The organism is Corynebacterium sp. MSK006 (assembly GCF_030232385.1).
Classification (GTDB): Bacteria; Actinomycetota; Actinomycetes; order Mycobacteriales; family Mycobacteriaceae; genus Corynebacterium; species Corynebacterium frankenforstense_A.
This window is the reverse complement of sequence record NZ_JASPJZ010000018.1, coordinates 1-57,671: the sequence shown is the minus strand read 5'-3', so window position 1 is coordinate 57,671 and position 57,671 is coordinate 1. Positions and strand designations below refer to the sequence as shown.

Below are 57,671 nucleotides of genomic sequence, written 5' to 3'. Positions count from 1 at the left end.
GGTCATCACGTGGTCGGGGCCGACGACGAAGCCGGAGCCGAGCAGGCGGCGCCGGCAGCTGTCCGCGTCGCCGAGGACGTGGATGACGCTCGGGCGCAGCTTCTCCACCAGCTCGGTGTTCTCCACCTCGATGCGCGGGGCCTCGACCTCGGGCGAGTCGACGGGCTCGAAGGGCGAGAGCGGCGGCAGGCCCGAGTCGTTGAGCATCGCCGCGATCTTGTTGGGCAGCTGGTTCCAGGACTGCGGCGTCGCGCGGTCCACCCCGGAGAGCACCTTCGAGTTGTGAACGCCGGTGGCCACCTTTCCGCCGAGGCCCGCGGCCAGCGGCAGGGAGACCAGCCAGGCGACGATGAGCAGGGTCACCGCCTGGAAGAACGCGCCGATGCAGGAGTCGATGCGCAGCGAGGAGCGCATCTTGAACGAGCGGCGCAGCTGGCCGCCGACCACGGCGCCGGCGACGTTGCCGACGGCCACGAGCAGGATGAGGATCGCCGCGGCCAGCAGCAGGCGCAGGCCGACCGAGTCGGTCAGGCGCAGTGCGACGGGGATCAGCCCGGCGCTGACCACGAGCCCGGAGACGACACCGAGGGTGGACAGGACCGAGGTGGTCGCGCCCTGGCGCCAGCCGGTGATGAACGCGGCGAGCGCGGCGATGACGACGACACCGTCGACGATGAGTCCGGCTGTCACGTGGTTGTACTTCCTCGTCCGTGCGTCGGGTGCGGATTAACTGCCGTCACCTTACTCTTAACGCCCCCGCGGGGGCGCCCTCCCCTTTTGCGCCCCTCCCCCGCGCGGCGCGCTGCGGCGCGTGCCCGGGCGCGGACCGGACGGCGCGCCCCGGTGCGGACGGGACGGCGCGCCGGTCAGCGCAGCACCTCGCCGTTGCGCGACTCGGCCAGCGCCTCGCGCAGGGGGCGGGCCGGGCGCTGCGACCACGGGCGCTCCCAGCCGGCGGTGCGCAGCATGCCGTCGAGCACCGCGGCGGTGAAGCCCCAGACCACGTAGCCCTCAACGGCGAAGGCCGGGCCCCGCCACGGCCCCCAGGCCACGGTGAAGCGGCGCTCGGGATCGACGAGCTCGGCGACCGGGGCGTTGAAGACGTGGTCGGTCTCGTCCGAGCTGGCCACCCCGACCTCGGCCGGGGTGTGCCACCAGGCCAGCACGGGGTGGACGGGCCGGCCGGTGCGCCGCACGGGCACCGCGCCGAGCTCGGCGAGGGGGCTGACGGCCGTGCGGTCCAGGCCGGTCTCCTCCCACGCCTCGCGCAGTGCGGCGTCGACGGGGCTGATGTCGCCCGGGTCGATGCGCCCGCCGGGGAAGGCGATCTGCCCGGCGTGCGAGCGCATGTGCGGCGAGCGATGTGTCAGCAGCACCGACGCGTCGGCGGCCGTCTCTCCGGAGACGGCCACGAGCACCGCCGCCCCGCGGGTGTCGCGTGCGGCCTCCGCTTGATGACGTCCCGCGCGCCCCGCCGGGCGCGCCGGGTCACCGTCGTTGGTGCGGCCGGTGCGCCCAGTGAGGCGCTCGCGCAGGCGGCGCACCTCGCGGCTGCCGCCCTCGCCGTCGAGGCCGGCCACCAGGCGGTGCATCCAGTCCGGGGCGGTCTCCGGGCGCAGGGTGACGTTGTGGCCCGGCCGGTCGGCGGCGGGGCCGGGGCGGTGCGTGGCACCGACGGGGTCGGTCGCGGGGTCGCGGTAATCCATCAGCCCTCCAGGTCGGCCTCGAGTTCGGCCAGCGAGGTGTACGGCTTGGTCAGGGCCTTTGTCACCTGTCCGTCCTGGACAAGCAGGGTCACGGGCACCACGGCCGGCAGCGAGAGGCCGCCCTGGAAGGCGCCCGAGTCGTCCTGGAAGCTGGGCAGGTCCACACCGAGCTCCTCGAGCAGGGCCGCCCCGCGCGCGCCGTCGGGGTCAGCGTGGACGCCGACGACCCGGTGGTCCGGGTGCGCGGCGGCGTACTCGGCGATGACGGGCAGCTCCTCGCGGCACGGCGCGCACCACCAGGCCCACACGTTGACCACGGTCGGGGTGCCCTGGGAGACCTCGCCGTCGGACCCGGCGCCGCCCAGGCAGTCGAGGTCGACGCCTGCGACCGTGGAGCCAGGGCAGTCCGGGCGCGCCGGCACGTCGGCCTGCGCGCCGGCGCCCGCGGAGTCACCCGAGCCGGTCGGGTCGGCCTGGCCGTCCGCGCCGGTCGTGTCGCCGCCACCGCCTGCCCCTCCTACACCGCCGTCGCCGGCGGACTGCATGCGCGGGACCAGCGCGGCGATCAGGGCGACGCTGGCGACGATGACGATGACGTAGGCGAGAAGGTGTCGTTTCACCGTGTGGTCTCCTCTTCGTCGTTGATTCCGGCCATGGCGAGGATGTGCCCCCGGTTGTCGCCGCTGACCAGCTCGGCGGCGGCCTCGGGGTCGACGGGGCCGGCCTTGCCGAAGGAGGGGCAGTCGTAGGCGATCGGGCACGCCCCGCAGGCCGCGCGGCGGGAGTGGCACACACGCCGGCCGTGGAAGATCATGCGGTGGGAGAACATCGTCCACTCGCTCTTCTCTATCAGCCCGGCGATCTCGCGCTCGACCTTGACCGGGTCCTCCTGTCCGGTCAGCCCCATGCGGCGGGCCAGGCGCCCGAAGTGGGTGTCGATGGTCAGGCCGGGCAGCCCGAAGGCGTTGCCGCGGACGACGTGGGCGGTCTTGCGGCCGACGCCGGGGAGTTTCACCAGCGCGTCGAGGTCGCGGGGCACCTCGCCGCCGTGCTCGGCGACGAGCGCCCGGGAAAGACCCACGAGGTTGCGGGCCTTGGCACGGTAGAAGCCGGTGGGCCGGATGATCTCGGCGACCTCGGCGGTGTCGGCGGCTGCCAGCGCGGCCGCGTCCGGGTAGCGCGCGAAGAGCGCCGGAGTCACGGAGTTGACGCGCACGTCGGTGGTCTGGGCGGACATCACCGTGGCCACGAGCAGCTCGAAGGCGTCGCGGAAGTCGAGCTCGGCGTGCGCGTCGGGGTAGACGGCGGCGAGCGTGCGGTTGATGCGGCGGGCCCTGCGGGTGCGGCCGAGGTCGGTCTCGCGTCCGCGGGCGGTCGGGTGCGCGCCCGGGCGCCGGCGCTTGCGCGGGGTCAGGGAGCCAGAGCGGGCGGTGGTGGACACGGGCGCCATCCTACCGGGCACACGTGGGCAGCCACGGGAGGTCTGATCACCGCAGAATCGGGCATAACCGGACATAAATGTTGTATCCCCACAGGTCTGACCAATGGAGTCAATCGGCGCTGACCATGCTTTTTGGTCTAGAACTGAACAATGTTCCGCCAAATTCGGGTGCCCGTTTTCTTGGTATCGCGTGACACTCTTCTGTAGTATTGGGAGACATGTCCATCGTCACCGCATTTGTCGCACCGTGTCTGCTGGGGGTGTTCGCACTCGGACTGGAACAGCTCGAGCGCGCCGCCTTCAGTTCCGGGTCCGCCACCGCGGGCTCGCCAGAGGCGTCGGCCTGACCGGAGAGACCCTGGACTGCACGGTCAGAACCGAATGCCCGGACCGCCGAGAGATTCATTCAGTTGCATGTGACCGGCCGATGAAAAATCTGGCGGTGTGACCGACCTGACGGTAGGGTGTACCCGGACGTGCACCTGCCCCTGCAACCTACTTCCGCTCACGCCCGACTGACACGAAGCGCGGGAGGAACCCCGCCACACGGCAGTGCCGGAAACGGTTGCGTTGAGAAACAGATAAGTATTGAGGAGTTCATTGTGGAAGGCGTTCAGGAGATCCTGTCCCGCGCGGGTATTTTCCAGGGCGTTGACGCTACCGCCGTCAACAACCTGATCAAGGACATGGAGACGGTCCGGTTCCCCCGCGGCACCACGATCTTCGACGAGGGCGAGCCCGGCGACCGCCTGTACATCATCACCGCCGGCAAGGTGAAGCTGGCCCGCCACGCCTCCGACGGCCGCGAGAACCTGCTGACGATCATGGGCCCGTCCGACATGTTCGGCGAGCTGTCCATCTTCGATCCGGGCCCGCGCACCTCCTCGGCCGTCTGCGTGACCGAGGTCCGCGCCGCCACCATGGACTCGGCGATGCTGAACCGCTGGGTCTCCGAGCACCCGGAGATCGCCCAGCAGCTGCTGCGCGTGCTGGCCCGCCGCCTGCGCCGCACCAACGCCTCGCTGGCCGACCTCATCTTCACCGACGTGCCCGGCCGCGTGGCCAAGACGCTGCTGCAGCTGGCCAACCGCTTCGGCACCCAGGAGGGTGGCGCCCTGCGCGTCAACCACGACCTGACCCAGGAGGAGATCGCCCAGCTCGTCGGCGCCTCGCGTGAGACCGTGAACAAGGCGCTGGCCACCTTCGCCCACCGCGGCTGGATCCGCCTCGAGGGCAAGTCGGTGCTCATCGTCGACACCGAGCACCTCGCCCGCCGCGCGCGCTAGGCACGGACACAAGGAGAGCGGGCCCTGGATTCGTTCCGGGCCCGCTCTTTTCGATTGCCGACGTCGCGTCGGTCACCGCGCGGCGTCGCCAGCGGCGCCTTCCGGCGTGCCGGTGGCGGTGCGCGGCACCGCCACGCGGCCTAGACCTGCTCGGGGTGGTCGTTCAGGTAGCGCAGGGCGACGCGGGTGGACTGCTCGGCGGCGCCGCGCAGCACGGGGTCGACGTCGTCGTACATGAGGTTGACCAGCTCGTCGATCTCGAGGTCGCGGCCGCGCTCCTTCCAGATCTTCCGGATCTGGTCGAGGCGGTAGTTGCGGCGGTCGATGTACTTGCGGGCGAACTGCGAGAGGTCCGGGTTGTCCGGGCCGTGGCCGGGCAGCAGGGCGACGTCCTTGCCGCGGCACTCCAGCATCTCCAGCGTCTGCATATAGTCGCCGAGGTCGCCGTCAGTCTCGGAGATCATGGTGGTGTGGCGCCCGGCGATGGTGTCGCCGGTGATGACGCCCTCGAGCGTGGACTCGCCGGGCTTGCCGGACCAGACGAAGAAGCAGGCGCAGTCGGCGGTGTGGCCGGGGGTGTGCACGACCTCGAGCTGCGGGGTGACCCCGTCGACGGAGACGGTCTCGCCGTCGGTCAGTGGGTCGGCGCCGTGGCAGTAGCGGGCGTCGAAGGCGCGCACGGGCGCCCCGGTCAGCTGCCGGAAGCGGTGCGCGCCGTCGGCGTGGTCCGGGTGGCGGTGCGTGAGAAGAATGAGGGCCACCTCGCCTGCCTTGGCGTGCAGGACATTGAGGTGGCCTTCATCCTCGGGGCCCGGGTCGACGACGATCGCGCGCTCGTCACCTTCACGGCGCACGATCCACGAGTTGGTGCCCTCCAGCGCGGCGTAGCTGGGGTTGGTGCACAGGACGACGGCGGCGGAGTCGGTCACCGGCCGCAGCTGACTGTAGGCAGGATGCTGCATGGCCCCCAGCTTAGCGCGCCCGGGCGGGCCTGGAAATTCAGGCGGACCTGGAATTATCAGTCGACCTCTACGATGAGCTCGATCTCGACCGGGGAGTCCAGCGGTAGCTCGGCGACGCCGACGGCGCTGCGGGCGTGGGCGCCCGCCTCACCGAAGATCTCACCGATGACCTCGGAGGCGCCGTTGACCACGCCGGCCTGGCCGTGGAAGTCGGCGGCCGAGGAGACGAAGCCGACGATCTTGAGCACGCGGGTGACATGGTCGACGCCGACGACCGAGTCGACGGCGGCGAGTGCATTGAGCACCGCGGTGCGCGCGAGGTCGGCGGCCTGCTCGGCGTCGACCTCGGCGCCGACCTGGCCGGTGGCGGGCAGCTTGCCGTCGACGAAGGGCAGCTGGCCGGAGGTCCAGACATGGTCGCCGACGCGCAGCGCGGGCACGTAGGCGGCCACGGGGGCGGCGACGGCCGGCAGCTCGATGCCGAGTTCCTTCAGGCGCTCGGAGACGGTGCTCATGCGTCCTCCTTCGGGCGCTTCAGGTAGGCGACGACGTTCTCCGGGTTCGGCCCGGGCATGACGGTGACGAGCTCCCAGCCGTCCTCGCCCCAGGTGTCGAGGATCTGCTTGGTCGCGTGGGTCAGAAGCGGCACGGTGGCGTATTCCCAAGTGGTCATGGCGACCACTGTACTTACCCCGGCCTCACCTTCGCCGTATCCGCCGCCGTAACCCCTCTGAGCTGCACAGGTCGCGCGGACCTACCCCCGCCCGACATTAACCACGGCTACAGGCGTATCAATGGAGACGGGTTTCCCGCCCACTCCCCTGCACCCGACCCGAGGAACCACCATGCACGTCTCCGATCAACCGATCACCCGCGCCCGCCTGACCCCGGAGCACGAGAAGACCGTCTCCGCCACGCTGCCGGCCGTCGGCGAGAACATCGGCACCATCGCCGAGACCTTCTACCACCGCATGTTCTCCGCGCACCCCGAGCTGCTGCGCGACACCTTCAACCGTGGCAACCAGCACTCCGGTGCGCAGCAGAAGGCGCTGGCGGCCTCCGTGGCCACCTTCGCCACGATGCTCGTCGACCCGGAGGCTCCGGACCCGGTCACGATGCTCTCGCGCATCGCGCACAAGCACGTCTCCGTCGGAATCGTCGAGGACCAGTACCCGATCGTGCGCAGGCACCTCTTCGACGCGATCCGCGAGGTCCTCGGCGCCGACACCTTCACCGCCGAGGTCGAGGAGGCCTGGGACGAGGTCTACTGGATGATGGCGCGTGTGCTCATCGACCACGAATCCGCCCTCTACTCCTCCGACGGCGTCGCCCCCGGCGAGGTCTTCCGTGAGGTCACGGTCACCGGGATCGAGAAGCTGAGCGAGACCGTCTCCGCCTTCGAGCTCTCCGGCGAGCTCAGCTCGCCGTTGCCGGGACAGTACACGTCGGTGGGTGTGGTGCTTGACGACGACGCGCGCCAGTTGCGGCAGTACTCCATCATCGACGGCGACGCGGGGCGCTACCGGATCGCCGTCGAGCGCGACGGCGAGGTCTCGCAGTATCTTCAGGACCACGTCGCCGTCGGCGACACCGTGCAGGCCACGCTGGCCGCCGGCGACCTGACCCTGGACGAGTCGACCGAGGCGCCGGTAGTGCTCATCTCCTCCGGCATCGGCTCCACCCCGATGGTCGGCATCCTCAACCACCTGGCGCGCACGGGCTCCAAGCGCCAGGTGCTCGTCCTGCACGCGGACTCCTCGCGCGAGACCCACGCGCAGCTGGGCCAGACCCGCGCCGCCCTCGAGCAGCTCGGCCACGGCGAGCTGCGCACGTTCTACCGGGACGCCGGCGAGCGCATCGACGTCGCAGAGGAGGTGCCCGGCGGCGCGGACGTCTACCTGTGCGGCGGCACCGGTTTCCTGCAGTCGCTGCGGGCGGACCTGGCGGAGCTTCCCGGCGAGGCCGCGCCGGTGGCGGTGCACTTCGAGCTGTTCAGCCCGAACGACTGGCTGGCCTGATCGCCGGGCCTCCCGGCCGGGATACCCGGCGGGACTCCCGGCCGGGCCCGGATGGCCGGCGGCTCAGATGCCGATGAGCTCCCCGCCGTGGGCGAGGTAGTCGGCCCAGTCGTCGATCTGCGGGTTCTTGCGCAGCAGGGCGCGGCGCTGACGCTCGGTCAGCCCGCCCCACACGCCGAACTCCACGCCGTTGTCCAGCGCGTCGGCCAGGCACATCTGCTGGACGGGGCAGCCACGGCAGAAGGTCGCGGCCTTGCGCTGCTCAGCTCCCCGCACGAACAGGGTCTCGGGGTCGATGCCCCGGCACTTGGCGCTCGTGACCCAGGTGCCACGGTCCTGCACGGCCTCGGCAGGCGTCTTCCCGCTCTCGATGCCCAGGAACTCGTCCACGCCGAGTGCGCGCTCGGTCCGGGTCGGTGTTGCGGTGGTCATAGTCCCTCCTCTTTGAAGCGGAGTCGCTAACGTTTGTGTAAGTGTACTCACGCGAATCGCCGTTTGTCGACTAGGTCACATAAATGGGGGAGACCGCGCCTACTTCTTTCCCCGCCGCACCCCGTAATGTTGGTCCCGTGTCTACCTCACGTTCCCTGCTCACCCTCCTCGGCGGAGCACTGCTCGCGGCCGTGCTCGCGGCCGTCGCGCTCTCGCCGGCCGCGGGGGTCGCGGGCCTTGCCGCGGCCCGGACGAGCGAGACCATGGAATCCAACCTCGCCGACCTGACCGACGGCTCCGCCCCCGGGGTCACCACGGTCACCGACGTCGAGGGCAACCCGATCGCCTGGATCTACGACCAGCGCCGCTACCAGGTGCCCGGCGACCGCATCGCCCAGCCGATGAAGGACGCCATCGTCTCGATCGAGGACCGCCGCTTCTACGAGCACGAGGGTGTCGACCTGCAGGGCACCGTCCGCGCCATGGCCGCCAACCTCGTCTCCGGCGGGGTCGCCCAGGGCGCCTCGACGCTCAACCAGCAGTACGTCAAGAACCACCTGCTGCTCGTCGACGCCGACACCGACGAGGAGCGCGCCGCGGCGACCGAGACCTCCATCCCCCGCAAGCTGCGTGAGATGCGCATGGCCTCGGACCTGGACAAAGTGCTCAGCAAGGACGAGGTGCTCACCCGCTACCTCAACCTGGTCTCCTTCGGCAACGGCGCCTACGGCGTCGAGGCGGCCGCGCGCACCTACTTCAACTCCTCGGCCGCGGAGCTCAACGTCCCGCAGGCCGCGATGCTCGCCGGCATCGTGCAGTCCTCCTCCTGGCTGGACCCCTACACCAACGGCGAGGCCGTCATCGAGCGCCGCAACACGGTACTCGACTCGATGGTGGACTACGGCGCGCTCGACCCGGCCGCGGCCGAGGCCTTCAAGGCCGAGCCGCTCGGCGTCGTCGAGGAGCCGATCGGGCTGCCCAACGGCTGCATCAGCGCCGGGGACCGCGGCTTCATGTGCGACTACGCGCTGACCTACCTGGAGTCCAAGGGCATCTCGCACGAGATGCTCACCCACGGCAGCTACACGGTGCGCACCACGCTGGACCCGCAGATCCAGGACGCCGCGCACGACGCGGTGGCCTCGCACGTCAACCCGAAGCAGCCCGGCGTCGCCGAGGTGCTCAACGTCGTCGAGCCGGGCCGCGACTCCCGCCCGATCCGGGCGATGACCTCCTCGCGCGACTACGGCCTCGACCTCGACGCCGGCGAGACGATGCTGCCGCAGCCCACAACGATGGTGGGCAACGGCGCCGGTTCCGTGTTCAAGATCTTCACCGCGGCCGTCGCCCTGGACAAGGGCATGGGCCTGGACACCGTGCTGCCGGTGCCGACCCGCTACGAGGCCACCGGCATGGGCTCCGGCGGCGCCGCCAGCTGCCCGCCGAACACCTACTGCGTGGAGAACGCGGGCACCTACAAGTCCGCCATGACGCTCAAGGACGCGCTGGCGCAGTCCCCGAACACCACCTTCGTGAAGCTCATCGAACGCGTCGGGGTGGCCCCGGTGGTCGACCTGGCCGTCAAGCTCGGCCTGCGCAGCTACGCCACCCCGGGCAGCTGGGACGAGGAGAACTCGATCGCCGACTACATGAAGAAGGCCAACCTGGGCTCGTTCACCCTCGGCCCGACAGCGGTCAACGCCCTGGAGCTCTCGAACGCGGGCGCCTCGATCGCCGCCGGCGGGCGCTGGTGCGAGCCCAACCCGATCGACGCGCTGATCGACAAGGACGGCAACGAGGTCTACATCGAGCGCCCCGAGTGCGAGGACGTGCTCAACCAGGCCACGGCCAACGCCCTGATGGAGGGTATGTCCGAGGACCCGAAGTCCGGCACCGCCTCCGACGCCGCCTCGGCGGCCGGGTGGCGCGCCCCGGTGGCCTCGAAGACGGGCACCACCGAGTCGCACCAGTCCGCGGCCTTCATCGGCTTCAACACCGGCCTGGCCGCCGCGCCCTACATCTACAACGACGGCACCACGACGACCCCGCTGTGCTCGCACCCGGCCCAGCAGTGCGGCGGCGGCAACATGTACGGCGGCGACGAGCCCGCCGAGACGTGGTTCTCGATGGCCAACCGTGTGCCGGCGGCCGCCTCGGGCAACCTGGGCGGCGGCGCGAGCGACCGCTACCGCCGCGGCTCCGGCCCGCTCGGCCAGTCACAGGCCCCGGCGCCGGCGCCCTCCGCACCCTCGGGCGGGCAGAGCGCCGCCCCGTCCTCCCCGGCGGCCCCGGAGGGCGGCCAGCCCGCCGGCGGTGACGAGATCATCCCGGGCGTGCGCCAGGAGGACATCGACACCTTCACCAACGACCTGCGCGGCGCCTTCGGAATCTGATCCGCCGCTCCCCCACGCCAAAGGCCCGGGTACCCCACACGGGGTGCCCGGGCCCTGGTCTATGCCGCTCGCGGCGGGCGGAGCGCCCCGCCGCCGGCCGACTGACGCGGTCGGCTAGCCCTGCAGGCGGGCCTTGACGGCGTCGGAGAGGCGCTTGCCGTCGGCGCGGCCGGCGGCGTCGGCCTTGGCCTTCTTCATGACCTGGCCCATCTGCTTCATCGTGGGCGCCTCGCCGGTCTCCTCGGCGACGGCGGCCACCGCGGCGTCGACAAACTCACCCAGCTCGGTGTCGTCGAGCTGGGTGGGCTGGTAAGCCTCGAAGACCTTGGCCTCGGCCAGCTCGGAGTCGGCCAGCTCCTGGCGGCCGGCGTCGGCGTAGACCTCGGCGGACTCGCGGCGCTTCTTGATCTCGCGGGCGACGACGGCCAGCACGTCGGCGTCGGTCAGCTCGTGCTTGCTGCCCTTGGTCTCCTCCTCCTGGAGGGCGGCCAGCAGCATGCGCAGGGCGCCGGTGCGCGGCTCGTCCTTGGCCTTCATGGATTCCTTGAGGTCGGACCGCATCTGGTTCTTCAGTTCACTCATGGACATCACGCTACCCCGCTGTCGGTAGGGTGAGACCGGTGAAGGGAAATGTGAAGCACGTACTCAAGTCCGTCCTGCCGCTGGCCGGAGCCGCGGCGGCCGCCGGCGCGGGCGCGCTGGCCTGGGGGTACAGCGAGCTCGAACGCTTCGAGCTGCACACGCACGAACTGCCCATCCTCGAGCCCGGGGTGCTGCGCGGCACCGGAGAGTTCCGCCTGCTGCACGTCTCCGACCTGCACATGATCCCCGGCCAGGAGGCCAAGACGGCGTTCCTGAACGCGCTCGACGAGCTCGACCCGCACCTGGTGGTCAACACCGGCGACAACCTCTCCGACGAGCGCGCGGTGCCCGACGTCCTGCGCGCTCTGGGCCCGCTGCTGGCCCGGCCGGGCCTGTTCGTCTTCGGCACCAACGACTACTGGGCGCCGAAGCCGGTCAACCCCGCGAAGTACCTGACCGGCGCCAAGCGCGAGCCGAGCTACATCGACCTGCCGTGGCGCGACATGCGCGCCGCCTTCCTCGAGCACGGCTGGCGCGACGCCAACCAGGCCCGCCACGAGTTCAAGGTCGGCCCCGTGCGCATCGCCGCGGCCGGAGTGGACGACCCGCACCACGACCTCGACGACTACGAGGAGATCGCCGGCGCCCCGAACGCGGACTCGGATCTGGCGCTCGCGCTGCTGCACGCCCCGGAGCCGCGGGTGCTCTCCCGCTTCGCCGCGGACGGCTACCAGCTGGCACTGGCCGGGCACACCCACGGCGGGCAGATCTGCCTGCCGGGCGGGCGCGCGATCGTGACCAACTCGGGCATCGACCCGAAGCGGGTCTCCGGGCTCTCCGAGTTCGACGGGATGCCGCTGCACGTCTCCAACGGGCTGGGCACCTCGAAGTACGCGCCGGTGCGGATCTTCTGCCGGCCGTCGGCCACGCTGCTGAAGATCACGGAGCGACGCGGCTGAGCTGCCGTTTTTGATTTCCGGGCGGGGTGCACTACAGTAATCCGCGCACCACGGGATATGGCGCAGCTTGGTAGCGCGCCTCGTTCGGGACGAGGAGGTCGCAGGTTCAAATCCTGTTATCCCGACCATGCGAGAGGCCCTGGCCGCAGCGGAGATGATCCGCGGCGACCGGGGCCTCAGTCATGCCCGGGGCGATTCACCGGGCGCCTGACCGGGGCGGGCCGGTCCGGCCCGCCCGGCGCGCACGCCATGGGCGGGTGAGCCCCGCCCCTGACGCTCAGCGCCGGAACCAGCGCCGGTGGGACCGCCGCTTGCGATTGCGCTTCGCCTCGGCCTCCTCCGCCGCGGCGTCGTCGGTGTCGTCCGCGTTGTCGGCGTCGTCGGCGTCGATGTAGCCGTCGCCGATGTAGGTGACCTCGTCGTCGACGGGGTCGCCCTCGATCTCCTCGTACTCCTCGGCGAGCTCGTCCTCGTCGTAGTCGTCCGCGCCCGCGGCGCGGTCGGCGGCGACGTCGTCACGCGCGGCGTCGTCAATCTCCCCGTCGAACTCACCCTCGGAGGCGTCGGCGGACTTGCGGTAGTAGCGCCCACCCTCGCGCGAGGCGTGCACGCCGGCGCCGCCGACGTAGGCCGGCTCGCGGTGCGCGGAGCCGATCGCCAGCCAGGCCAGCACCAGCACGGCCGCAAGGATCGCCGCGCCCGTCCAGGCCACGGTGGCGTCCGCGCCGTTGCCCGCCGCGGTCAGCGCGCCGGTGCCCCAGTGCAACGGGGTCAGCCCCGAGACGGCCTGCCAGACGATCGTCGGGTCCGAGCTGGCGGCGGTCTTCCAGACCCAGCCGACCAGGCCGACCTGGACCACCGCGGCGACCACGAGCAACGGGGCGGCCACGGTACGGCCGAGCGCGACGACGCCGACCAGCGCGACGGCCGCCGAGGCCGCCGTGAGCAGCGCCAGGATGCCCGCCGCGGCGAGCACCGCGACCACGCCCGCGCCCGAGAGCACCCAGAACAGCGCGGTGGCCGAGAGCACCGCGCCGGCGCCGACCAGCCAGGCCTCGCGGCCGCGGGCCAGGTACATCAGCCCCGCGGCCAGGCCGCCGAGCGCGGCGAGCGCGCCGATGAGCAGCGCGTAGACCGGGGCGAGCGAGGAGCCCGTCGCAGCCTCCTCCCCGGTGGCCTCGGCCCCCTGCGCGGAGGCGGCGGCCTGGGTGGCCGGCAGCGCGCGGCGCACGTCGTTGACCCGGTCCTTGTTGGTGGCGGCCATGCCGTCGACGCGCTTGGCGCCGTCGTCGAGCTGGTTGACGCCGTTGACCGCCTCGTCCACGCCGCCGCCGAGCCGGCCGAGGCCCTGGTCGAGCTGCTTGGCGCCCTCGGTGGCCTGGTAGATGCCGTCGTGGTAGCCGTAGCCGGGCACGGCCAGCTGGTTGGCCAGCTGGCGCGAGCCGTCCTTGAGGCGGGTCAGCTGCGAGGTGATCTCGCCGCCGAAGTCGACGTTCTCCACCTGGCGGCGGAAGTCGCCGAGCTGGCCGCGCAGCTCCCCGGCGCGCGGGTCGCTCGAGGCGGCCAGCTCGCGGTCCAGGTTGTCCACGGCCTCGAGCAGCTGGCCCTGTACCGCGCCCAGGCCCACGACCTGATCGACCGCGCCGCCGACGCCGTCGGCGAGCTCCGTGGCGCCGCCGCCGAGCTGGCCCGTGGCGGCCTGCAGCTGACGCATGCCCTCGGCGAGCTGGCTGGCGCCGTCCTGGGCCTCGCGCACGCCGCCGCCGAGCTCACCGGCGCCTTCGCGCAGCTTGCCGGTGCCCTCGGCGAGCTGACCGGTGCCGGTGGAGAGCATCCCGGCCTGGGCGGAGGCGTTGGCGGCGGCCTTCTGCGCCTGGGCGATCTGCGCGGCGTCGGCGCCACCGGGGGCGGCGGCGACGGGGGCGCCCGCGGGCGACTCCTCGCCCGCGGCGGACCAGGAGCGGTCCACCGTCATGCCCAGGAGGACGATGACGGCACCGATGAGGAGCGGCACGAGTGCCAGCAGTGCAAGTATGCGGCTGCGCAGAGTGGTCATGTCCTGACCGTATCCGCGCAGCTCGCGCCATAGCTGGCGCCACACCGTCAACTGGGAAGAGGTAGTTGTGCCCTGATAACGTGAAGACGGTTCAAATGTCGATCATGCCTCCATGACGCCCGCCTGTGAAAGCGCTGGGCGGGAGGCTGGAAACTTGGGGTAACGCATGACGCTGGTCGTCGTAGTCGCCCTGGTCGCGGTGGCGGTGGCAGCCTCACCGCCGCTGGTGCGTGCCATGGACAGATATGCGGGCTGGCCGCTCGCGCTCCTTTTACTGGCGGGGGCGTTCGTCCTCGGCCGGGAGCTGCCGGCCATCCTCGACGGTGAGGCGCTCACCGCCCACTACACCTGGGTGCCGGACTTCCTCGGCAGCGGACTCGACGCCGGGTTCTCGCTGCGCGCGGACGCCCTCGGCGCCTTCTTCGCCCTGCTGGCGCTGGTCATCGGCGCGGTGGTGTTCATGTACTCCGCCGCCTACCTGCCGCGTCGCCAGGGCAACACCAGTTTCTACACCCTGATGACCGCGTTCACGCTGGCCGTGGTCCTGCTGGTGCTCGCCGACGACGTCACCGTGCTCTTCGTCGGCTGGGAGCTGGTCTCCATCGCCTCGTTCATGCTCATCGCCCGCTCGGGCTCGGGCGGCGAGGCCGGCTCCATGCGCACCCTGATCCTGACCTTCTTCGGCGGGCTGACCCTGCTGACCGCCCTGGCCGTCTCGGCCACGGCCGCGGGCACCACGAGCCTGTCCGGCATCCTCGCCTCGGACGTGTGGGCGCAGCGCCCGGGCCTGACCGGCACGCTGGGTGTGCTCATCGCGGTCTCCGCGTTCACCAAGGCCGCCCAGCTGCCCTTCCACTTCTGGCTGCCGGAGGCCATGGCCGCCGCCACGCCGGTCTCCGCGTTCCTGCACGCGGCCGCCGTGGTCAAGGCCGGTGTCTACCTGCTGCTGCGCTTCTCCACCGTCTTCCACGACGTGGCCGTGTGGAACTGGCTGCTCATTGTCGTGGGCATGACCACCGCCCTGGTCTCGGCGTTCTTCGCCGTGCAGAAGACGGACCTGAAGCACCTGACGGCCTACTCCACGGTCAGCCACCTCGGCTGGATCGTGACCACCATCGGCGTGGGCACCGGCTTCGCGCTGGCCGCCGCCGTCGTGCACACCCTGGCCCACGCGCTGTTCAAGTCCTCGCTGTTCATGCTCATCGGCGTGGTCGACCACCAGGCCGGCACGCGTGACTCGCGCCGCCTGGGCGTGCTGTGGCACCGGATGCCGTGGACCTTCGGCTGCGTGGTCGTCGGCGCGGCCTCGATGGCCGCCGTGCCGCCGCTGTTCGGCTTCATCTCCAAGGAGGGCATGCTCACCGCCTTCGAGGAGGCCCCGATCGGCTCGGCCGGCCAGTGGATCCTGCTCATCGTCGCCGGCGTGGCCGCCCTGCTGACCTTCACCTACTCGGCCAAGCTCGTCTTCGGCGCGTTTATCGACCCCGCCGAGAACGACCGCGACTTCTCCGACGTCGAGGAGGCCCCGGTGGCCCTCTGGCTGCCGGCCGCCGTGCCCGGCCTGATGGCCATCCCGCTCGGCTTCACCGCCGGTGTGCTCGACGGCCCGGTCGACGCCGTGACCGCCGCCATCGGCGTGGAGAGCTCCACCCACCTGGCGCTCTTCCACGGCGTCAACGCCCCGCTCATCATCTCGCTGAGCGTCTTGGTCCTCGGTATCATCGGCGTGGTCGTCCGCGGCCGCATCTGGCCGAGGATCGAGAACCGCGAGGTCCTGCCGGCCACCGGCAACGAACTGCTCGCCGCCCTGCAGAAGGGCCTGCAGGCCTGCGGCCGCGGCATGGGCGCCATGGCCAACTCGCTCTCGCCGGGCCGCCACCTGGTCTGGCCGATGCTCGCCCTGATCACGATCATGGCCGTCACCCTGCTGGGCACCGACGGCGTCGACGGTGTGCCGATGGCCCCGCGCGCCGAGGACATCGACAACTGGCTGGACCTCGGCCCGATGCTGATCATCGTGCTCTCGGTGGTCGGCCTGGTGGCCAACCGCAACCGCATCGCCGGCGCGGTCTTCATCAGCACCGCCGGCGTCGGCATGACCCTGCAGATGCTGCTGCTGGGCGCCCCCGACGTCGCGCTGACGCAGTTCCTGGTCGAGGCCCTGGTCGCCGTCATCATCATGATGGTCGTGCGCTACCAGCCGCGGCTGTTCCCCGAGGTGCCGCGCCGCCGCCGGATCCGCGCCGCGGTCATCGCGCTGCTCGCCGGCCTGACCGCCTTCCTCGGCGTGTTCACGCTGATGGGCCGCCACAGCAAGTCCGAGCTGGCCCAGTGGTACCTGGACAACGCCCCGGACATCACCGGCGGCAACAACATCGTCGCCGCGATCATCGTCGAGTTCCGTGCACTGGATACCCTCGGCGAGCTCTCGGTGCTGGGCATGGCCGCGATCGTCATCGCCGCGGTCTGCGCCTCGGTGCCGTCCTCGCCGTTCGACCGCGGCACCCGCCCGGCGCCCTTCGGTCAGTCGCAGCTGAACTCGCTGCCGCTGAAGAAGGGCTTCCAGCTGGTGGTCCCGGTGCTGGCGGTACTCTCCTTGCTTGTCTTCATGCGCGGCCACAACGACCCGGGCGGCGGCTTCGTCGCCGCGCTGATCGCCGGCGCCGCCGTGATGATGGCCTACATGGCCAAGGGCCGCGACTCCATCGTCTTCCGCCCCTCGACCCCGTTCTGGCTGACGGGCATCGGCATCGTCACCGCGCTGACGGCCGGTTTCGTCGGCTACGCCGAGGGCGGCTTCCTCAAGCCGATCTACGGCGAGATCCTCGGCGAGCACCTGACGACCTCGCTGATCTTCGACGGCGGCATCTACCTGGCCGTGCTGGGCATGCTGACCTCCGCGATCAACTCGCTGGGCGGCTACCTGCGCCCGGGCGCGCTGACCCAGGAGGAGCTCGACTACATGCGCTCCGACGGCCCGCTGCCGCACACGCCGAGCGACGCGGAGACGCGCGCGTGGGAGCAGGCGTTGCTTGACGACGCCGCGACGCAGGCGGAGGGCACCGGTCGCGGTGCCGTCACCGCGGCCGTCGCCCCCGAGGAGTTCTTCCCCGAGCCGATCGAGCCGAACCCTGACCCGGAGGACCCGGGACCGGACCGCGCGCAGCTGCGCGACTGGGCCGTCGCCCACGGCGGCACACACACCGGGACCGTCAACGACAAGAACAAGGAGGACTGACCGATGCTCATGGCACTGTCCATCGCCGTCCTCGTCGCCGGCGGGGTCTACCTGGTCCAGCAGCGCGGCATGGTGCGTCTCGTGCTGGGCATGCAGCTCATCGGGCACGCGGGCAACCTGACGCTGCTCGCCGCCGGTGTGGGCGCCTGGCGCGGGGAAGCCTTCCCCGACCGCGCGGACCTCGCCGACGCGGCGGACCCGCTGCCGCAGGCCTTCGTGCTGACGGCCATCGTCATCTCGATGGCCACGGCGACGATCATGCTCACGCTGGCCTCCCTGGGCCGCAGCGACGACACCGAGGTCGGCGACAGCGTCGCCGCCGGTGACGACGAGCGCGGCCCCGACCCGTACCCCTCGCCCCTGTCGACGCTCGGCCGCGGCGTGCAGTCCGACGAGGACTACGCCCGCGGCGAGCACGCCCGGCTCGCGGCGGACAAACGCAAGACCACGATCTGGAAGGAGGCCCGCCGGTGAACCAACCCGACATCCTGCTGCCGCTGCTCGTCGCGGTGCCCCTCGTCTCCTCCGCCCTGGCGGTCATGGCGCCGTGGAAGTGGGTCCGCGACCTGCTGCACATCGTCGTCCCCGCCTGCGGGGTGCTCGCCGGCGTCGCGCTGTTCTCCCACACCGCGGCGAACGGCCCGCTGGCCCACAACGTGGGCCTGTTCACCGGCGGCATCGCGATCCCGTTCGCCGTCGACGCCTTCTCCGCGGTGATGATCATCGCCACGGGGCTGGTCGCCGTCAGCGCCAACTGGTTCGCCACCGTCGTCGGTGAGACCCGGTCGCGCTACTACCCCGCGCTGAGCCTGATGCTGGTCACCGGCGTCAACGGCGCGCTGATCACGGCGGACCTGTTCAACTTCTTCGTGTTCATCGAGGTGATGCTGCTGCCGTCCTACGGCCTGATCGCCATGACGGGCACGTGGTCGCGCATCGCCTCGGCGCGCACCTTCGTCCTGGTCAACCTGACCGCCTCGACGATGCTGGTCATCGGCGTCGGCTTCGTCTACGGCGTCGTCGGCTCCGTCAACCTCGCCGCGCTGCGCGGCGTGGCGGCCGGCAACGGCCCGGCGGTGGTGGCCATGGGCGTGGTGGTCCTCGCGATCGCCACCAAGGCCGGCGTCTTCCCCGTCCACACCTGGCTGCCGCGCACCTACCCGGGTGGCTCGGCGTCCGTGATGGGGCTGTTCTCCGGCCTGCACACCAAGGTCGCCGTCTACATGCTCTACCGCATCTTCGTGGTCGTCTTCGACCTCGAGGACCGCTGGAAGGGCCTGATCGTCGTCGTGATGATCGTCTCCATGCTCATCGGCGGCTTCGCCGGCCTGGCCGAGAACTCGATCCGGCGCGTACTGGCCTACCAGATGGTCAACGGCATGCCGTTCATCCTGGTCATGCTGGCCTTCGCCACCGATGACCCGCAGCGCGCCCTGGCCGCCGGCCTGATCTACGCGCTGCACCACATGGTCACCATCGGTTCGCTGGTGCTCTCCTCCGGTGCGGTCGAGGAGACCTATGGCTCGGGCATGCTGCGCAAGGTCTCCGGCATCGCGCGGCGCGACCCGCTGCTCGCGGCGGTCTTCGCCGCGGGCGCGTACTCGGTGGTCGGCTTCCCGCCGTTCTCCGGCCTGTGGGGCAAGGTCTTCGTCGTCGTCGAGATCGCCCGCGACGGCAGCTGGTGGGCCTGGGCCGCGATCGCCGCGGTCATCCTGGCCTCCTTCGGCGCGCTGCTGAGCATGCTGCGCGTCTGGCGCCAGGTGTTCTGGGGTCGGCCGATGCAGGACATCCCGGAGGATCTGCGCGTGCGCGGCCGCCTGATCGCCCCGCCGGTGGTGCTCATGGTCATCTCCGTGGGCATGTTCATCTTCGCCGGCCCGCTCATCGACGCCACGCGCACCGCCACCGGCGCGCTGCTGGACGTCGACGCCTACCAGTCCGCGGTCCTCGGTGAGGACCCGGTGGGCGTTCCGGACATGACCGATCTGCAGGGAGGACGGTAAACCATGCATGTCATCGGCTACACCCTCTGGCTGATCAAGGAGATTTTGGTCAGCGGCTTCACCCTGGCGCTCGCCGCGGTCAAGCCCCGCTCCGGGTTCGACCCGGTGGTGGTGCGCTACCCGCTGCGCGTGACCGGGCCGTGGGAGATCTTCTTCTTCACCTCCTCGATCACCGTCACCCCGGCGACCCTCTCGCTGGGTCTGCGCGAGCCCACCTCCCCCGGTGAGCCGCGCACCCTGCTGGTCCAGGCGGTCTTCGGCTCGGATCCGGCCGACGTGGTCGCGGGCCTGGCCGACATGGAGGCCCGCATGGCCCCCCGCGTCAAAGACATCGATTACGGCGTGCCCGGCCAGGGCCCGACCGAGACCCTCGACGAATCCCGCTACGAGTACCCGGCCGCGCGCGGCGCGAGCGCGACGCGCGCCGGGTCCGGGGCCGACAACCGGAAAGGAGGCGGACGCCGATGAGCGCGTTTTCCGTCGTACTCCTCGTCTGCGGGGTCGTCTGCGCCCTCGCGCTGCTGTCCGCGCTGGTGCTCATCCTGGTCACCCGCGACGTGCTCAGCCGCGCGGTGCTCGCGGACATGATCTTCTACAGCATGCTGGCGATCTTCTTCATCTGGACCTTCGTCAACCAGACCTCGATCGCCTACGAGATCGCGATCCTCGCCGCCCTCGCCGGTGGTGTCCTGCCCACCCTGTCGATGTCCCGCATGATCTCGCGGGGCAGGAGGTGATGTGCCGTGTCCGTCGTTGAGATCATCGTCAGCGTCCTCGTCGTCCTGGCCACCCTGCTGGTGGTGGCCACGGCCGTCGCCCTGTGGCGCGCGCCCGACGCCCTGACACGGGTCAACGTGCTGGGTCCGACCACCTCGGTGGCCCTGCCGATCCTGCTGGTGGCCAAGGTCATCCACGACGCCTCCCTGGGCGAGCTCGACGCGAACGACCTCGTCCGCGCGGTCATCGCGATCGCGGGGCTGTGGCTGATCGCGGCCGTGGGCAGCTACTACATCGGCCGCTCGATCTACGGCGTGACCGTCGTGGACGAGCGCGCCGGCGTCGACCACCGGGACGTCTCGACCAAGCAGTAGGTGGAATTCGTCCCCGATTGACGACGCCGCCCCGGTCCCCCATTGCGGGGACCGGGGCGGTTTTCCGTCGGCTGCGCGCCCGGGGCGCGCAGGTGCCGGTCGCCGGCGCCTGCCGGTCAGCGCGGCCGGCGCGCAGGTGCCGGTGTTACTCGGCGACCGCCTCGATGTCGATGTCGCCGCGCAGCGCCTTGGAGAACGGGCAGAAGGCGTCGGCCTTGTCGACGAGCTCCTGGGCGTTGTCCAGCTCGCCGGCGTCGGCGAAGCGGGCGGTGATCTTGCCGCTGAGGCGGAAGCCGCTCTCGACGCTGTTGAGGGTGACCTCGGCGTCGACGGTCGGGGTGTGCTTGTCGACGTCCACGCCGGCCTCACCCATGGTCTTCTGCAGGGCGCCGTTGAAGCAGGCGGCCCAGGCGGCGGCCAGGAGGGACTCGGGGTTGACGCCGTCGCCCTTGGGGGCGGTCACGTCGAAGTCGATGCCGCCGTCGCCCTTGACGTGGCCATCGCGGCCGGCGCCGGTGGAGGTGACGGTCTGGGAGTAGAGCTTCTCTGCCATGGTTGATTGCTCCTTGTCTTAGGAATGTGTGGTTCTGCGCTAACTTCCGCGGGGCCCTTCGACCCCGTGCGGCCCCGAGCGTAGTCACGGACGCGCGGGCTTTCAGGCCCGCCGGTCAGCGGGCCGGAGGCCACCGGGCCCGCCCGGAAAGCCTCCCGCGGCCGCCCGGAAAGCCTCCTGCGGCCGCCCCGCGGGCGGGCGCCGCAGGCATGAAAGAGCCCCGGCGGCGGTTCTCGCCGTCGGGGCCGGAGAGGTCCTCACCTCAGTGGGACCGGGATCGACCGGGAAACAGTCGGTGTCGTCCGAAGGCTACTTCTTCTCGGCGAAGAGCTCCTTGACGCGCTTGCCCAGGTTCTCGTCGACGCTGCTCCAGTACCAGTAGCAGCGCTCCTCGGTCTCGGGGCGCACGCCGACCATCGCGTTGGTGATGTTGTCGGCCAGACGCTCCTTGGCGTCGTCGTCGAGCACCTCGCGGTAGAGGATGCCGGCCTGCAGGAAGTCGTCGTCGTCCTCGTGCTTGACGTAGGCGGCGCGGATCAGGTCCGTGCCGTGCGGGTCTGGGTTGACGTAGACGTCCTCGGCCTGGCCGTAGCTGGTGTGGTTCGACGAGGAGGTCTCACCGTCGTCGAGGTAGCCGGCCTGGATGGCGGAGCTGTTCGGCGAGTAGGACGGGTGGGAGGTCTCGTTGAAGTTGTAGGCCATCGGGCCCTCGTGCTGGTAGGTGTTACGCGGCACGCGGGACTGGTTGACCGGCAGCATGCGGTAGTTCGGCCCGATGCGGTAGCGCTGCGCGTCGGCGTAGGCGAAGACGCGGCCCATCAGCATCTTGTCCGGGGACAGGCCGATGCCGGGCACCAGGTTGGAGGGGTCCAGCGCCAGCTGCTCGATCTGGGCGAAGAAGTTCTCCGGGTTGCGGTTCAGCTCGAAGTAGCCGACCTTGATGCGCGGGTAGTCCTTCTTGGACCAGGTCTTGGTCAGGTCGAACGGGTTGAAGCGGTAGTTCTCCGCGTCCTCGAACGGCATGATCTGCACGTAGACGTCCCACTTCGGGAAGTCGCCGGCCTCGATGGCGTTGTAGAGGTCCTCGCGCAGGTAGTCGGCGTTCTTGCCGACCATCTCCTCGGCCTCGGCGTCGGTGAAGTTGTGGACGCCCTGCTGGGAGATGAAGTGATACTTGACCCACACCGGGGTGCCCTCGGCGTTGATCCACTGGAAGGTGTGGGAGCCGTAGCCGTTCATGGTGCGCTCCGAGGACGGGGTGCCGCGGTCGCCCATCAGGTAGGTCACCTGGTGCGCGGACTCCGGGGTGCGGGTCCAGAAGTCCCACTGCATGTCGGCGTCGCGCAGGCCGGAGCCGCCGAGGCGCTTCTGCGAGTGGATGAAGTCCGGGAACTTGATCGCGTCGCGCAGGAAGAACGTCGGGGTGTTGTTGCCCACGATGTCGTAGTTGCCCTCGGTGGTGTAGAAGCGCAGGGCGAAGCCGTGCACGTCACGCCAGGTGTCCGGGGACCCCTGCTCGCCGGCGACGGTGGAGAAGCGGGCGGCCATCGGGGTGACGGTGCCCGGCTGGAAGATCGCCGCCTTGGTGTACTGCGAGACGTCCTCGGTCACGTGCAGCTCACCGAAGGCGCCGTTGCCCTTGGCGTGCGGGTTGCGCTCCGGGACGCGCTCGCGGTTGAAGTGCGAGAGCTTCTCGATGAGGTGGATGTCGTTGAGGACGGTGGGGCCCTGCGGGCCAGCGGTCACCGAGAGGTTCTCGGAGGGCACCGGGGCGCCGTTCTCGCGGCGGGTCGCACCCTCGTCGTTGGGCGACATGCCGTTGGTGACGATGTCTTCGGTCGAAGCGTTCTTCTCAAGAGCCATGACTGATAGCCTCCCTTTAGTATTGGGCCGTGATTAATAGCTCATTACCGATTCTATCGACGCCCGCGGACCCTCGCCAGTAAGGCAAGGAAGATCAAACTTTCGGCTAGCCGCCGGGTGCCCATCCCCGCGAGGACCCCTGGCGGGACCCCGGCGCACCCCGCCCCGCGCACCGTCTCACACCGCGAAGTGGCCGGCAACGCCGCTGGTAACGTTGTCCTTTGTGAGGCACCACTCCGAGAGCGACGACGCACACGTCACCGACCTGGCGCTGCGTGCCGGCCGGGGCGACCGCCGCGCGCTCACGGAGTTCATCCGCGCCACCCAGTCCGACGTCTGGCGACTACTGACACACCTCGGCGACACCGACACCGCCGACGACCTGACCCAGGAGACTTACCTGCGCGTCATGCGCGCACTGCCCCGCTTCGCCGCAAACTCCTCTGCGCGCACCTGGCTCTTGGCCATCGCCCGGCGGGTGTGGGTGGACAACATCCGCCACGACATGGCCCGCCCGCGCAAGTCCGCCACCGAGTACGAGGACGCCGCGCAGACCCGACCGGCACCGGGCGCCTCCGACGCCAGCTGGTCGGAGTGGCTCGACGTGCGTGAGCGCATCAACGCGCTTCCCGAGGAGCGCCGCGAGGCCCTCGTACTCACCCAGGTGCTCGGCTACTCCTACGAGGAGACCGCCCGCATCACCGGCGTGCGCATCGGCACCGTGCGCTCCCGCGTCGCCCGCGCGCGCCGCGACCTGCTTGACGACGCCCCGCGCTGACCCTCTCCGGCCCCCGCACCCGCCTGCGTGGGCCGACGCCCGGAGGGCGCCGGCCTTCGCCCACCCGTTCCCCGCCGTACCTGCGTCGACACGTGCGTGGGAGGCGGCGTCGGCAATTGAAGTGGCCTATACCACGGATGCATGGATAGGGGTATAGCACCACAAAAGTGTCGGATCGTGCTTAACTAGAAGACATGTTTAAGAGAGTGTTAGGCATTTCGATGGCGCTCGTCGGACTCATCGTGGGTGCCGGTTTCGCGTCCGGCCAGGAGATGCTCCAGTACTTCGTGGCGTTCGGTTCGATGGGCCTGTGGGGCCTGACGATCGCCGCCGTGATCATGGTCGTCGGTTCGGTGGCCATGATGCAGCTGGGCAGCTACCTGCTCGCCGACGAGCACACCGTGGTGTTCAGCAAGGTCACCCACCCGATCCTCGCGTGGATCCTGGACATCGCCACCGTGGCCACCCTCTTCGGCGTCGGCTTCGTCATGTTCGCCGGCGGCGGGTCCAACCTGAACCAGAAATTCGACCTGCCGCTGTGGGTGGGCACGGCGATCATGCTCGTGCTCGTGCTCGGCGCGGGCATGCTCGACGTCAACAAGGTCTCCGCCGTCATCGGCACGATCACCCCACTGAGCATCACGTTCATCGTGATCGCCACCGTCTACACCTTCGCCACCGCCGACTGGGACATGGCAGCCCACGACGCCTTCGCCCGGGCCAACCTGGAGCCGGCGATGGACTGGTGGTGGCTCTCGGCGCTCAACTACGTTGGATTCTGTCTGATCGTCGCGGTCTCGATGGCGATCGTCATCGCCGGCGCGAACGCGGACACCCGCGCCGCCGGCTGGGGCGGGCTCGTCGGCGGCAGCACCTACGCGATCCTGCTGGCTTGCTCGACGCTGACGCTGTTCCTGAGCGTCGAGAGCGTCTCCGGCGACGACATGCCGATGCTCACGGTGGTGGACGACATCCACCCGTGGCTGGGCAACATCATGTCCATCGTGATCTACCTGATGGTCTTCAACACGGCCATCGGCATGTTCTACGCCATGGCCAAGCGCATCACCCGCAACCGGCCGGAGCGCTTCCGCCCGGTGTTCATCGTGGGCACGCTCATCGGCTTCGCGCTCGGCTTCCTGCCGTTCTCCGACCTGGTCGGCGTGGTCTACCCGACGCTGGGCTGGGCGGGCATCCTGCTCTCCTTCACCCTGGCGATCGCCTGGTACCGCTCACGCGGGCGGATCTCCAAGGAGGCCAAGCGCCGCGACCGCGTGCGCAACCTGCTGCGCCGCAAGCTGGACCCGAACAAGAAGTTCGGCCGCCGCGACGAGAAGCACCTGCGCCGCGCGATCCGCGCCGCGCACGCCGACAACGAGACCCTGGTCGAGGCGATCACCGAGGAGGTCGAGGCCGAGCTCGACGCCGAGGACAAGGAGGCCACCCTCGAGGCCGCCGCAGCCGAGAGCGAGGAGGCCGCTGGTTCGGAGGCAGCTGAGGCCGGGGCCGGGACGGGCTCGGGTTCCGGCTCGGGCCGCGCCACGGCCGTCAAACACCCGGACTAGGCGCACACAACTAGAGCCGCGGTCCCCACCGTCGAGGTGGCGGACCGCGGCTCCTGTCGTTTCGGCCGGTTGCGGCCGGATGCGGCCAGGCTGGAGCGTGAGGTCTAGACCAACAGCTCCGCGATCTGGATCGTGTTCAACGCGGCGCCCTTGCGCAGGTTGTCACCGACGACGACGAGCACGAGGCCCTTGCCGTCGTCGACGGCCTGGTCCTGGCGGATGCGGCCGACCAGGCAGTCGTCGATGCCGGCGGCCTCCAGCGGGGTCGGCACGTCGACGACGCGCACGCCCGGGGCACCCTCGAGGAGCTTCTTGGCCTCCTCCGGGTCGATGGCGCGGGAGAACTCCGCGTGCACCGTCATGGTGTGGCCGGTGAAGACCGGGACTCGCACGCAGGTGCCGGAGACCTTCAGGTCGGGGATGCCGAGGATCTTGCGCGACTCGTTGCGCAGCTTCTGCTCCTCGTCGGTCTCCAGCGAGCCGTCGTCGACGTAGTTTCCGGCCATCGGCAGCGCGTTGAAGGCGATCGGCGCGACGTAGGGGCCGAAGTCGTCGGTCTTGAGCACCGAGCCGTCGTGGGCGAGCTCGACGTTGCGGTCGCCGATCTCAGCGACCTGCTTGGCCAGGGTCTCCACGCCGGCGAGGCCGGAGCCGGAGACCGCCTGGTAGGAGGAGGCGCGTAGCGAGACCAGACCCGCGGCGTCGTGCAGCACCTTCAGCACCGGCATGGCGGCCATCGTCGTGCAGTTCGGGTTGGCGATGATGCCCTTGACCGCGTTCTTGGCCTCCTGCGGGTTGACCTCGGAGACGATGAGCGGGACCTCGGGGTCCTTGCGCCAACCGGAGGAGTTGTCCACGACGGTCGCGCCCGCGGCAGCGAAGACCGGGGCCCACTGCTTGGAGGTCGAGCCGCCGGCGGAGAAGAGGGCGATGTCGATGTCGCGGACGGAGTCCTCGGTGACCTCGGCGAGGTCCTCTACGGTGATCTCCTCACCGCGGAACTCGAGGGTGGAGCCCGCCGAGCGCTTCGAGGCGAAGAAGCGGATCTTGTCCGCCGGGAAGTTGCGCTCCTCGAGGATGTCGCGCATCACGCGGCCGACCTGGCCGGTGGCGCCGACGACGGCGATGGTGGTCATGCTGGTTCAGTGCTCCTTAGGTGGTGTGTGTGCAGTGGTCGCGCCCGTAGGCCCGGTGCACCCCGTGGGGCGCGGCCCCGCGGGCCTGTGCGCTAGCGGCCGGTGCCGGCGTAGACGGTGGCCTCCTTGTCGCCGCCGAGGCCGAACTTCTCGTGCAGGGCGCGGGCAGCCGTGTCGAGCTGCTCCTCACGGACAAGCACGGAGATGCGGATCTCCGAGGTGGAGATCAGCTCCATGTTGACCCCGGCGTCGCGCAGGGCCTCGGTGAACTCGGCGGTGACCCCGGGATGGGACTTCATGCCGGCGCCGACCAGGGAGACCTTGCCGATCTGGTCGTCGTAGAGGACGTTCTTCCAGCCGCCCTTGTCGCGCAGCTTGCGCAGCAGCTCCATGGCGCGCGGGCCGTCGTGGCGCGGGCAGGTGAAGGTGATGTCGGTGGTGCCAGACTCCAGCGAGGATACGTTCTGGAGCACCATGTCGATGTTGATCTCGGCGTCGGCGATGACACGGAAGACGTCGGCCGCCTTGCCGGGGGTGTCGGGGATGCCGAGCACGGTGATCTTGGCCTCGGACTTGTCGGTGGCGACGCCGGTCAGGACTGCTTCTTCCACGGGGATATCCTCCATCGAACCGGCAACGAGGGTGCCGGGGTCGTTGCTGTATGACGATCGTACGCGCATGGGCACGTTGCAGGCGCGGGCGTACTCGACGCTGCGCAGCACGAGAATCTTCGAGCCCACGGCCGCCAGCTCGAGCATCTCCTCGAAGGAGATCTGCTTCAGCTTCTGTGCGTTGGGCACGATGCGTGGGTCGGCGGTGTAGACGCCGTCGACGTCCGAATAGATCTCGCAGACGTCAGCGTCAAGCGCCGCGGCCAGGGCGACGGCGGTGGTGTCCGAACCGCCGCGGCCGAGCGTGGTCACGTCGCGGGTGTCCTTGTTGACGCCCTGGAAGCCGGCGACCAGGCAGATCTTGCCCTCGTCGAGGGCCTCGCGCACGCGGTCCGGGGTGACGTCCACAATGCGGGCGTCACCGTGACGCTCGGTGGTCAGCACGCCGGCCTGCGAGCCGGTGAAGGAGCGGGCCTCCGCACCGAGGGAGTCGATGGCCATGGCCACCAGGGCGTTGGAGATGCGCTCGCCCGCGGTGAGCAGCATGTCGAGCTCGCGTCCGGGCGGCACCGGGGAGACCGACGCCGCCAGGTCGAGCAGCTCGTCGGTGGTGTCCCCCATCGCCGAGCAGACGACCACGACGTCGTAGCCCTTCTTCTTGGTCGCCACGATCCGTTCCGCCACGTTGCGGATGCGCTCGGCGCTCTCCAGTGAGGATCCGCCGTACTTCTGAACAACCAGCGCCATCGTGCGGCCGCCTTTCCGGTCTGGGTCGGGTCTCGGGTCCCGAACCCGGGCGGGCCGGGCGCGGGATTTCTGGCAACAAGTCACCTTACCGCGCCCACGTGCGCTGATGCACCATGTGCCCCGCCCGGACCACCCGAAACACTCATCCGGGACACATCCGGTGCCCGGGTGCGTCGCGGCGGACCGGGCCGGGCGGGGATGACGATTAAGGTGTGTGGGGTGCACGAGACATTATCGACGGCGCTGGCCATCTTCTTCGCGCTGTCCTCGGCGCTGACGCTCGCGTGGGGCACCGTGGTGCGCCACCGCATCGCGGAAGCGGCCCCCGATGACGGCTCGCTGAAGGGCTCGCCCCTGTGGGCCGCGGTCACCCGGCCGCTGTGGTGGGCCGGCACCGGAACCGCGCTGATCGGCTACGGGCTGCAGGTCGTCGCCCTCGGCTTCGGCACCCTGCTGGTGGTGCAGCCGATCCTCGTGCTGTCCCTGATGTTCACACTGCCGCTGTCGGCCCGCTACGACAACCGGCGGATCTCGAAGTCCCAGATGGCGTGGGCCGGGCTGCTCACCGCCGCCGTCGCCGTGCTGGTCCTGCTGGGCAACCCGCAGTCGGGCAACCCCCACCCGCCGCTGAACCGGTGGCTGATCTCGATCGCGGTGGGCACCGTGGTGCTCTCGGCGGTCGCGCGCTCCGCGGTCAGCCTGATCCGCGGGGAGAAGGCCCTGCTGCTGGGCCTGGTCACCGGCGCGATCTTCGGCTACGTCGCCGTGCTGTCCAAGGCGGTGGTCGACATCGCCGTGCATGCGACCGTCCCGGTGCTGCTGCTCAGCTGGGAGACCTACGCGCTGATCTTCGGCGCCGCCCTCGGCACGGCTGTGCAGCAGTACTCCTTCTCCGCCGGCGCACTGAAGAACTCGCTGCCGGCGATGACGATCGGCGAGCCGATCGTGGCCTTCACCCTCGGCTACCTGGTACTCGACGAGAAGTTCCAGGTCGACTCCGTCTTCGGCTGGCTGTCCATGGGCGCCGCCCTGATCGCGATGATCTGCGCGACCGTGGCACTCTCGCGCAGCAGCATCAAGAACTAGGTCCCGGGTCGCGGCGGCGGGCTCACCGTTCCGCCGGTTCCTCCGACGCGTCCGTGTCCGCCGGCCCCTCCGAGGCGCCCGGCGCACCCGGCTGCCCCGGGGTCTCCGCCGGCTCCGTGCCCTCGAGGCTCTCCGGGGCCTCCAGTTCCTCCGACTCGTTACGGCCCTCGGGCAGATTCAGCTCCGCCAGTCTCTCCAGCGCGTTGAGGCCCTCGGAGATGTCCAGGCCCTCCACGGACCGGGGTGCCGTCGACTTGATGTCGCGGCGGAAGCTGCCCTGGAGGCCCGTTCCGGTGACCGCGAACGGGTAGGCGGCGACGAGTCCCATCCGGCCGGTGAAGCACTGGGCCCCGTTGTTGCCGCCGATGCCGCCCCACAAAGCAGCGTCACAGCCGAAGCGGAAGTTGGCGGTGCGCTGCGGGAACGTGTAGGAGACGGTGGTCGCCCCGTCGAGCCGGCCGTCGACGTAGATGCGCAACTGCGAGCCCGCGATCTTGTTCCCGAGCTCGTCGACCGGATTACGGTCGAGCACGAAGGCGACCTGGTGCCACCTACCGTCCACGATCGACGTCTTTCCCTGGATGACGGCCCGCAGGGGTGGACGGGCGTGTTGTGGTTGTCGCCCGTGCGGGACGCGCTGGCTCCGAAGGCCAGCGTGCCGTCCGGGAAGATGTGCGCCGAGGCGTAGATCCTGGAGGTCGGCCAGCCGTCCCAGTTGACCGCGCCCGCCCCGGGCACGGTGAACAGTGCCGCGGGCGCCCTGTCCGGTTTGACCCACATCACCCCGGAGTAGGAGCCGATCCCCTTGAAGTTGTCCATGCTGTGGAACTCCTTGTTCAGGATCACCCCCTCATGATCCCACTGCGATCCGGGGTAGTCCATGTCAGCCGGGCACGGCTCATCACCGGGCGGCGCCGTGCGTACCTTGTTGAGGTGGTTGTAGATGCCCGCGGTCCGCGGTCTCAGGACCGTGCCCGCCGGCAGATAGGGGTTCTCCTCCCGGAACTGGTCGATCTCCTGAGGGTAGGAGAGGTCGTCGATCCAGTTGTCGCCGTTGCCCCTCTTGGTCGCGGCGATGTAGTAGGCGCCGCCGCCCTTGAGTCCGATGTTGGTGAAGTGCTCGAGGCAGCTCTGCAGGTCGGGGTAGCCGGCGAAGTTCTCCGTGTTCTCCACCTCCGCAGTGAACGCACCCATCGTCGGCCGCCCGGAGACCCCGAGCACGGCCACGGCGACGCGCACCGCCGCCACGACCACGCCGACGACCGCCCACGGGTCGCCCCGCAGCGCTCCGGTCAGCGCCCTGCGCAGCGCGCCCCCGCGTGCCTCCTCGGTGTTGCTCATGCCTTGCCGCCCTCCCCGACGGTCGCCGCGTGCGTCACTTCCTCGTGGTCCCGGTCCTGCGCGTCCCGCTGCCCGGCCTCCCGCTGGAACCAGCGGTGCTGCAGGTAGAACCACAGGAACGGCGAGAGACCCAGGCCGATCAGGCCGAGTCACCAGGGCCAGGTCAGCGCCGGGCGCGGCTGGAAGGAGAACTCCCCGTCGACTGTCTCGTGCGCCGTGGTGGCCACGTCCGTACCCACCGGGAACATCACCGGGCCGGCCGGATCGTCGCCGACAGGGTCGACCTCGACGGGCAGGATGCCGGTCGAGACCGTGCGCGCCTCCGCCTCCTGGGGGCCGTCGACGCGAAGCCCCAGCAGCTCGACGCCGAGCAGGGGGCGCACCAGCACGATCGCCAGCGCGAACCCGCAGAACACGCCCAGCAGCCGGTAGCGCGAGCGCTGCGCGGGCTCCTCGACGCGCCGGGTGACCACCCAGAACAGCAGCCAGGCCAGCAGGATCACCGGCAGCCCCCGGATCACCCAGCCCAGCCCGGTCGCGGTGAAGACCACGCGGCCGACCATCGCCTGGTCGGTCAGGGGCAGCGGGTCGACGGCCGCGCTCAGGTCGCCGCGGGTGCGCACTGCGTCGTCGGTGGAGTCGATGACCCGGTGGGTGCGCGCCTGGCCGTTGATCTCGGCGGTGACCACGTCACCCGGTTCCAGCACGGCGACGCGCTGGCTCGGTGACCACCAGCGAGCCGACCGGGATGGCCCGGCCCATCGAGGGGGTCTCCATGACGAAGGAGCGCATGCCGAAGGCCCACGCCACGCCGAGGCCGGCGAGCACCGTCACTGCCGCCAACGCCGCGAGCGCGGCCAGCCACTTCTTACCCAGCGACACGCCCGACGTTCATCAGGCCTGGAAGGTCCAGGTCAGCGGCTGCAAGATGGTGCCGCCCTGCAGGTCGTTGCCCACCGACTCCGGCAGCCCGACCGTCACGGTGAACGGCCGCTCGGCACCCGGGTCCACCGGCGCCGTCAGGTTGAAGGACTGAGTAGCCAGATCGGCGGCGGTGCCCGAGTAGATCTCGCTGCCGCCGTCGGCGATCTTCACGGTCATCACCCCGCAGGCGTCCGCGGTATTCCCGGCCGCGCTGCAGGCACCCGCGGCCAGTGTGAAGCTCTTCGCCGGTACCGTGCCGGTGTTGGAGATCGTGACGGTGGTGGTCTTCTCACCGCCGGGCACCATGGCCATGTCACCGCCGTACTTGTTGATGGAGGTACAGCTGGCGGCGTTGCCCTCGCCGTCGGTGGAGGTGCAGGTGACCTCCTGGCCGTCGGCACCCGGGCCGGTCTCCTGCATGACCAGGGAGCCGGCGCCGGCCTGGTTGCCGTCGTTGGTGATGCTCGCCGTGTAGGCGCCCAGGGTGCCGACCCCGAGCGAGGCGAAGATCGCCGCCGAAGCCGCCACGGCAGGCACGACCCACTTGCGGTTGTTGTTGCTCCTGTGCTTGGACGTGTCAGCCACGTTTCCTCTCACCCCCGGGCTCGAACTGAAATTCCCGGCCTGACCTCAAAGTACATCCGCGAGCTCATCCAAGGGCACGGCCTGCATGCAATCTCTTTTAGGTCTTTTCCAAGGTTTTGTATCCGGACCCACGTTCCCACCTGAACGAGGGTATGCGCCTCAACAGCTCCCGGAGTGTTGTATGCTGCCTCACATGCAGCGGACGAGCATTCTTCTCCTTCTTCGCCGCGGCGGGCTTTAACCCCAGGTCACACACGGCCGGCACCCCGTCGCGGAGATCGGTGATGCCGGCCGTGGGCACTGGAGACACACCCCGGAAGCTCCAGCCCTCCCCCTCCACAGGCGGGACGGGCGGAGGCACCGGAGACCCGCCCCCCCCAGTCGCCGCCCCGCCACCCGCGGACCACCGCAACGAAACCGCCCAGGGCGCCCCACGCGGGCGTCGGCAAGCGACGGAACGGTCCGAGGCCGCCGACACCGCACGGGAACCACCAGGCAGGCACCACGACCTGACCGAAGCGACGCACCGAGCACGAAGAAGAAAAGGACGCACACCATGGCCCCCTCCCAGAACACCATCTCCGCCCCCAACCAGATCCACACCCCGGACGGCGAGCCCTACGAGGGCCAGCCGAAGTGGAACAAGCAGCGCGGCTCGTCGATGCCGGTCAAGCGCTACCTGTCCTACGCCGAGGAGGTCGAGGACTTCTCGCTGCCGGACCGCACCTGGCCGGACCGCAAGATCGAGCACGCGCCCGTATGGTGCGCCGTCGACCTGCGCGACGGCAACCAGGCGTTGATCGACCCGATGAGCCCCGAGCGCAAGCGCCGCATGTTCGAGCTGCTGGTCGAGATGGGCTACAAGGAGATCGAGGTCGGCTTCCCGTCCGCCTCCCAGACCGACTACGACTTCGTGCGCGAGATCATCGAGAACGACATGATCCCCGACGACGTCTCCATCCAGGTGCTGGTGCAGGCGCGCGAGCACCTGATCCGCCGCACCTTCGAGGCCTGCGAGGGCGCGAAGAACGTCATCGTGCACTTCTACAACTCGACGTCGATCCTGCAGCGCCGCGTCGTCTTCTGTAAAGACAAGGAGGCCATCAAGAAGATGGCCACCGACGCCGCCGAGCTGATCAAGTCCATCGCCGCCGACTACCCGGACACCAACTGGCGCTGGGAGTACTCGCCGGAGTCCTACACCGGCACCGAGGTCGCCTACGCCAAGGAGGTCTGCGACGCGGTGGTCGAGGTCATGGACCCCAGCCCCGAGCACCCGATCATCCTGAACCTGCCCTCGACCGTCGAGATGATCACCCCGAACGTCTACGCCGACTCCATCGAGTGGATGGACCGCAACCTGAACCGGCGCGACTCGATCATCATCTCGCTGCACCCGCACAACGACCGCGGCACCGGCGTGGCCACCGCCGAGCTGGGCTACCTGGCCGGCGCCGACCGCATCGAGGGCTGCCTGTTCGGCAACGGCGAGCGCACCGGCAACGTCGACCTGGTCACCCTGGGCCTGAACATGCTGACCCAGGGCGTGGACCCGCAGATCGACTTCTCCGACCTGCCGCGCGTGCGCGCCACCGTCGAGTACTGCAACCAGCTGCGCGTACCCGAGCGCCACCCCTACGGCGGCGACCTGGTCTTCACCGCCTTCTCCGGCTCGCACCAGGACGCCATCAACAAGGGCATGGACGCCCTGGCCTCCTCCGTGGTGCCGGGCGCGACCAACGCCGAGGTCACCTGGGAGCAGCTGCACGACGCCGTCTGGGAGGTGCCCTACCTGCCGATCGACCCGAAGGACGTCGGCCGCGACTACGAGGCCGTCATCCGCGTCAACTCCCAGTCCGGCAAGGGCGGCGTGGCCTACATCATGAAGACCGACCACGGCATGCGCCTGCCGCGCCCGCTGCAGGTCGAGTTCTCGCAGGTGATCCAGGCCGTGACCGACTCCGAGGGCGGCGAGGTCAACTCCAAGAACATGTGGGACATCTTCGCCGGGGAGTACCTGGACCGCGACACCCCGCTGGCGCTGAACCAGATCCGCGTGACCACCCCGGAGTCCGACGGCGAGCCGACGCAGGTGACCGCCTCGGTGACCTACGAGGGCCGGGACCACGAGGTCACCGGCTCCGGCAACGGCCCCTTCGCGGCCTACGCCAACGCGCTGGAGGAACTGGGCGTGGACTTCGAGAACATCAAGTACGAGCAGCACGCCCGCACCGCCGGCGACGACGCCGAGGCCGCCTGCTACGTATACGCGGAGGTCAACGGCTCCCAGGCCTGGGGCATCGGCATCGACCCCTCGACCATGGAGGCCACCATGAAGGCGATCACCTCCTCGATCAACCGCGCCCTGGCCGCGTAGATCTCGGAGCGTTAAGGCGGCTCCGCCTCTTGGCCCGCTTGCCGACGCCGCGCCTACTCCGCGCGCCGCGCGAGAGCGGCGTTGACTGCGAACACGGTTCCCGCTGCAAGGCACACAGCGAGCACAACGACGACCGCGCCGACGGAACCGTCGAAGCGAGTCACCGCCACGCCGGCCGCGGGCAGCAGGCTAGCGGCCAGGATGCGCGCCAGCGTCGAGCGGGCCGCCAGCGCCGTCGCGCGCAGACCGGCACCGGCCGCAGTGCTGATCGCTGCGCTGACCGCGACGTCGCAAGCCCGGAAGCACCAGAAGAACAGCAATAGAGCAGCAGCCAGCACCAGGAAACTTCCCGTTACCTGAGCCACGAGCCACCCGGTGGCCGGCAGTCCGGCAGCCAGAAGGTAGCCCGACGGCGAGGCGGCAACCACGCGGGACAGCGACGTCACCCGGGACTGCACCCACAGGATCGCTACGAAGAGCCCTCCGAGCACCGGCCCCAGGCTGTGGTCCGCGAAGCTTTCCGGGAACACCTCGGTGACGGAGACCTGCCAGTACTGGATCGCCACCTGGAAGGCCGCGTAGAGCAGCCCGGCCACGGCGATCGACCCGAGCAGCCTGCGGCGCAGTCCGAAGACCGTGCGCCAGCGATCGGATCCGCCGTGCCCTCGCGCCTCCGGATCCGCTGGCCCCCGCGTCGTGGCCCCAAAACCGAGGGGCGGGAAGTGGCGAGAGTAGACAAGATAGGCGCACGCGATGCCCAGGCAGCCCACACCCGCGGCAACCCAGGTGCCGCGCGGGAAGGCCGGGTACAACAGTCCTCCGAGCCCGGCGGCCAGGGCCGAGGCGGAAAACTCCCAACGCGAGAGCAGCGCCAGCGCCTCCCGCGCACGATCTGGCTCAGCGTCCGCACCTGCCTCCCGTGCACCGTCGCGTAGCCCCATCTCGTCCTGCTGCGACGTGCCTCCCTCGCCCTCTAAATGGCTTTCTTCATCGAGGCGCCGGTCCAGGAATTCCGCAGTCATCGCCCCGGTGGACAGGCAGATCGACAAGGCGTTGCACACCTCGGCGCCCCACAGCCAGCCAGGACTGGGGGCCAGACCCGTCATGAGCAGCCATGCGGCCCCGAAACCGACAGCGCCGATGATCGCCCAGCGGCGCCCGAGCGAATCTGCGAGGTAGCCCAGGGGCACCTCCAGCAACACGACGATCACCGCCTGCATCGCCTTCAAGTAAGCCAGCTGAGACAGGTCGAGCCCCTGATCAAGCAGGAACAGCGCACTCGTCGCACCGACGAGCATCCGCAGTGCGCCGAAGCTGGCCACGCACACCAACAAGAAAGCGGAGGTAGAAGTACCCCTAAACATACCAAGCCCTCTGCAGATTAAACTTTAAATCATCTTTATACAGGCCAACTCTACAATCGAGAGAAATAGGAGACTTGAACCGTCCAAGATATGCAACGACATCATCGATTACAAGTCCTGCACAAACAAAATTTGTCCACGCATGTGAAGGCGCCTGATAAGCCCACTCGGAAATTCCATCGCCCTCATCTTCATTCAGGGCCGAAAAGAATCGCTGCCAATTATTTGACGTTTCAACCTCAACCAGAGGGCCACAAATTGGAATATCGTTAACGTATCCCGCCTGAATTACTGCGGCACCAGTTTTCGCCGCAGCCCGAATCACCTGGCCAATCAGTTCAGCGGAGGAATCGGCGCTTAGCATTATCAAATCCGCACCTGCAAAATGGGCAAGCGTCACGTCGTCAACGACGAAAGCAGTACGTTGCATTGTGACAGTAATCTCAGAATTTATATTACGCAGTCGCCTAGCAAGTACGGCGCATTTAGACTTGCCAAGATCCGCTTCTGTATAGAGAATCTGCCTGGACAAGTTAGAAAGTTCGACAACATCATCATCGATCAGATGGATATGTCCTATTCCGCTTCCTGCCAGACCAGCAGCCACAATACTCCCGACACCTCCACACCCCAAAATAATTACACTACTTGACTGCAGCCGAGACTGCACCACCGCAGGATTTGCACCCATGTAATTGTAATACAGTTTCGGCCTGTCATATCGGTCCTTAAAATCACGATCAGAAATATACAGATACGGATTGGCCAAATAATCCAGACCAACAGTTTCTAACTTGTTGTCTTTACAATTTCTGGAGAGCTCTTGACATATTTCGCCCCACATTGCACCCCCGGCCCGAGATCGCAACCATTGGAGGGTTGCAATTAGTGGTTTGGACTCTTCAATATCGAAGGATGTTTCGCGCGTCCCACCGCATATATACACCCTATCCTCAATCTGCGTCCAAGTAACATAAGGGGCCAACTTCATTTCCTGCCGGTAGTCAAACATCTCACTTCCTCCAAGACTGAGGCGGCGGCCCGGCCACCCGCCAGACCGCCGCGACAAGTATGTTCCGATCAGTTGCGGACACGAATATTCATGATTCACTCCTTTCTGTGGGATTTTTTGGTGTGATGACCTTATGTGATACACCACACCTAGTCCAGATTTAGATTCATGTCACCTTTCGCGGTAATCCCATCTTCTCAAGAACGGATCTCGACCTTCCGCGGTCACGAGCGGCAGGAGGGGCGAAGACGAGGCAGAGACTCCCAAGCAAATCTGAGGACGCACAGACCACAGCAGACGGCGTAGAGTGTCGAGCGTTACACTAGGATTGTTCAACAATCCACGCTCGTCCCGGAGCGCTCGGACGCACCCGTGCCTCCGGGCCGGTCGCGACCGAGAACCGTCCAACGTCAACCGAAGAGGAGCCGCCCCGCGATGACCACCATCGACCTCAACGCAGACCTCGGAGAGTCCACGGCGGGCAACCCCGTCGCCGACGACGCCGCCATGATCGGCCTGATCTCCAGCGCCAACGTGGCCTGCGGCTTCCACGCCGGCGACCCGCACGGCATCGCGGAGACCCTGGCGGCCGCCGCCGAGCGTGGCGTGGTCGTCGGCGCGCACGTCGGCTACAACGACAAGGCCGGCTTCGGCCGCCGCTTCATCGACTACGCGCCCGCGGAGCTGGCCGACGAGGTCACCTACCAGATCGGCGCCCTGGACGCCCTGGCCCGCGCCAACGGCACGAAGGTCAGCTACGTCAAGCCCCACGGCGCGCTCTACAACACGATCGTGCGCAACGAGGAGCACGCCTGGGCCGTCATCGACGGCGTGCGCGCCTTCGCGGACCTGCCCCTGATGCTCCTACCGGGCGGCGTGGCCGTGGACCTGGCCGAGAAGGCCGGCCTGCGCGTGGTGCGCGAGGCCTTCGCCGACCGCGCCTACAACCCGGACGGCACGCTGGTCTCCCGCCGCGAGGCCGGCGCCGTGCTCACCGACCCGGAGGCCGTGGCGGCCCGCGTGCTGCAGGTGTCCACCTCGGGCGCAGTGACCGCCCGCGACGGCAGCGTCCTCGAGGTCGACGCCGAGTCCGTGTGCGTGCACGGCGACTCCCCGGGCGCGGTCGAGCTGACCCGCGCCGTCGTCGAGCGCCTCGGCGCCGAGGGCGTCAAGATCGAGGGGTTCCTGTGAGCCAGTCCCCCGACACCCCCGACACCGCCGCCGGCGCGCCCGGCCTGGCCGTCCACCGCGTCGGCTCGCGCGCGATCCTGATCGACCTGCCGGACCTGGAGACCGTCCTGGACTGGCACGCCGCCCTGACCTCCGAGCCACTGCCCGGCCAGGTCGAGGCCATCGCCGCTGCCGAGACCCTGCTGGTGGTCACCGACTCGCACGCCGCCGCGCGCGACGCCGCCCGCCGGCTCGCCGAGTTCACCCCGCCGAAGCGCGACACCGCAGGCGCCCGTGAGATCGTCATCGACGTCGTCTACGACGGCGACGACCTCGAGGCCGCCGCGAAGGCCGTGGGCAAGACGCCCGAGCAGCTCATCGAGTGGCACACCTCGACCACCTTCACCGGCGCCTTCGGCGGCTTCGCCCCCGGCTTCACCTACTGCACCGCCGTCGACGAGGCCGACGCCCTCGACGTGCCCCGGCGTTCCTCGCCGCGCACCGCGGTGCCCGCCGGCGCGGTCGGGCTGGCCGGCTCCTTCACCGCCGTCTACCCGCGCACCTCGCCGGGCGGCTGGCAGCTGATCGGCACCACCCGCCACCGCATGTGGGACCCCGAGGCGGACTTCCCCGCCGCGGTGCGCCCCGGCGACACCGTCCGCTACCGCGCCGTCGAGGAGCACCCGGCCGAGCCGCCGCGCGCCGAGCGCGAGCGCCACGCCCGCCCGCACCGCCCGGTGGCCCGCCTCGTCTCCACCGGCATGCAGACCCTGCTCCAGGACCGCGGCCGCGCCGGCCACGGCGACCTCGGCGTGACCGGCTCCGGCTCGGCCGACCGCGCCGCCGCCCGCGTGGCCAACTCCGCGGTGGGCAACAAACCGGGCGCCGCCGTGCTGGAGAACATCGGCGGGCTCGAGCTGACCGCCCTGGTCGACACCGTCGTAGCCGTCACCGGCGCGCGTGCCGACGCCCGCGTGCGCACCACCCCGGTGCGCCTGGGCTCCCCGGTGCTGCTGCCCGCCGGCTCCAGGCTGAAGGTCGGCCCGGCCACCCTCGGCGCGCGCACCTACGTCGCGCTGCGCGGCGGAATCGTCGCCGCCACCGAGCTCGGCTCCGTGGCCACCGACCAGCTCTCCGGGCTGGGCGCGGCACCCCTGGAGCCCGGCGCGCTGCTCTCGGTGCCCACCGACGCGCGCGGCACCGTCTCGCCGGCCCAGCACAACCCGGTGCGCGTCCAGGACGTGGGCAAGGGCCGCACCGGCGCGGTGCTGCGCTGCGTGCCGGGCCCGCGTGACGACTGGTTCCGCGACGGCGTCGCCGCCCTGACCTCGCGCGCCTGGTCCGTGACCGCCCAGTCCAACCGCGTCGGCCTGCGCCTCGAACCCGACGCCGTCGAGCTGCCCGTCCAGGCCGCCATCGACGCCTTCCGCACCGCCGGCCCCGCCAGCGGCGGCCACCGCGCCGGGCGCGTGAAGCTCGCCGGCACCACCGCCGACGCCGAGCTGCCGGACACGATTTCCGACGCCGCGCGCACCGACGGTAGTGCGACACCTGACGGCGGTGCGGCGCCCGCCGGCGCCGCACCCGAGACCACCGACCGGGCCGGCGCAGACGGCACGGGCGCCCACGCAGCCACGGCGAGGGCGGACGCGGCGGCGGCCGACGCGGCGTCGGCAAGCAGGCGACGCCGCAAGCGCGGCGGCCCGCCCATCGAGCGCGTGCGCGACGGCGAGCTGGCCAGCGAGGGCATGATCGCCGGCTGCGTGCAGGTCCCGCCGAATGGCTCGCCCGTGATCTTCCTGCGCGACCACGCCGTCACCGGCGGCTACCCCGTGATCGCCACCGTGGTCCACGAGGACCTCGACATCGCCGCGCAGCTGCCGCCCGGCGCGCGCGTGCAGCTCATCGCCGTCGACCCCGACACCCTCGAACCCCTCGGCCAGGTCTCGGACCCGGCCACCACCGCCGAACCCGCCGACACCGACGCCGCCGAAACGGCCACCGCCGACACCGCTGACACCAAGGAGACGAAGTGACTGACTTCCCGCTCAAGAAAGTTCTGATCGCCAACCGCGGCGAGATCGCCGTGCGCATCGCGCGCGCGGCCCGCGACCTGGGCATGAAGTCCATCGCCGTCTACTCCGAGGCCGACGTCGACGCGCTGCACACCCGCGTCGCCGACGAGGCCTACGCCCTGCCCGGCTCCACCGCCCGCGAGACCTACATGAACGTCCCCGCGCTGCTGGACATCGCCGACCGCGCCGGCGCCGACTGCGTGCACCCCGGCTACGGCTTCCTCTCGGAGAACTCCGACTTCGCCCGCGCCGTCGAGGACGCCGGGCTGACCTGGGTCGGCCCGTCCTCGAAGGCGATCGACCTGCTCGGCGACAAGCTCTCCGCCCGCGAGCTGGCCACCAAGGCCGGCGCCCCGCTGGCCCCGGGCACCCCGGACCCGCTCAGCAGCTGGGAGCAGGCGCGCGACTTCGCCGACGAGCACGGCCTGCCCATCGCCATCAAGGCGGCCTTCGGCGGCGGCGGGCGCGGCCTGAAGGTCGTCCACGAGCGCGGAGACATCGAGGAGGCGTTCCTGTCCGCGGGCCGCGAGGCCGGCGAAGCGTTCGGCCGCTCCGAGTGCTACGTGGAGAAGTTCCTCACCCACCCGCGCCACGTCGAGGCGCAGGTGCTCGCGGACACCCACGGCAACGTGGTCGTCCTGGGCACCCGCGACTGCTCCACGCAGCGCCGCTACCAGAAGCTCATCGAGGAGGCCCCGGCGCCGTTCCTGACCGACGAGCAGCGCGAGGGCATCACCGAGGGCGCGCGCTCCATCTGCCGGGAGGCCGGCTACACCTCGGCGGGCACGGTGGAGTACATCGTCGCCGAGGACGGCACGGTCAGCTTCCTCGAGGTCAACACGCGGCTGCAGGTCGAGCACCCGGTCACCGAGGAGACCACGGGTGTGGACATCGTCGCCGAGCAGTTCCGCGTGGCGGCGGGCCTGCCGCTGTCGATCACGGAGGACCCGACCCCGCGCGGGCACGCCTTCGAGTTCCGCATCAACGCCGAGGACATCGCCAACGGCTTCGCGCCCTGCCCGGGCACCGTCGCGCTGCTGGACCCGCCGACGGGCCCCGGCGTGCGCGTCGACGCGGGCGTGCGCACCGGCGGCACGGTGCCCAGCTACTACGACTCGCTGCTGGGCAAGCTGATCGTCTGGGGCCCGGACCGCGAGGTCGCGCTGCGCCGCGCGCGCCAGGCGCTGGCCGAGTTCGAGGTCACCGGCGTGCGCACCGTGCTGCCCTTCCACCGCGACATGGTCGACCACGAGGTGCTCTCCGCCGAGGGCTTCGGCATCTACACCGACTGGGTCGACTCCGAGTACACCCCGCGCTTCCGCACCGCCCACGACGACATCGCCGCGATCTACCAGGAGCGCACCGCCCTGACCGTCGAGATCGACGGGCGCGCCCACGAGCTGCGCCTGCCGGTCGAGCTGCTCTCGCTTGCCGACGCCGCGTCGGCCGGCGCGGGCGGTTCCGCTGCGGGTGGCCCCGGCGCCGCGGGCGGCGCCGGCGGTGGTTCGGGTGCCGGTGCGGGGGCCGGTGCCGGTGCAGCCGGCGGTGCCGGGGCCGCCGATGACGGCTCGGTTCCGGTGACGGCGTCCTTCGCCGGTTCGCTGGTGGAGTGGAAGGTCCCCGACGGCGCCGCCGTGGACAAGGGCGAGGCCGTGGCCACCGTCGAGGCGATGAAGATGGAGTCCACCATCACCGCCCCGGCCGGCGGCACGCTGACCCAGGAGATCTCCGAGGGCACGCAGTTCGACCAAGGCGACCGCCTGGGCTCGATCGCATGACGGTCGGCGTGGGGGCCACCGGCACCGTCGCTGGTGCGGGGGCTGGCGGGGCCGCCGGGTCTGCCGGCCGGGATACCGGGGCCGGTGCCGTGGGTGCAGGCGAGTCCTCCGGGTCTGCCGACACCGGAGCGGTGATCCGCGCCGACGTGGCGGCGACCCGGCTGCGCCGGGAGATCTCGGCGGGCGCCTTCGCCCCCGGCGAGAAGCTCAACGAGGTCGCCATGGCCGCCCGCCTGGGCGTCTCGCGCAACACGCTGCGCGAGGCCTACGCGATGCTGGCGGCCGAGGGCGTGGTCGAGCGGATCCCCTACCGCGGGGTCTTCCTGGTCATCCCGACGCCCGCGGACGTCGACGACCTCTACCGGGTACGTGCGACCGTGGAGCCGGCGTGCCTGCTGTGGGGCGACTCCCCGGACACCGCTGAGCTGCAGGGCATCGTCGCCGAGGCCCGCGAGGGCCTCGAAGCCGGGGACCTGGCCGAGGTCGCGGCGTGCAACCAGAGCTTCCACCGCCACATAGTGGCGACGTCCGGGGCCCCGAGCCTGGCGGAGTTCAGCGACCGGATGCTCGCGCGCATGCGCCTGGTCTTCCTGCTGGTCACCCGATTCGAGCCGGACTTCCACGCCGACTACGTCGAGCAGAACGCCCGGGTCGCCGAGCTGGTAGCCGCAGGGGACCGCGAGAGCGCGGCCGCGGCGCTGCACGAGAGCCTGCTGGCCACCGCGCAGCGCATCATCGGGATCCTCGAGTCCGCGGAGAGCACGGGGAACACGGAGAAGTAGCGGGCCGGGAAGTAACGGGGCAGGCGGGGCCGAGGCCGGGGGCTGTCCTCCCTCCCCTGCACCTTCTGGCCGGGCCCACCGGGCTCATTTCCGGGTCAGCCGGCCGCGGATCCCCCGTCACGCCCTCCGGAACCGACTTTTTGTGTCATACCAGCAGACAGGTCAGAAGCTGACCTGGGAAAACCCGGTTCGTTGAATTCCCCCATGACACATTTTCCCGGTCGGGGCACCCGGAAGGACCGGAACGCAGAGGATTGGCCGGCGGCACGACCGGAAAGCGCCCCGGATGACCGGGACACGGCCGGATGACCGGGACACGGCGGGATGACCGGGCCGCCCCCGGATCACCGGGGCACAGCGGCGCCCGGCCCCGCTGAACCGCGGTCACCCAGCCCGACCCGACCCCGCCCCGACCTCACGGGACCTGGAAGTCGGAGTCCTTCAGGTCCGTGATGAGCATGTGGCCCGGGGCGTGGCTGATCGCGAACTCCGGCTTCGAGGCCATCACCGCGGCCTGCGGGGTGACACCGCAGCCCCAGAAGACCGGGATCTCGCCCTCGGCGATCTCGACGGCCTCACCGAAGTCCGGCCGGGAGATGTCCTCGATGCCGATCGCCGCCGGGTCCCCCACGTGCACCGGCGCACCGTGCACCGACGGGTAACGCGAGGTGATCCGCACCGCGTCGGCGACCTGCGCGGCCGGCATCGGGCGCATCGAGACCACCAACGGACCGGAGAAGCGCCCCGCCGGGCGGGCCGGCACGTTGGTCCGGTACATCGGCACGTTGCGCCCCTGGGCGATGTGGGCCACCGGCACCCCGGCGTCCAGCAGGGCGGACTCGAAGGTGAACGAGCAGCCGATCAGGAAACTGACCAGGTCGTCGCGCCAGACCCCGCTGGCGTCCGTGACCTCGTCGACGAGCTCGCCGTCGCGGAAGACGCGGTAGGCGGGCACGTCGCGGCGGATGTCGCCGCCGGGCATGACCTCGCTGGACAGCTGCCCGGCCTCGAGGACCTCGATGATCGGGCAGGGCTTGGGGTTGCGCTGCGCGAAGAGCAGGAAGTCGAAGGCGTCGGCCGCAGGCAAGGAGAGCAGGTTGCACTGCACGTGTCCCGCGGCGAGACCCGCGGTGGGCCGTACCGCACCGTCGCGGAACGCGGCGCGCGCCTCGGCGGGGGTGGTCGCGGCGCCGAGCACCGGGACGTCGGAAATCGAGTCGGACTCAGTCATCTCAGCCCCACAGCGCCACGATGTCGGAGAAGGTGAACACGCCCAGGTAGACGGTGAAGATCCAGGCCAGCGCGCCGAGGATCAGCAGCCACTTCGGGTAGGCCTGGCCGTGCAGCAGGTCGCGGCGGCGCCAGGCGACCCAGCCGACGATGGTGAAGCCGATCGGCAGGATCAGGCCGTTGAACGCGCCGGCGAAGATGAGCAGCTGCTGCGGGCCCTTGCCCAGCAGCAGGTAGCCCACGGCGCACACGGCGATGAAGGCGATGGTCAGCCAGCTGCGTGTGGCCTGCGAGGTCTCCTGGCTGGTCACGAAGCTGACCGAGGTGTAGGACGCGCCGATCACGCTGGTCAGGCCCGCGGAGAAGAGCACCACGCCGAAGAAGCGCAGGCCGATCTCGCCGGCGGCGTGCTGGAAGGCGTCGGCGGCGGTGTTGTCCTCGGAAAGCGCGACCCCGGTGGCCACCACGCCGAGCACCGCCAGGAAGAGCAGGATGCGCATGACGCCGGTGACGATGATGCCGAGCACGGAGGTCTTGGTGATCTCGCCGACGTTCTCGGGGCCGGTGTAGCCGGAGTCGATCATGCGGTGCGCGCCGGCGAAGGTGATGTAGCCGCCGACGGTGCCGCCGATGAGGGTGGTGATGACCACGCCGTCGATCTCCTCGGGCATGACGGTGTTCTTCAGCGCCTCGCCGACCGGCGGGGCCGAGACCACCGCGACGTAGAGCATGACCAGCACCATGATCGCGCCGAGCACAACGACGATGCGGTCGAGCGCCACGCCCGCGCGCCGCGAGATGAAGACGAGCACGGCGATGACAGCGGCCAGTCCGCCGCCGATGATCGGGTCGAGGCCCAGCATCGCGTTGAGGCCGAGGCCGGCGCCCGCGATGTTGCCCATGTTGAAGGCCAGGCCGCCGAGGAAGACGAGCGCGCCGAGGATCCAGCCCAGGTAGGGCAGCACGGCGTTGCCGAGCTCGTTGGCGCGCAGGCCGGAGACGCCGAGCACGCGCCAGACGTTCAGCTGGATCGCGATGTCGACAAGGATGGACACCATGATGGCGAAGGCCAACGAGGCGCCCATCTGGACGGTGAAGACGCTGGTGGTGGTGAGGAATCCGGGGCCGATGGCGCTGGTGGCCATCAGCATCATGGCCCCGTACATCGCGCCGCGGCGCGGGGTGGCGGCCTTGCGCACCTCGGCCTGGGTCATGCGGTGATGCTTCTTGGTGTGTCCGTCGGCCCGTGCGGCCCCCGCCTGCGCGCCCGCGGGGGACGCGCCGGTCTCTTCGGGGGTGGTGGCTTCGGGGACCCGGTCGGCGTTGCTCACGTCGGCGCCGCCTTTCTGCGTCGGGATCTCGTGTGGTGCGGATCATATTAAGGGTGGGAGTGACGAGTGACAAATCAATTGTTGAACAATTCCCCGCGCCACCCCCGGCCACCCGCCGTGCGCGGCGCGACAACCGCCTACCAACCCGCACCCGAGGAAGGGCAGCCGGCCACCCGCCGTGCGCGGCGCGACATCGTGCGGGTGCGGGTCCGGGCGCGCGGCTCGCCCGCTTAAACTGGGGCCATGAACCGCCCGCTCTACCCGCTCCCCCTCGTCACCGCCGGCGGCGGCGCCCGCGTCCCCGTCGACGCCGCCAGCCAGGGCGTGCTGCTCTCCCTGCTCGGCGGCACCGACCCCGCCGGCGAGCGCCTGCACCTGACGGGCGACGAGTACCAGGGCGGGCTGGTCGTCCACCACGGCCCGGCGCGCATCGGCCGCCTGCCGCAGTCGGTGCTGGAGACCTACCCGCAGCTGGGTCACCTGCTCAACCAGGGCCTCTCCCCCGCCCCCGGCGTCGCCGTGACCCCCGAGCCCGGCTCCGGGCGCCTGACCGCCGAGCTGCTGCTGCCGGCCCCGGGCCTGGTCATGCCCGCCAACTCCGCGCCCGAGGAGCCGTGGGCGCTGCTCCCCGAGGGCACCCGCCGCGCCCTCGACACCGCCGCCGGCGAGGGCACCGGCCCGCTCGAGCGCGTGGTGCCCGCCCAGTTCCTCGCGGTCTTGCGCGTCCTCGACGGCACCGTGGTCGCCGCCGTCGACGACCACGTGGTCGGTCCGCTCTCCGCCGCCGACTCCGCCGCGGTGCGCGACCTGGTCGACCACTACAGCGCGCTGGGGCTGGTGCCGGTGGCGCGCCTCTACATTTACGACGCCGCCCCCGGCGACGTGGGCGGGCGAAGTGACGGTCCGATTGCCGACGTCGCGCCCGGCTCCCACAGCGTGGTGGTCGACGTCCGCGACGCCGCCTCGGCGACGGAGGCCGACCTCGAACCGCAGGTCAACCCGCTACCCGAGGTCTCGGCCTACCGCCCGGCGACGGGCACCTTCCCGGTCGTCGGCGCGGAGGCGAAGGAGTGGACAGTCACGGTCGCCGGTGCCACGGTCACCGACGAGCTGCCGGCGATGCCCCCGGAGCGCCTCGCCCGGCTGCGCGAGGTCGCCCCGCCGACGATGCCGGGCCAGGCCGTGTCTGCTCAGGCGGGCCGGTCCGGGCAGGCCGCGCCCGCGGCTGAGGGCGCGGCCGGTGCCCCGGCGCCCGAGCGCGCGGCGGCCATGGGCTTCCCGCTGATCACCCCGGAGCAGGTCGCCGCCGACCGGCGCAGCAACCCGGCCGTCCCGGCGCGCGAGGCCGGGCCCGGGGCTGCGCCTGCACCCGCGCACGCGGCGGAGCCTGCGCCCGTGCACGCGGCGCAGCCGGACTGCGCGGACGACCCCGCCCCCGCGCACACCCCGGCCCGCAAGCGCCCGGCGATGTGGCCGGGGCTGCTGGCGATGCTGATCGGCATCGCGCTCGTGGCCGGCGGCGGCATCCTCGGCTTCGCCACCACGGAGGCCGTCGGGGTCGCCGTGATCGGTGCGGTCCTGATCCTTCTCGGGGTCGCGGCCCTGGTGCGCCGCGGCCGGTTTAAGATGGACCGACGATGACCAGCACACAGACCGGAGACGCCGAGGGCGCGGCCGACCGCGCGGCCGACCGCGCGGGCGACCGCGGCGGCCAGGGCGGCCAGGGTGCCGCCGACGCGAAGTCCGGCGGCACCGGACGCTCCCGCAACCGGCGCCGTCGCCGCAGGCGCGGTTCCCGCCGTCGCGGCGGCACCGGCCGCAACAACCAGCAGGCCCGCCACGAGGGCGGCCACGCCGGCGAGCAGCAGCGCGGCGCCCAGAACGGCGCCGACGCCGCCGAGAAGAACGGCCGGGACCGGGCCGGCGAGAACGCGCGGCACGCCGACGGACAGAACGGCCAGACCAGCCCGAGCGACCAGAACGGCCAGGGCGGCAGGGGCCGCCGCCGTGGCGGCCGCTCCCGACGCCGCTCGAACCGCGGCAACCACCGCGGCTCCGCGAACCAGAACAACGCGAACCGGAACAACCAGAACAACGCGGACGACGCCGGCGACGCGGACAACGGCTCGCGCCACCGCGACGGCGACGGCCATGACGCCCGCGACCGGCGCAGCGGCAACCACGCCGACCGCGAGCAGCGCCCCGCGCCGGAGCCGGACGAGGCGTACCCCTGGGTCGTCGTCACGCTGCAGGGCACGGGCATCCACCCGGCCACCAGCCGCGTGGTGGCGGTCGACGCCGTCGTCTTCGACGCCGAGGGCGAGCCGGCCGAGAAGTTCCACGAGGTCATCGACCCCGGCGAGCGCACCGACCCGGGCCCCGTGCACCAGCACGGGCTGACCCACGAGGAGATCCGGGCCGGCCGGCGCTTCTCGCAGGTGCTCAAGAAGCTCGACCGGCTCATCGACAACCGCACGCTCATCGTGCACGACGCCCCGCTGGCCTGGGGCTACCTCGTCTCCGAGTCGCGCCGCGCGATGAACGCCGCCGCGCGCGCGAACCGCTCGCGCCGCCGCGGCCGCTCCGGCTCGCGAGGCCGGCGCAAGAAGGTCGGCCACGTGCCGCGCCCGCTGGCGATCGTCGACACCCTGGCCGCGGCGCACCGCGCCGGCACCGACATCGTGGACGCCCGCCCCGGCGCCGTCGCCCGCGCGATGGGCCTGGACGCCCCGCGCGCGAACGCCACGGTCGCGCGCGCCCGGCGCACCGAGGCCGACACCTCGCGCGAGCAGACGATGGTCGTCGCGCGCATGGCCCGCCACCTCGCCGAGAACGGCGGGGTGGGCCGCAGGTACACCCCCGAGGAGCTGCGCGCCGACAAGCTCGGCCTGCAGCGCTCCCACGAGCGCGTCGACGCCGCCGAGGCGCCGCGCCCGGTGCCTAACCCGGGTGTCTACACCCCGGAGCGCGGCCTCGAGCCGGGCATGGAGATCGTGGTCACCGACGAGATCACCCGCGAGCCCGACGAGATCATCGACGCCCTGATGCGCGCCGGCCTGGCCTACACCGAGAAGCTGACCCGCCAGTCCTCCGCGGTGGTGTGCAACCGCACCGAGGACCTGCGCGGCAAGGCCATGCACGCCCACCGCAAGAACATCCCGATCCTCACGGACGAGGAGTTCCTGGCCGCCGTCGCACGCGCCGAGGGCGCGCAGGCGCAGCCCGTGGCGGCAGGCGCGGGCGTCGTCAAGCAGGACGTGGAATCCGACGCCGCGGCGGACGATGAGGCGGGCGCGGCGGCCGACTAGGCTTGACGCCCATGAGCGACGAGAACCAACCGTCGCGGCGCCCCCTGTGGCGCCGCCTGCGTACCCGAGCCGCAACCACCTCGGCGCGCCTGGCCACCACCGCCTCGCGCATGACCGGCCGCGGCGCCGGCGGCATGATCGGCGGGCTGGTCGCCCAGGCCATCGACCCGACGATCATGGCCCAGCTCGGCGGCGGGCGGCCCTGCGCGCTGGTGACCGGCACCAACGGCAAGTCGACGACGACCCGGATGCTGGCCGCCGCGACGCGCACCGTCCACGACGTGGCCACGAACGACGGCGGCGACAACATGGACGCCGGCATCATCTCCGCGCTGCTGGCGGGCGGCGACGCCTCGCACATCGTGCTCGAGGTCGACGAGCTGCACGTCCCGCGCGTGGCCGAGCGCCTGCACCCCGAGGTGCTGGTGCTGCTCAACCTCTCGCGCGACCAGCTCGACCGCGTCGGCGAGATCAACACCATCGAGCGCCGCCTGCGCGAGTGCGTCAACGCCCACCCCGACATGCTGGTCGTGGCCAACTGCGACGACGTACTGATGACCTCGGTGGCCTTCGACCACGAGAAGACCGTGTGGGTCGCCGCCGGCGGCGGCTGGCTCGGCGACTCCGTGTCCTGCCCGCGCACGGGCGGCCACATCGTGCGCGAGGGCGCCGACTGGTACGCGGTCAAGCCGCTTGCCGACGGTCGCGTCTTCCGGCGCCCGGAGCCCGACTGGACCGTGGACGACGCCGGCCTGCACGCCCCCGAGGGCGAGCGTGGGCTGGCGCTGAAGCTGCCCGGTCACGCCAACCGTGGCAACGCCGCGCAGGCGGTCTGCGCGGCCGTGCGCGGCTTCGACGTGCCCTTTGAGCGCGCGGTGCGCGCCGCCGAGCAGGTTGACGACGTCGCGGGGCGCTACTCCACGGTGCAGCTCGGCGAGCGCTCCGTGCACCTGCTGCTGGCCAAGAACCCGGCCGGCTGGCAGGAGGCGCTGTCCATGGTGGACCGCACCGCCGACGGGCTGGTCATCGCGGTCAACGGGCAGGTCGCCGACGGCGAGGACCTCTCCTGGCTGTGGGACGTGAAGTTCGAGGACTTCGAGAACCTCTCGGTCAAGGCCGCCGGCGAGCGCGGCACGGACCTGGCGGTACGCCTGATGTACGCCGGGATCGACCACGACCTGGTGCCCGACCCGCTGGACGCGATCCGCGCCTGCCCGGCCGGGCGGGTGGAGGTGCTGGCCAACTACACCGCGTTCCGCGACCTGAAGAAGGCGCTCAACCGCGCGGTGGCCGGGCACGAGGACGAGGACGCGGCCGAGGCCGGTGCTGCCGATGAGAACGGCGCAGCCGGCGCCGCCGCGACGAAGGACGAGGAGGTCGGGAAGTGAACCGCGAACCGCTTGCGATCGGGCTGGTGCTGCCCGACGTGCTGGGCACCTACGGCGACGACGGCAACGCGCTGGTGCTGCGCCAGCGCGCCCGGATGCGCAACATCCCGGCGGAGATCCACCGGATCACCCTCGGCGAGCCCGTGCCGGAGTCGCTGGACGTCTACACCATCGGCGGCGGCGAAGACACCGCGCAGATCCTGGCCGCCGAGCACCTGATCGCCGACGGCGGCCTGGCGCGCGCGGCCGATGCCCGCCGACCGATGCTGGCCATCTGCGCCGGCCTGCAGGTCCTCGGCGAGAGCTTCCGGGTCGGCGAGCGCGTGGTCACCGGCGTGGGGCTCATCGACGCGACGACGGCCGCGATGGCCGAGCGCGCCATCGGCGAGCTGGCCTCCACCCCGACCGGTGCGGGTGCCTCGGCGAGGCTGACCGAGCCGCTGACCGGCTTCGAGAACCACCTGGGGGCCACGATCCTGGGCCCGGACGCCCAGCCGCTGGGAACGGTCACCCACGGCAACGGCAACGCCGACGAGACGGCCACGCAGACCGCGGCGTCCGAGGGCCGTGGCGACGGCACCCAGACGGGTGTCGACGGCGTGGTGCAGGGCAGCGTGATCGCCACCTACATGCACGGGCCGGTGCTGGCGCGTAACCCGCAGCTGGCCGACCTGCTGCTGGCCCAGGCGATGGGCATCGAGCCCGCGGAGCTCGAGCCGCTGGAGATCCCGGTCATCGACCGGCTGCGCATGGAGCGCCTGGCCCGCCGGAGCTGAGCCTGGGCCGAGGCCCTGGCCTTGCACGGGCTTTGGCCTGCACGGGCCTGAACAGACCGAATCCCCGCACCCTCCTTCCGGGAGGTGCGGGGATTCGGCTTTGCGCGGCTGACGGTTACTCGGCGGGCTCGGGCTCGCCGGGCTCCGTGCCCGAGGACAGCTCACCGGTCGAGGAGTTGGCCGGCTCCGCGGACTCGCCCTTCAGCGGCTCGCAAGCCGCGAACACGGCGCCGCCGATGGCCAGGCCGAGCGCCACGACGCCAAGACCGCCCAGCGCGTAGCGCACGTTCGGGTCATCGAAGTGCACGTTGAAGCGCTGCCCGATCTCGGCGATGCGGGCGTTGACCTCGTTGACCGTACGGGCCAGGTCCTCGTTGTAGAGGCCCAGACCGGCGGTCTCATCGGCGATGCGGGCGTTCATCTCCGCGATCTGGCCGTTGATCTGTTCCTGCCACTGGGTAACACCCGGCAAGCTGACCTGGCTGGCCAGCCCCAGCGGGGCGAGCAGCAGCAGCGGCAGGCCGAAGCCGACGCCCATGCCGGTGGCGATGCACTTGCCGTACTCGTCCATCGACGAGCCGGGCTCGGTCGGTTCCGTGGGCTCTGTGGGTTCCGTCGGCTCCGTCGGGTCCGTGGGTTCCGTCGGCTCGGTGGGCTCAGCGGGCTTGGTGCCCACGCGGATCTTGGCGTTCTGCGGCTCGGCCGTGCGCTCGACCGACTCCTCCGCCTCGCCGGAGGGCTTGCCGTCGACGAGCTTCTGCGTGATCGTGACGGTCTCGCTGCCCGGGGTGCCCGGCTCGTCGACGACGAACTTGCCGGCCTCGAGGGTCGGGTCCTCGGTGACCTCCACGGTGAAGGGCACCTCCCGGGTCACGGTCGTGGTCAGCTCCTCGTCCTCCAGGCGCGGGCCGTACTCGATGATCCGGTCCTTCGGCGCCAGGGTCTGCTCCTCCTTCGGCGTCACCGTCGAGGAACCGCCCTCACCGGTGAACGTCGCGGTGAAGACCTTCTGTCCCCGCTCACCCTCCTGGACCACCTTGGTCTCACCCGGAGCCAGCTCGGCATTCGGGCGCAGCACCGTCCCGAACGGCACCGGGACGGTCCAGGCCACGGCACCGTCGGAAACGGCCTGCCTGGTACCGATCTGGACCACCTCGGCGACCGGTTCCTTCGTGCGCTCCCAGGTGCCGTCGGCTCGGTGGATCTCCGTGCCCGGCTGGCCCTCGGTGGTCACCTCGTACTCCCCGGCGGGGATCGAGTCGTTGTACTCGTAGGTCACGGAGAACGGCACCTCACGGGTCTCCGCGGCCTTGACGACGACGGTCGCCGTCGACTCGGTCTCGTTGGTCCCGTACTTCGTGATCACCGGCACCTGGACCGTGTCCCCGCTGCGGGCTCCCGCCGGGCTCGTGACCTCGACGGCACCGGTCTCCTCGTCGACGGAGACGTCCCAACCGTCCGGGGCCTCCCAGCCGTCCTTCAGCCGGTACGTCGTGCCCTCCGGCAGATCGCTCGCCGCGTTCGACAGCGTGACCGACTCACCCGGTGTGACCGTGGCCGAATCGTAGGCCGACTCCACGGCCTTCGTACCGACGCGGATCTCCTCGGCCACCGGGGCCTTGGTCTGCTCCCTGGACTCGACGGGATCGCCCGAGGGCTTGCCGTCGACCAGCTCCTGCGTCGACGTGACGGTCTCGCTGCCGAGCTCGCCCGGCTTGGCGACGACCACCGTGCCGGCGGGCAACGTCGGGTCAGGCGTCACCTTCGTCTCGAAGGGCACCGCATGCGTCACCCTCGTGATCACCGACTGGTCGTCGAGCCGCGGGCCATACTCGACGATCATCGGGGTGGCCGGCTTCGTCTCCGTGCGCGTGACCACGGACGACTCCCCCTCGGCGACCGTGAAGTCCGCCTCGTGGGTCGCCTCCCCGTTCTCGCCCTGCTGGACGATCTTGGTCACGCCCGGGGCGAGATCGGTGTTGGCGCGCCACTCCGTCTGATACGGCACGGGCAGCTTCCAGGTGATCTTCTTGCCCTCGACCTTCTTGTTGCCGACCTTGACGACCTCGTTCTGCGGGGCCTTCACCTGCTTCCAGGTGCCGTCAAGGTTCTGGCGCTGGGCGCCCGGCTCGCCCTTGGTGGTCACCTTGTACTCGCCGGCCGGAATCGAGTCGTCGTACTGGTACTCCACGTCGAAGGGGATCGGGCGCTCGGCGACGCCGACCACGTCGACCGTGGCGGTGGCCGTGTCGGTCGAGCCGTCGGCGTAGGTGACGGTCACCGGCACTTCGACCCTGTCGCCGGGCTTCGCGTCCTTCGGTGCGGTGGCCAGCACGTTGCCCTTGTCATCCAGGCTGACGGTCCAGTCGCCGTTGTCGGTGGGCACCGTGTAGACGGGGTTGCCGTGCTCGTTCGGTTTCTCGGTGTCGGTCCAGTCCTCGGCCGGGGCGATCGCGTAGGGGTTTTCACCGGCCACGGTCACGCCTTCGGCGAGCTCGAGATCCAGCTCCGAGGTGGTCGACTCACCGGCGTGGGTCGGCATCGACGGGTAGGCCACCTCGGCCTCATAGCTGTCGGTCAGCGCGATCACCGTGGTCACCGGGATGTCCTCGGTGGTGCCGTCAGGGTAGGTCACCGTGACGTTGTTGGTCTGCTGCGAGCCCGGCTTCGCGTCGGCCGGCGGGGTGACCGAGACCGCCCCGGTCTCCGGGTCGATCTCGTACTTCCAGCCGTCGACGTCAGTCCGGCCCTCCGCGAGGGAGAACGTCGTGCCCTCCGGGGCACCGTCGGAGCTGACTTCGCGGGTCGCCGTCTTGCCGGGGAGAGCCACATCCACTGGGTAGACCGGCTCGTGGATGTCCCTGGCTGCCTGGACGACGAAGCTCGCCTCGGTGGTGAACGTGGAGCCGTCCGAGTAGGTGATGGTCACCGGCACCCTGACGGAGTCGCCGCTGGCGGCGTCGACCGGCGGGGTCGCGGTCACCGTGCCATCGTCACCGACCGAGACCTTCCACCCGTCCACGGTCTCCGGGGCGGAGAAGGGGTTGACCTTGTTGCCTTCCGCGTCGGTGCGACGCAGGTCCCGGTCCATGATCGGCCGGCCGTTGGCGAGCTTGAGCTCGGAGCTCTTCGCGACACCCGGAGTGGTCTTCCGGAGGTCGTAGGAGGGGTTGTAGACCTGGGCTCGGCGGGCGATCACGCCCACCGTGGCGAGCGCGCTGCCGTGCGAGCCGTCCACGTAGTCGATGCGGACGGGGACGTCGGCGAACGTGCCGGGCAGCGCCTCGGGGCTGATCTCCGTGATCACCTCGCCGGTCTTCTCGTCGATCTTGAGCTGGTCCCAGCTCAGGTTCTGCGGCAGCGGGCGGTAGCCGGGATCCTCCGGGTCCGTGATGAAGGAGTACCGGGCGACACGGACGGGATTGAGCTGCGAGGTGTCGACGGCGCTGGTGGCCGTCGTGCCCGGCGCCCCCATCACCGTGGGGTAGAACGGGTTGTTCGCGTCGGCGTCGGTGGCCAGGACGACGAACTTCGCGGGCACCTCGTTGGACGAGCCGTCCGGGTAGGCCACGCTGACGGGGACGGTCAGCGTGTCACCGCTGTGCGCCTGCTGCGGCGGGGTGGCGGTCACCGCGCCGTCCTCGGCCACGGAGACCGTCCAGCCCTCGGGGCTGGTGTAGGTCCCGTCGCCGTTGTCGGTGTAGTCGCGGGGCAGGCTGTAGCGCGCGGCCGTCTTGTCCGCCAGAGCGGTGGTGAACGGCGCGGTGACCGACACACCGGCCGAGGTCATCCGGCTCGGGTAGACGGCGTTGTCCACGCCCGTGGCGTCGCTGTAGACGGCGACGGTGGCGGTCGTGGCCTGCTTCGCCGCGCCGCTTTCGTAGTGCAGCTGCACCGGGACGTTGACGTTGGCACCGGGCAACGCGTCCGTGGGCACCGTCGTGGTGATCTCCCCCGTGTGCTCGTCGATCGTGAACACCCAGTTGGAATTGGAGGCGGGCCGGTACTCGTGCGTGCCGTCGGGGAAGGAGTAGCTGCTCGGTTCCTCGGCCTGCGGGTTCCCGTCGATGCCGTTGGTCGGCATGGCCGGCGACAGTGTGACCTCGGCGCCGGGTTTGCCGTTCACGCCCTCGTAGGTGGGGACCTTCACACTGGTGACGACCTGGAAGATGACGGAGACCTCGTCAGTGGTGCCGTCCGGGTAGGTCGCGGTGATCACCGGCTTGGCCACGGAGTGGTTCGGGGCGTCCGCCGGGGAGACGGCGGTGACGGTGCCGTCGTCGGCGACGGTGATCTGCCATCCCTCGGGGATGCTGGTGGCGTCGACCGCGTAGCTCTTCGGGACCTTCGGGGCCTTCTTCCCGAGGATGCGCCTCAGGGTCGGCCGGGCCTCGAGCTTCTTGCCCTGGACGCCGACTTGCACGGAGTACTCGACGTCGGTGGTCTGCGTATCATTCGGGTTGACCACCGTCAGCAGCGGCAGAACGTCCTTCGTGCCGTTGGTGTAGGTGACGACGACGCGCGGTTGGGCGAAGGTGCCCGGCGTGGCGCCGGCGGGCGCGGTGACGCGCACGTCGTAGTCGCCTTCGTTCGGTTTGACGAACTCGGCCTCCCACCCGTCGTAGACGTGGTCGGTGTCCAGTTCGACCGTCGCGCCGGCGCCGCCCTCGCTCTCGGGCTTGATCAGATCGGCGATCATGTCGCCGACCTGCTCGAAGACGACCTCCTGCGGCTCCGAGGTCACGCCGTCCTCGCCGACGCCGGAGGTGATCGCCTGCTCCCCGGTCTCGTAGCGTGGCTCGTGGTACTGCGTGTCGTCCAGGCTGATGTGCGAGCTGCTCAGGACGTTCGGCCTGTTGTAGCGGCCGATGGAATTAACGGACTCTTCAAATACGTAGGTCTTCTCACCATCTGCGGTCTTCGTGACGTCAGCCCTGAGAACGTCGGCAGTGCGCTCCGTGGCGTAGGCGGTGAAGGTGATGCCGGCGTTCTCCGACCACTGCGTGTCGACGTGCTTCGGCAGCGCGTAGGTGATCGTGCCGTCCTCGGCGATCTCCGCGTCAGCGTCGATGAAGCGCCCGTCGTTGGTGTAGGCCTCGACGACGATGCGGTCCCGGGTCGAGGCGTCGGTGAAGTTGACCTTGCCGACCTCGATCGTCTTGCCCGGTTCGATGACGACGCGCTCGAGGTTATTCCAGCTCACCGTGATCGGAGAGCAGTCGGAGTTCTCACTGGGCCACGGGTTCACACGGGCGATCGTGTACAGGTTCTGAAAGAACTGGAAGCTCGCGCTGGTGTTGTCCGCGCCGTATTTGCCCGCCGCGCCGAAGATGAGCCCCTCCTCGCTTGCCGCGGCTGTGACGTCCTCCTTCTCGAGTTGCAGATCGTAGCTGGACGAGGTTTGCCGACTGTTGACTTCTTCGTGTTCGCCTTTCTCGATCACCTCGCCGTCTGCATCTTTGACCGCGTCTTTCAGTCCGCGATTGACCCGGGGGTGGGATGAGGTGACCTGCTCACCGGGCTCCAGAAAACGATAGTCCGCGAACCTGCCTCCCCCGATCGCGCCCGTCCGCTTCGAGTCCCCGCCATAGATCTGGTTGAAGGTGCGGTCACCCCCGCCGTCGATCCTGGTGGTGAACCCGAAGTTGCGCGTGTTCTCCGGCGTGGTCGGATGCGGGTTAAAGGTCCAGGTGGTCACGCCGTTCGCGTCACGCTCGCTGTCGCTGGTCCTGCTGTTCAGGGAGACCGTGCAGTCGCCGGCGCGCAGCGCGGAAACCTTCTGGTCGGCGACGCTGATGGCCTCATCCCTGAGTGACGCTGCGGCGGCGGGGGCGACGAGCCCGGAAAGCGGCGAATCCGGCACGACGACCGCGCCGGCTATGGCGACGGTCAACGCCGACAGGACCGCCATCCCGGAACGGGCCCGGTAACGGAACTTCATATTGATTTTCCTCAGCTTTCTGCACGGATCCTGCCGGTAGACCCGGCGACACCGCTCCGTAGTCGGTGGTGAAGGTCTCTCACTTCCCCATCTCTAAGGATTTAATTCTACCGGCAGCATAAGCCCAGCTCAAGTGGGTGCCAAGGATTCATTGCAATCTTTCACAGCTCCCGCACAGTTCGTGACCGTTCCCCCCACCTGCCACCACGCTGGCCCGACAGCGCGCCGAATCCCCCGCCGACCGCTCAGCCCGCCGGGCCGCTCAACCCGCCGGCTCAAACCGTCAGGCGCCCCGACAGCGCGCGCGAGAGCGTCAGCTCGTCGACGAACTCGAGGTCGCCGCCCAGCGGCATGCCCGAGGCCAGCTTGGAGATCTTCAGCCCCGGGAAGTCTCGCAGCAGGCGCACCAGGTAGGAGGCCGTGGCCTCGCCCTCGGTGTTCGGGTCGGTGGCCAGGATGACCTCGGAGACCTCCGGGGTGGCCTCGTAGACGGGCGCCTCCGGGGTGGACTCCGCGGTCTCGCGGTCCGGCAGCACCCCGCCGATGCGCTGCAGCAGCTGCGAGATGTTCAGCTCGCGCGGGCCGACGTTGGCCAGCGGGTCGAGCGCCCCACCGAGCACGTGGTAGCGCCCCTCGAACTCGCCGGTGCGCTCGATGACCTGGATGTCTTTGGGCTCCTCGACCACGCAGATCACGGAGGCGTCGCGCGTGGAGTCCGCGCAGATGCGGCAGACGTCGTCGGCGGAGATGTTGCGGCAGATCCGGCAGAAGCTGACCCCGTCGCGGACCGCCGTGAGCGCCGTGGTCAGCCGGCTGATGTCCTCCGGCTCGACGCGCAGCAGGTGGAAGGCGATGCGCTGCGCGGACTTCGGGCCAACCCCGGGCAGCCGCGAGAGTTCGTCGATGAGGTCCTGCAACGGTCCTTCGAACACGGGCGATCCTTTCCTTCCTCCGGAACCACACAAGTGTAATGCGCCGCAACGACGCAACAGGAAGCCCCCGCCCACGGCGCGGCACGCGCGCGGACGGGGGCCGACGGGACGTCGGCAAGCTCCCTAGCCGAACAGGTTGGAGACGGCGTCGCCCTCCGGGCCGGAGCCCGGGGTCAGCGGGCCGAGCTTCTCCTGGGCCAGCTTGCCGATCTTGTCGTGGCCGTCGGCGAAGGCGCCCTGAATGAGGTCCTGCAGGGTCTCGACGTCCTCCGGGTCGACCACCTTCGGGTCGATCTTGACGCCGCGGACCTCGCCGCCGCCGGTGAGCGTGATCTCCACGAGGCCGTTGCCCGCGGAGCCGACGAGCTCGGTGGCGAGAATCTCCTGCTGGGCGGCCTGGAGCTGCTGCTGCATCTCCTGGGCCTGCTGCAGGATCGACTGCATGTCGGGCATCTCCTGGTTGGGCTGGTCCTGCGGGGTGGGCTGGTTCACGGTCGCACCTTCCTGGCTCGGGTTCATCGTGTCTTTGACGGGCACAGTCTACCGTTCCCCCGGCGCGCCCGCGCCACCCCTGCGGGGGTGTGCGGTCGCGCCAGGCGGTCACATCGGCTTGGCGCCGAGCTCCTTGCTGAGCAGCTCCATCGCCAGCGTCATCGCGTCGCGGCGGTCCAGGTTGCCCGGCTGCAGCGACGCCTCGCGCATCATGTCCTCTTCCTCGGCGCGCTGGTCGTAGGGCGCGGGCGGGGTGCCTGCAGGACCGCCGGGGCCGCCGTAGTCCATGGGGTCCGGCGGCGGGGGCACGTCGTCGTCCATCGGCTCGGGCGGCGGCGGCACGTCGCGCAGGCCCCCGC

General features: G+C 70.5%; 48 protein-coding genes, 1 tRNA gene and 1 pseudogene (1 of these 50 running past the window's edge). 24 read left to right on the top strand and 26 right to left on the bottom strand.

All coding sequences use genetic code 11. From position 1 onward, the window contains the following. From QQA02_RS09845 to nth, 4 genes are all read right to left on the bottom strand, one after another. Positions 1-690 carry the 5' portion of a MarP family serine protease gene (locus QQA02_RS09845; RefSeq protein ID WP_284774816.1) on the bottom strand. It extends 501 nt beyond the left edge of the window, so only the first 690 of its 1,191 coding nucleotides appear in the window; it begins with the start codon at positions 688-690; its stop codon lies beyond the left edge, outside the window. Positions 691-866: 176 nt separating this feature from the next. Further along, positions 867-1,706, bottom strand: a complete 840-nt coding sequence (locus QQA02_RS09840) for an NUDIX hydrolase (protein WP_423777772.1) — start codon at positions 1,704-1,706, stop codon at positions 867-869. Beyond that, positions 1,706-2,326, bottom strand: a complete 621-nt coding sequence (locus tag QQA02_RS09835; RefSeq protein ID WP_284774814.1) for a TlpA family protein disulfide reductase — start codon at positions 2,324-2,326, stop codon at positions 1,706-1,708. The genes QQA02_RS09840 and QQA02_RS09835 overlap by 1 nt, the downstream gene beginning before the upstream one ends. Beyond that, on the bottom strand, positions 2,323-3,156 hold the full coding sequence (gene nth, locus QQA02_RS09830; RefSeq protein ID WP_284774813.1) for an endonuclease III: 834 nt from the start codon (positions 3,154-3,156) through the stop codon (positions 2,323-2,325). The genes QQA02_RS09835 and nth overlap by 4 nt, the downstream gene beginning before the upstream one ends. A gap of 209 nt (positions 3,157-3,365) precedes the next feature. On the opposite strand from nth, the gene QQA02_RS09825 reads away from it, so the two are divergent. Further along, positions 3,366-3,494 (top strand): hypothetical protein, encoded by a 129-nt coding sequence (locus QQA02_RS09825; RefSeq protein WP_284774812.1) that lies wholly within the window; start codon positions 3,366-3,368, stop codon positions 3,492-3,494. A 255-nt stretch (positions 3,495-3,749) separates the two neighbouring features. Beyond that, complete coding sequence (gene glxR, locus QQA02_RS09820; protein WP_284774810.1) at positions 3,750-4,433, top strand: CRP-like cAMP-activated global transcriptional regulator GlxR; 684 nt, start codon at positions 3,750-3,752, stop codon at positions 4,431-4,433. Positions 4,434-4,573: 140 nt separating this feature from the next. Here glxR and QQA02_RS09815 read toward each other — a convergent pair whose 3' ends face one another. The 3 genes from QQA02_RS09815 to sp36 are packed head-to-tail and all read right to left on the bottom strand — an operon-like array spanning position 4,574 to position 6,068. Then, the gene (locus tag QQA02_RS09815) at positions 4,574-5,395 is read right to left on the bottom strand and encodes an MBL fold metallo-hydrolase (protein WP_284774808.1); all 822 of its coding nucleotides are present in this window, start codon (positions 5,393-5,395) and stop codon (positions 4,574-4,576) included. Between the two features lie 56 nt (positions 5,396-5,451). Then, positions 5,452-5,910 carry a RidA family protein gene (locus QQA02_RS09810; RefSeq protein WP_284774805.1) on the bottom strand — a complete coding sequence of 153 codons (459 nt, stop codon included), beginning with the start codon at positions 5,908-5,910 and terminating at the stop codon, positions 5,452-5,454. Continuing rightward, positions 5,907-6,068: a Sp36 family protein gene (gene sp36 / locus QQA02_RS09805; RefSeq protein ID WP_169842156.1), complete on the bottom strand. Its 162-nt coding sequence runs from the start codon at positions 6,066-6,068 to the stop codon at positions 5,907-5,909. The genes QQA02_RS09810 and sp36 overlap by 4 nt, the downstream gene beginning before the upstream one ends. Positions 6,069-6,240: 172 nt before the next feature. On the opposite strand from sp36, the gene QQA02_RS09800 reads away from it, so the two are divergent. Next, positions 6,241-7,413, top strand: coding sequence for a globin domain-containing protein (locus tag QQA02_RS09800; protein WP_284774804.1), 1,173 nt, complete (start codon positions 6,241-6,243; stop codon positions 7,411-7,413). Positions 7,414-7,476: 63 nt separating this feature from the next. On the opposite strand, the gene QQA02_RS09795 is transcribed toward QQA02_RS09800, so the two are convergent. After that, positions 7,477-7,845, bottom strand: coding sequence for a WhiB family transcriptional regulator (locus tag QQA02_RS09795; RefSeq protein ID WP_284774803.1), 369 nt, complete (start codon positions 7,843-7,845; stop codon positions 7,477-7,479). A gap of 137 nt (positions 7,846-7,982) precedes the next feature. Between QQA02_RS09795 and QQA02_RS09790 the strand changes: the two genes are divergently transcribed. After that, positions 7,983-10,238: a transglycosylase domain-containing protein gene (locus tag QQA02_RS09790; protein WP_284774801.1), complete on the top strand. Its 2,256-nt coding sequence runs from the start codon at positions 7,983-7,985 to the stop codon at positions 10,236-10,238. 114 nt (positions 10,239-10,352) lie between these two features. Here the strand turns inward: QQA02_RS09790 and QQA02_RS09785 are convergent, their stop codons facing one another. Next, positions 10,353-10,820, bottom strand: coding sequence for a GatB/YqeY domain-containing protein (locus QQA02_RS09785; RefSeq protein WP_284774800.1), 468 nt, complete (start codon positions 10,818-10,820; stop codon positions 10,353-10,355). A 38-nt stretch (positions 10,821-10,858) separates the two neighbouring features. Between QQA02_RS09785 and QQA02_RS09780 the strand changes: the two genes are divergently transcribed. After that, positions 10,859-11,779: a metallophosphoesterase gene (locus tag QQA02_RS09780; RefSeq protein WP_423777771.1), complete on the top strand. Its 921-nt coding sequence runs from the start codon at positions 10,859-10,861 to the stop codon at positions 11,777-11,779. 51 nt (positions 11,780-11,830) lie between these two features. Then, positions 11,831-11,907 (top strand) — tRNA-Pro (locus QQA02_RS09775). Positions 11,908-12,056: 149 nt separating this feature from the next. Here QQA02_RS09775 and QQA02_RS09770 read toward each other — a convergent pair. Then, positions 12,057-13,835, bottom strand: a complete 1,779-nt coding sequence (locus QQA02_RS09770) for a hypothetical protein (RefSeq protein ID WP_284774798.1) — start codon at positions 13,833-13,835, stop codon at positions 12,057-12,059. A gap of 166 nt (positions 13,836-14,001) precedes the next feature. Here QQA02_RS09770 and QQA02_RS09765 point away from each other — a divergent pair, with 166 nt between their 5' ends. The 6 genes from QQA02_RS09765 to QQA02_RS09740 are packed head-to-tail and all read left to right on the top strand — an operon-like array spanning position 14,002 to position 20,167. Then, the gene (locus QQA02_RS09765) at positions 14,002-17,073 is read left to right on the top strand and encodes a DUF4040 family protein (RefSeq protein ID WP_284774796.1); all 3,072 of its coding nucleotides are present in this window, start codon (positions 14,002-14,004) and stop codon (positions 17,071-17,073) included. A gap of 3 nt (positions 17,074-17,076) precedes the next feature. Continuing rightward, on the top strand, positions 17,077-17,547 hold the full coding sequence (locus QQA02_RS09760) for a cation:proton antiporter subunit C (RefSeq protein WP_284774794.1): 471 nt from the start codon (positions 17,077-17,079) through the stop codon (positions 17,545-17,547). After that, complete coding sequence (locus QQA02_RS09755; RefSeq protein ID WP_284774792.1) at positions 17,544-19,076, top strand: monovalent cation/H+ antiporter subunit D family protein; 1,533 nt, start codon at positions 17,544-17,546, stop codon at positions 19,074-19,076. Before QQA02_RS09760 ends, QQA02_RS09755 begins: the two co-directional genes overlap by 4 nt. Before the next feature lie 3 nt (positions 19,077-19,079). Next, entirely contained in the window at positions 19,080-19,544 is a 465-nt protein-coding gene (locus tag QQA02_RS09750) for a monovalent cation/H+ antiporter subunit E (protein WP_284774790.1), read from the top strand. Next, on the top strand, positions 19,541-19,813 hold the full coding sequence (locus tag QQA02_RS09745) for a cation:proton antiporter (RefSeq protein ID WP_284774788.1): 273 nt from the start codon (positions 19,541-19,543) through the stop codon (positions 19,811-19,813). Before QQA02_RS09750 ends, QQA02_RS09745 begins: the two co-directional genes overlap by 4 nt. Positions 19,814-19,819: 6 nt before the next feature. Continuing rightward, entirely contained in the window at positions 19,820-20,167 is a 348-nt protein-coding gene (locus QQA02_RS09740; RefSeq protein ID WP_284774786.1) for a Na+/H+ antiporter subunit G, read from the top strand. A gap of 145 nt (positions 20,168-20,312) precedes the next feature. Here QQA02_RS09740 and QQA02_RS09735 read toward each other — a convergent pair whose 3' ends face one another. Together QQA02_RS09735 and QQA02_RS09730 are read right to left on the bottom strand one after the other, a co-directional pair. Beyond that, positions 20,313-20,720, bottom strand: coding sequence for an Ohr family peroxiredoxin (locus QQA02_RS09735; protein WP_284774784.1), 408 nt, complete (start codon positions 20,718-20,720; stop codon positions 20,313-20,315). 309 nt (positions 20,721-21,029) lie between these two features. Next, complete coding sequence (locus tag QQA02_RS09730; protein ID WP_284774872.1) at positions 21,030-22,535, bottom strand: catalase; 1,506 nt, start codon at positions 22,533-22,535, stop codon at positions 21,030-21,032. A gap of 271 nt (positions 22,536-22,806) precedes the next feature. On the opposite strand from QQA02_RS09730, the gene QQA02_RS09725 reads away from it, so the two are divergent. Beyond that, the gene (locus QQA02_RS09725; protein ID WP_284774783.1) at positions 22,807-23,361 is read left to right on the top strand and encodes an RNA polymerase sigma factor; all 555 of its coding nucleotides are present in this window, start codon (positions 22,807-22,809) and stop codon (positions 23,359-23,361) included. A 221-nt stretch (positions 23,362-23,582) separates the two neighbouring features. Next, positions 23,583-24,926: a YkvI family membrane protein gene (locus QQA02_RS09720; protein ID WP_284864202.1), complete on the top strand. Its 1,344-nt coding sequence runs from the start codon at positions 23,583-23,585 to the stop codon at positions 24,924-24,926. A gap of 104 nt (positions 24,927-25,030) precedes the next feature. Here QQA02_RS09720 and QQA02_RS09715 read toward each other — a convergent pair whose 3' ends face one another. Both QQA02_RS09715 and QQA02_RS09710 read right to left on the bottom strand, forming a co-directional pair. After that, positions 25,031-26,062 carry an aspartate-semialdehyde dehydrogenase gene (locus QQA02_RS09715; RefSeq protein WP_284774780.1) on the bottom strand — a complete coding sequence of 344 codons (1,032 nt, stop codon included), beginning with the start codon at positions 26,060-26,062 and terminating at the stop codon, positions 25,031-25,033. A gap of 92 nt (positions 26,063-26,154) precedes the next feature. After that, positions 26,155-27,420, bottom strand: coding sequence for an aspartate kinase (locus QQA02_RS09710; RefSeq protein WP_284774778.1), 1,266 nt, complete (start codon positions 27,418-27,420; stop codon positions 26,155-26,157). A 198-nt stretch (positions 27,421-27,618) separates the two neighbouring features. Between QQA02_RS09710 and QQA02_RS09705 the strand changes: the two genes are divergently transcribed. Then, entirely contained in the window at positions 27,619-28,506 is an 888-nt protein-coding gene (locus tag QQA02_RS09705) for a DMT family transporter (RefSeq protein ID WP_284774776.1), read from the top strand. 22 nt (positions 28,507-28,528) lie between these two features. Here QQA02_RS09705 and QQA02_RS09700 read toward each other — a convergent pair whose 3' ends face one another. The 4 genes from QQA02_RS09700 to QQA02_RS09685 all read right to left on the bottom strand — a co-directional run bounded on the left by QQA02_RS09700 (position 28,529) and on the right by QQA02_RS09685 (position 31,356). Then, complete coding sequence (locus QQA02_RS09700; RefSeq protein ID WP_284774774.1) at positions 28,529-29,284, bottom strand: LamG-like jellyroll fold domain-containing protein; 756 nt, start codon at positions 29,282-29,284, stop codon at positions 28,529-28,531. Positions 29,285-29,996: 712 nt separating this feature from the next. Beyond that, positions 29,997-30,554, bottom strand: a complete 558-nt coding sequence (locus tag QQA02_RS09695; protein ID WP_284774772.1) for a hypothetical protein — start codon at positions 30,552-30,554, stop codon at positions 29,997-29,999. Continuing rightward, complete coding sequence (locus QQA02_RS09690) at positions 30,538-30,729, bottom strand: hypothetical protein (RefSeq protein WP_284774771.1); 192 nt, start codon at positions 30,727-30,729, stop codon at positions 30,538-30,540. Before QQA02_RS09690 ends, QQA02_RS09695 begins: the two co-directional genes overlap by 17 nt. A 12-nt stretch (positions 30,730-30,741) precedes the next feature. Next, the gene (locus QQA02_RS09685; RefSeq protein ID WP_284774769.1) at positions 30,742-31,356 is read right to left on the bottom strand and encodes a hypothetical protein; all 615 of its coding nucleotides are present in this window, start codon (positions 31,354-31,356) and stop codon (positions 30,742-30,744) included. A gap of 556 nt (positions 31,357-31,912) precedes the next feature. Between QQA02_RS09685 and leuA the strand changes: the two genes are divergently transcribed. Then, positions 31,913-33,733, top strand: a complete 1,821-nt coding sequence (leuA, locus tag QQA02_RS09680; RefSeq protein WP_284774768.1) for a 2-isopropylmalate synthase — start codon at positions 31,913-31,915, stop codon at positions 33,731-33,733. A gap of 53 nt (positions 33,734-33,786) precedes the next feature. On the opposite strand, the gene QQA02_RS09675 is transcribed toward leuA, so the two are convergent. Further along, positions 33,787-35,055 carry a hypothetical protein gene (locus QQA02_RS09675; RefSeq protein ID WP_284774766.1) on the bottom strand — a complete coding sequence of 423 codons (1,269 nt, stop codon included), beginning with the start codon at positions 35,053-35,055 and terminating at the stop codon, positions 33,787-33,789. Between the two features lie 34 nt (positions 35,056-35,089). Then, positions 35,090-36,109: a HesA/MoeB/ThiF family protein gene (locus QQA02_RS09670; protein WP_284774765.1), complete on the bottom strand. Its 1,020-nt coding sequence runs from the start codon at positions 36,107-36,109 to the stop codon at positions 35,090-35,092. 435 nt (positions 36,110-36,544) lie between these two features. On the opposite strand from QQA02_RS09670, the gene QQA02_RS09665 reads away from it, so the two are divergent. Genes QQA02_RS09665 through QQA02_RS09650 form a run of 4 tightly spaced genes read left to right on the top strand, consistent with a single transcriptional unit; the run spans position 36,545 to position 41,914 of the window. Continuing rightward, positions 36,545-37,300, top strand: coding sequence for a LamB/YcsF family protein (locus QQA02_RS09665; RefSeq protein WP_284774764.1), 756 nt, complete (start codon positions 36,545-36,547; stop codon positions 37,298-37,300). Next, the gene (locus QQA02_RS09660) at positions 37,297-39,315 is read left to right on the top strand and encodes a 5-oxoprolinase subunit B/C family protein (protein ID WP_284774763.1); all 2,019 of its coding nucleotides are present in this window, start codon (positions 37,297-37,299) and stop codon (positions 39,313-39,315) included. The genes QQA02_RS09665 and QQA02_RS09660 overlap by 4 nt, the downstream gene beginning before the upstream one ends. After that, positions 39,312-41,132: an acetyl/propionyl/methylcrotonyl-CoA carboxylase subunit alpha gene (locus QQA02_RS09655; RefSeq protein WP_284774762.1), complete on the top strand. Its 1,821-nt coding sequence runs from the start codon at positions 39,312-39,314 to the stop codon at positions 41,130-41,132. The genes QQA02_RS09660 and QQA02_RS09655 overlap by 4 nt, the downstream gene beginning before the upstream one ends. Continuing rightward, positions 41,129-41,914: a GntR family transcriptional regulator gene (locus QQA02_RS09650; protein ID WP_284774761.1), complete on the top strand. Its 786-nt coding sequence runs from the start codon at positions 41,129-41,131 to the stop codon at positions 41,912-41,914. The genes QQA02_RS09655 and QQA02_RS09650 overlap by 4 nt, the downstream gene beginning before the upstream one ends. Before the next feature lie 415 nt (positions 41,915-42,329). Here QQA02_RS09650 and QQA02_RS09645 read toward each other — a convergent pair whose 3' ends face one another. Next, a complete protein-coding gene (locus tag QQA02_RS09645) occupies positions 42,330-43,145 on the bottom strand; it encodes a putative hydro-lyase (protein WP_284774760.1) in 816 nt (271 codons plus the stop codon). A 1-nt stretch (position 43,146) separates the two neighbouring features. Further along, positions 43,147-44,358 carry an NRAMP family divalent metal transporter gene (locus tag QQA02_RS09640; RefSeq protein ID WP_284774758.1) on the bottom strand — a complete coding sequence of 404 codons (1,212 nt, stop codon included), beginning with the start codon at positions 44,356-44,358 and terminating at the stop codon, positions 43,147-43,149. 360 nt (positions 44,359-44,718) lie between these two features. On the opposite strand from QQA02_RS09640, the gene QQA02_RS09635 reads away from it, so the two are divergent. The 4 genes from QQA02_RS09635 to QQA02_RS09620 are packed head-to-tail and all read left to right on the top strand — an operon-like array spanning position 44,719 to position 49,947. Beyond that, positions 44,719-46,116, top strand: coding sequence for a hypothetical protein (locus QQA02_RS09635; RefSeq protein ID WP_284774756.1), 1,398 nt, complete (start codon positions 44,719-44,721; stop codon positions 46,114-46,116). Then, complete coding sequence (locus QQA02_RS09630) at positions 46,113-47,783, top strand: exonuclease domain-containing protein (protein WP_284774754.1); 1,671 nt, start codon at positions 46,113-46,115, stop codon at positions 47,781-47,783. Before QQA02_RS09635 ends, QQA02_RS09630 begins: the two co-directional genes overlap by 4 nt. An 11-nt stretch (positions 47,784-47,794) precedes the next feature. Beyond that, positions 47,795-49,171 carry a Mur ligase family protein gene (locus QQA02_RS09625; protein ID WP_284864201.1) on the top strand — a complete coding sequence of 459 codons (1,377 nt, stop codon included), beginning with the start codon at positions 47,795-47,797 and terminating at the stop codon, positions 49,169-49,171. After that, positions 49,168-49,947 carry a type 1 glutamine amidotransferase gene (locus QQA02_RS09620; protein ID WP_284774749.1) on the top strand — a complete coding sequence of 260 codons (780 nt, stop codon included), beginning with the start codon at positions 49,168-49,170 and terminating at the stop codon, positions 49,945-49,947. Before QQA02_RS09625 ends, QQA02_RS09620 begins: the two co-directional genes overlap by 4 nt. A gap of 115 nt (positions 49,948-50,062) precedes the next feature. Here the strand turns inward: QQA02_RS09620 and QQA02_RS09615 are convergent, their stop codons facing one another. From QQA02_RS09615 to QQA02_RS09600, 4 genes and pseudogenes are all read right to left on the bottom strand, one after another. After that, the gene (locus QQA02_RS09615) at positions 50,063-55,888 is read right to left on the bottom strand and encodes a YPDG domain-containing protein (RefSeq protein WP_284864200.1); all 5,826 of its coding nucleotides are present in this window, start codon (positions 55,886-55,888) and stop codon (positions 50,063-50,065) included. 275 nt (positions 55,889-56,163) lie between these two features. Beyond that, positions 56,164-56,820 carry a recombination mediator RecR gene (recR, locus tag QQA02_RS09610; protein WP_284776215.1) on the bottom strand — a complete coding sequence of 219 codons (657 nt, stop codon included), beginning with the start codon at positions 56,818-56,820 and terminating at the stop codon, positions 56,164-56,166. Between the two features lie 123 nt (positions 56,821-56,943). Further along, on the bottom strand, positions 56,944-57,273 hold the full coding sequence (locus QQA02_RS09605; protein WP_284776228.1) for a YbaB/EbfC family nucleoid-associated protein: 330 nt from the start codon (positions 57,271-57,273) through the stop codon (positions 56,944-56,946). Positions 57,274-57,420: 147 nt separating this feature from the next. After that, positions 57,421-57,671: pseudogene (locus tag QQA02_RS09600) on the bottom strand (DNA polymerase III subunit gamma/tau); the annotation flags it as partial.

Bases quoted from the DNA above. Each gene is read 5' to 3' on its own strand.
- QQA02_RS09605 (WP_284776228.1), bottom strand. From the start codon at position 57,273: ATGCCCGACATGCAGTCGATCCTGCAGCAGGCCCAGGAGATGCAGCAG.
- sp36 (WP_169842156.1), bottom strand. From the start codon at position 6,068: ATGACCACTTGGGAATACGCCACCGTGCCGCTTCTGACCCACGCGACC.
- QQA02_RS09665 (WP_284774764.1), top strand. From the start codon at position 36,545: ATGACCACCATCGACCTCAACGCAGACCTCGGAGAGTCCACGGCGGGC.
- QQA02_RS09625 (WP_284864201.1), top strand. From the start codon at position 47,795: ATGAGCGACGAGAACCAACCGTCGCGGCGCCCCCTGTGGCGCCGCCTG.
- QQA02_RS09640 (WP_284774758.1), bottom strand. From the start codon at position 44,358: ATGACCCAGGCCGAGGTGCGCAAGGCCGCCACCCCGCGCCGCGGCGCG.
- QQA02_RS09765 (WP_284774796.1), top strand. From the start codon at position 14,002: ATGACGCTGGTCGTCGTAGTCGCCCTGGTCGCGGTGGCGGTGGCAGCC.
- QQA02_RS09710 (WP_284774778.1), bottom strand. From the start codon at position 27,420: ATGGCGCTGGTTGTTCAGAAGTACGGCGGATCCTCACTGGAGAGCGCC.
- nth (WP_284774813.1), bottom strand. From the start codon at position 3,156: ATGGCGCCCGTGTCCACCACCGCCCGCTCTGGCTCCCTGACCCCGCGC.
- QQA02_RS09785 (WP_284774800.1), bottom strand. From the start codon at position 10,820: ATGAGTGAACTGAAGAACCAGATGCGGTCCGACCTCAAGGAATCCATG.
- QQA02_RS09670 (WP_284774765.1), bottom strand. From the start codon at position 36,109: ATGTTTGACTACCGGCAGGAAATGAAGTTGGCCCCTTATGTTACTTGG.
- QQA02_RS09815 (WP_284774808.1), bottom strand. From the start codon at position 5,395: ATGCAGCATCCTGCCTACAGTCAGCTGCGGCCGGTGACCGACTCCGCC.
- QQA02_RS09630 (WP_284774754.1), top strand. From the start codon at position 46,113: ATGACCAGCACACAGACCGGAGACGCCGAGGGCGCGGCCGACCGCGCG.
- QQA02_RS09635 (WP_284774756.1), top strand. From the start codon at position 44,719: ATGAACCGCCCGCTCTACCCGCTCCCCCTCGTCACCGCCGGCGGCGGC.
- QQA02_RS09795 (WP_284774803.1), bottom strand. From the start codon at position 7,845: ATGACCACCGCAACACCGACCCGGACCGAGCGCGCACTCGGCGTGGAC.
- QQA02_RS09715 (WP_284774780.1), bottom strand. From the start codon at position 26,062: ATGACCACCATCGCCGTCGTCGGCGCCACCGGCCAGGTCGGCCGCGTG.
- leuA (WP_284774768.1), top strand. From the start codon at position 31,913: ATGGCCCCCTCCCAGAACACCATCTCCGCCCCCAACCAGATCCACACC.
- QQA02_RS09825 (WP_284774812.1), top strand. From the start codon at position 3,366: ATGTCCATCGTCACCGCATTTGTCGCACCGTGTCTGCTGGGGGTGTTC.
- QQA02_RS09770 (WP_284774798.1), bottom strand. From the start codon at position 13,835: ATGACCACTCTGCGCAGCCGCATACTTGCACTGCTGGCACTCGTGCCG.
- QQA02_RS09810 (WP_284774805.1), bottom strand. From the start codon at position 5,910: ATGAGCACCGTCTCCGAGCGCCTGAAGGAACTCGGCATCGAGCTGCCG.
- QQA02_RS09840 (WP_423777772.1), bottom strand. From the start codon at position 1,706: ATGGATTACCGCGACCCCGCGACCGACCCCGTCGGTGCCACGCACCGC.
- QQA02_RS09615 (WP_284864200.1), bottom strand. From the start codon at position 55,888: ATGAAGTTCCGTTACCGGGCCCGTTCCGGGATGGCGGTCCTGTCGGCG.
- QQA02_RS09650 (WP_284774761.1), top strand. From the start codon at position 41,129: ATGACGGTCGGCGTGGGGGCCACCGGCACCGTCGCTGGTGCGGGGGCT.
- QQA02_RS09745 (WP_284774788.1), top strand. From the start codon at position 19,541: ATGAGCGCGTTTTCCGTCGTACTCCTCGTCTGCGGGGTCGTCTGCGCC.
- QQA02_RS09730 (WP_284774872.1), bottom strand. From the start codon at position 22,535: ATGTCGCCCAACGACGAGGGTGCGACCCGCCGCGAGAACGGCGCCCCG.
- QQA02_RS09800 (WP_284774804.1), top strand. From the start codon at position 6,241: ATGCACGTCTCCGATCAACCGATCACCCGCGCCCGCCTGACCCCGGAG.
- QQA02_RS09705 (WP_284774776.1), top strand. From the start codon at position 27,619: ATGACGATTAAGGTGTGTGGGGTGCACGAGACATTATCGACGGCGCTG.
- QQA02_RS09720 (WP_284864202.1), top strand. From the start codon at position 23,583: ATGGCGCTCGTCGGACTCATCGTGGGTGCCGGTTTCGCGTCCGGCCAG.
- QQA02_RS09760 (WP_284774794.1), top strand. From the start codon at position 17,077: ATGCTCATGGCACTGTCCATCGCCGTCCTCGTCGCCGGCGGGGTCTAC.
- QQA02_RS09735 (WP_284774784.1), bottom strand. From the start codon at position 20,720: ATGGCAGAGAAGCTCTACTCCCAGACCGTCACCTCCACCGGCGCCGGC.
- QQA02_RS09750 (WP_284774790.1), top strand. From the start codon at position 19,080: ATGCATGTCATCGGCTACACCCTCTGGCTGATCAAGGAGATTTTGGTC.
- QQA02_RS09645 (WP_284774760.1), bottom strand. From the start codon at position 43,145: ATGACTGAGTCCGACTCGATTTCCGACGTCCCGGTGCTCGGCGCCGCG.